Origin of the sequence: Mesorhizobium sp. B3-1-6, assembly GCF_006439555.1 — a bacterium.
GTDB lineage: Bacteria > Pseudomonadota > Alphaproteobacteria > Rhizobiales > Rhizobiaceae > Mesorhizobium.
Genome location: NZ_VFTM01000012.1, coordinates 1 through 57,186, shown reverse-complemented (window position 1 = coordinate 57,186; position 57,186 = coordinate 1). Strand labels below are relative to the sequence as shown.

Below are 57,186 nucleotides of genomic sequence, written 5' to 3'. Positions count from 1 at the left end.
TTGGTGCGCGGCCCCAGGAACAGCGCGCCGTAGTTGCGCATGTTGTTCAAGAAGTAGTCGGGATCTCGCGTCATCACCTGCACGTGCTCGGAGGCGATCCGGTCGGCTTCCGCGACCATCTCCTCGTAGGATTCGCACACGATCACCTCGCCGTAGTCGGCCCAGGCCTTGGCGGCGATCTCGGCCGTCGGCAGCACCTTCAGCTGGCGCTCGATCTCCGCCATGGTGTCGCGCGCCAGCTTCTCGGAATTGGTCAGAAGCACCGCCGGGCTCGTCGGGCCGTGTTCGGCCTGGCCGAGCAGGTCGGTCGCGCAGATCTCGCCGTCGACGCTGTCGTCGGCGATCACCAGCGTTTCGGTCGGGCCGGCGAACAGGTCGATACCGATGCGGCCGTAGAGCTGGCGCTTGGCCTCGGCGACGAAGGCGTTGCCGGGGCCGACAAGCATGTCGACACGCCCGATGGTCTCGGTTCCGAGCGCCATGGCGCCGACGGCCTGGATGCCGCCCAGAACGTAGATTTCGTCGGCGCCGCCCATATGCATGGCGGCGACAATCGCCGGATGCGGCCCGCCCTGGAAAGGCGGCGCGCAGGCGATGATCTTCTTCACGCCGGCGACCCTTGCGGTAACCACGCTCATATGCGCGGAGGCGACCATCGGATATTTGCCGCCCGGCACGTAGCAGCCGACCGTCTCGACGGGGATGTTCTTGTGGCCAAGGACGACACCGGGCAGGGTTTCCACCTCGAGGTCCTGCAGGCAGGCGCGCTGCTTCTCGGCGAAATTGCGGACCTGCGCCTGGGCGAAGCGGATGTCCTCCAGGTCCCTCGCCGAGATTTTGGAAATGGCCTCTTCTATATCGCGGTCGCTCAGCCGGAAGCTCGGCGGCGACCATTTGTCGAAACGCTCCGACAGTTCCCGGACGGCGGCGTCGCCCCGTTTCTCGATATCGGCGAGGATCGTCTCGACGGTCGTGCGGACAACCGCGTCGCCCTGGGCGATAGCCTCGGGATCCCTGCCCCGCTTCAGAAAGGTCGGCATTTTCTCATCCTTGTCTTGGGTGAGATGGACGGCAGGATGCCGTCCATCTGTCGCATTGCTGATCGTCAGGGCTTAACCGTCGGCTCGATCTTGGTGAGCTTGTATTCGTCGGCCGGGGCCTTGCACGTCGCGCAGTTGATGCCGGGCGCGTCGGGCGCCTGCTTCACATCCGCCGGCAGCGGCTGGATGGTCGCACCCGGTGTCGGCTTGCCCTCCAGCGCCGACTGCAGCGACAGTTCCGGCAGAAGCTCGGGATTGAAGACCTCGGTGACGAAGGAGGACGGCACCTTGTCGGACGGGAAGACGTTGCAGCCGTCGGCGAAGGTGTCGCCCTTGCAGGGCTTGACCTGATCGGCCGGCACCCATGGTAGGGGGTACTCGATGTTCATCGGCTTCAGCTCGCGCTTCTTGGTCAGGATCTCCATCATCAGCTTGAAAGCATAGCCGGAGGTAGCGGGCGGCGAGCCGGCCGAAACGCCCTTGAGGCCCATACCCTGCATCTTCGGATCGGCCAGGCCGAGGCGGAAACCGTCGGAATTCTCGCCGGTCATCGGCACCAGCTTGTTGCCCTTGTCGAGCTGCGCCTGGATCGCGCCGTATTCGCCGGCCTGGGCCCAGATGCCGTCGACATCCGGATGCGCGGCGAGCGCCTTGGCAGTCTCCTGCTGCGTGGTGCGGTCATCCCAGTAGGAATAGTATTCCGCGACCACCTTGATGCCCGGATACTGGTTGAAGATGTGCATCGCGCCGTCGGTGTGGCGCTTGTCCACCGAGTTGCCCGGGACGCCGCGGCTCAGGAAGATGTTGCCCTTGCCGCCGAGGATGTTGACCAGCGCCTGGGCGGTGTTCTCGCCGAAGCCGGCGGTGATGTAGCTGACGTTGTAGGCACACGGCTCGGTCACCGTCGCGTCGTACATGAAGAAGAGCACGCCCTTCTGGCAGCCGCGATGGATGGTGCGGTTCAGCGCCGTCGACGAGATCGGGAAGCTGATGATGCCGTCGGCGCCATCCTGGATCATGCTTTCATAGGCGGAGATCTGCGCCTGCGGATCGGTGCCGGAGATGACCTCCTTGAGCTCCACCGTCTTGTCGTAGGGCGGCGTCTGCGCCAGCGCCTTGACGATGTTGGCGGCCTCCGACTGCCACGAATTGCCGCTGTAGCTCAACGACAGATAGACCTTGAGCTTCTTGTCCTGCGCGTCTGCGTGGTCGACGACCATCGCAACGCCCGCAGTGGTGGCAAGCGTCAGCGACGCGGCCAGTCCTAGTCTTCTTAACAGCTTCATTTCCATCAACCTCCCTTTGGAATTTGGCCCTTTCAGGTGCCGGACCAGAGCTTGTGAGAACGTTCTCACAATTGGGCAACAAGCATTGGCATGCAGGCGCATGGTCATTTCCTTCGTGTCAGCATCCGATTTCCGATGTGGGTCAGGAACTCGCCCCGCAGCACCAGCAGCGCCCCGACGATGATCGCGCCCTCGATGATGGTGCGCCATCCCTCGCTGAGGCCGATGGCCGAGATCATCGTGCCGAGCGTGGTCAGAAGGATTGCGCCGCCCACGGTGCCGATGAAGGTTCCGTTGCCGCCGAGGATCGAGGAGCCGCCGATCACGACAGCGGCGATCGAGGGCAGCATGTAGCTGTCGCCCATCCTGAGCGTCGCGCCGTTCGAATAGCCGACCAGCATCATGCCGACGAAGCCGGCGCAGGCCGCGCTGATCGCGTAGGGCACGAGCTCGAGCCGGTTGACGCTGACGCCGGCGATGAGCGCGGCGTTCCTGTTGGTGCCGAGCGCGCGGAGCCGGCGACCGAGCGCGGTGAAGTTCTGCAGGAGCCAGCCGAACAGGATGAAGGCGAGGGTGAAGTAGATGACCACCGGCACGCCGAGGAACCACGCCTTCATCAGCCATAACAAGGCCGATGGCGAACCGCCGCGCGGCGTGCCGCTGGTATAGCCGAGCGCCACCGAAGCGACGACGATCGACGTCGCCATCGTCATGATGAAGGGCGGCACCTTCAGCCAGACGGTGCCGATGCCGCTGACCGCGCCGACGAGGGCGCAGATGACCAGGATGGCGGGCAGCATATACCAGACGCCGGCGTCGCCCGTGCCGATCCAGGTCGTCGTGAGGACGCCGCCGAGCGTGATCAGGGCAGGGATGGAGAGATCCAGTCCGCCGATCAGGATGACGAGGCCCTGGCCGAAGGACAGGATGATCAGGAACGAGGCGAGGATCAGCACCGTGAGCACTTGGCTCCAAGAACCGAGGGCCGGGCTGATGAAGCGCGAGCACACCACGAGCACGATGCTCAGGCCGAACACGACAAGCGTGTTCACCGTTTCTCGGTCGAGCTTCTGCCTGCCGCGCTGGTCGGAGGAGGCGTCGAAAGGCATCGCTATGTCCTTGTGCGCGTTCACCGGGCTTCGTCCTTCTTGAGCAGGCGCGCCACCGTGTTGCCGAAGACGATCGCAAGCACCAGCACGAAGCCTTGGAAGATGCCGGTGTAGAAGGACGACACACCGCCCGAGAACAGCACCTTCTGCAGCAGCATCAGCGTGCCGGCGCCGAGGATCGAGCCGACGAGGCTGCCGCGGCCACCGCTGAGCGGCGTGCCGCCGAGCGCCACGGCGGCGAAGGTAAGCATCAAGAACGGCGTGCCCGCGGTCGGATTGCCGGTCGCGGTCTGGGCGCTCAGCATGAAGCCGGCGACGCCGTAGAGGATGCCGGCGCCGACGAAGGCGGTGATGCGAACGCCGAAGACGGCAATGCCTGAGAAACGGGCCGACTGCTCGTCGGCGCCGATCGCATAGAGGCCGATGCCGGTGTTGGTTCGCCGGAAGGCCAGCCACGCCATGACGGCGGCGACCAGGAACAGGCCGGCGATCGGAACGACGCCGAAGAGCGTATCGGTCAAAGTATAGGTGACGAAGTCGGCGACCATGCCGCCCGGCGCGTCGAGAATAACGAGCGCCAGCCCCTGGCAGACGATCATTGTGCCCAGCGTCGCGGCGATGGTCTGAAGCCCGAGCCTTGCAACCAGAATGCCGTTGATCATGCCGACGAAGGCGCCGGTCGCGCAGCACATCAAGAGGCTGATCAACGCTCCGCCCGGGCCGTCGAGCGGATAGACGGCCATCAGCACGTTGGTCAGCGAGACGACGCCCGCGACGGACAGGTCGAAGCCGCGGCTGATGACGACCAGCGTCTCACCCGCCGCCGCGAGCGCCAGCGGTGTCGAATTGTTGACGAGGTCGGTGAATGTGTAGACCGAGAGCGCATCGGGCTGCCAGAACGCATAGAGCGCGTAAAGCAGCACATAGATCAGCGCGACGATGCCGGTGCCGCTGATGACGGCGCGCCAGAAAGGCGAGCGGCGGGGCGCCGGGTTTGCCGCGATCGCGCTCATGCCGCCACTCCCGTCTTCGCGCCCCGAGCATGGCCGATCAGCGCGCCGACGATCGTCTGCTCGTCGATCGCGTCGCCCTGATATTCGGCGAAGATACGGCCGCTATAGAGCACGATGCAGCGATGCGCGAGGTGCACCAGTTCCGGCAGTTCAGACGAATAGAAAAGCACGGAGCCGCCATCGGCGGTGAATTTGCGGATCGCCTCGTAGATCGACTGCTTGGTTCCGACATCGACCCCGCGCGTCGGATCGAACAGCAGCAAGGTGCGCGCGCCGGTCATGATGACGCGCGCCAGAAGCGCTTTCTGCTGGTTGCCGCCGGACAGTTCGTCGATCTTGAAATGCAGGTAACGCTCCTGCAGGTCGACCGCGGCGGCGGTTTCCCGCGCGACGCGACGCTCACCGGCGGGCCACACGATGCCGCCCCGCGCGATCCGGGAGATGATCGGCAGCACCATGTTGCTGGCCGTGGTGAGGCCCGCGAGGATACCTTCCGATTTGCGGTCCTCGGGCAGGTAGGCGAGGCCGTTGCCGAAATGCAGCGCGGCACCCGGGCTGGCGATCTGAGCGCGCACGCCGTCGATCTCGACGCTTCCGGCCTTGGCCTTGGTAAGTCCGACCAGCGTCCTGAACAGGTCGCGCTGGCCCTGCCCCTCGAGCGCGGCGATGCCGACGATCTCGCCCTGCCTGACATTGAACGACACGTCGCTCAGGATGCCGCCCGAGAGGCCCGTGACGCCGAGCGCGATGGGCGCAGCATCGCCGGCTGCGGGCAACGCGTTCACGGTCTCGCGCGCGCTGCGGCCAACCATCATCTCGAAGATGTTCTCGTCCGAGGCGCCCGAAAGCTCGACGGTGCCGATGCTGCGGCCATTGCGCAGGATGGTGGCGCGCGAGCACAAGCTGCGCACTTCGCCGAGACGATGGGAAATGTAGAGGATGGCGGTCTGCAGGGACTTTTGCCGGCGCACGAGCTCGAACAGCCATTCGACGTCGGCCAGCGCCGCCGTCGGCTCGTCGAGGATCAAAAGTTTCGCGGCATGGGTGAAGGCGCGCACGATTTCGAGCCGCTGGCGGTCCGACAGCGAAAGCACGCCCGCCGGCGTGTCGGGATCGAAATGCGCGAGGCCATAATCCCGGAGGATCCTGCCGGCGGAAGCCATGGCCGTGCGGTGCGACGCGAAGCCGAGCATGCCCCTGGGCATTTTCGGCAGCATCAGATTTTCGGCGATGCTGAGGTTGGGCAGCAGGCTGAGTTCCTGGAAAGCGGTCGCCACGCCTTGTGTCCGCGCATCGACGATGCCGTGCGGCGTATAGGGCGAGCCTAAGATCGACATCGATCCGCCGTCCGGCTTCACCACGCCGCTGAGTATCTTCACCAGCGTCGACTTGCCGGCGCCGTTCTCGCCCAGCAGTGCATGGACTTCGCCCGGACGCAGGTCGATGGAAACGGAATCGAGCGCGACGGTCGGCCCGTAGGACTTCGCAATCTTGGCGATGCGGACGGCTAGCCGGGTCTCGTCGGTGCTCATACCCCCTCCCAAGGTAAGGTCGCAGCTGCGGTGAGAACGTTCTCTGAGAACGTTCTCACCGTTTCACAAAGCAATATTCGCTGTCAACAGATTTCTATCACACCTTCGAAATGACGCGTTGGATCGCCGACGAGAAGACCGCGAAATCTCGCGCCCTCGTCTGGGGCGTTTCGCGAAACGCTGCGCTAGGCTGGGAAAAGCCGGACTATTTTCCGCTGCCCGGAAACCATGATCGAAGAAGGACTGTTTGGTGGAGCCAATCGGAATCGAACCGACGACCTCTTGAATGCCATTCAAGCGCTCTCCCAACTGAGCTATGGCCCCACTCCCGGCAGTCAGCCGGCGCCGTTTCCGGCGAAGAGATCCGGCGCGGTCGGGAACCGCGCCGTTGTTTAGTGCTGGCGGCTTCTAGCGCCGCCTTCGGTCAAGATCAAGCCTTGAAAAGCCGCTTTTTCGTCACAGGCCAAAATGGCCGGCAAACGAAATCAGACTTCGTCATCGTCGTCGCCGACGCCGATCATATCGGCGACGTCATCGTCCTCTTCCTCTTCGTCGGCAAGGAAGGTGTCGTCCTCATCGTCGCCGAGATCGACATCTTCTTCATCATCGCCAAGATCGGGAAGGTCGTCTGCGCCGCCCTTGGCCTCGTCATCTGCCTCCTCGAGCGAGACGACTTCGGCGCCTTCCTCTTCGTCGGCGTCCACTTCCTTCTCGGCGACTTCCTCATCTTCCTCGACGGCGGAAATCTTGCCTTCGTCGAAATAGGAGCGTGGATAGCTCTTGCCGGTATAAGGCGAGACGATCGGGTCCTTGTTGAGATCGTAGAATTTCCGACCCGTTTCGGGGTCGACACGCTTGGTGCCAAGTTCAGCTTTTGCCACAGTAGGCCTCGTCAATAAAAGAGTGGTCCCCATAACCGCAGTTTTGAGCGCTGTCAAAGCCAAAAGCCGGCATTGTAAAATGCTCGTATTCGAAGGCCTCGCACAAGGGGATGACCATTGCAACGCACCGTGATACGAGACCGCCGCACCATGACGAACCGAGCCGGCCAGCCGGCATTTCATTTGGAAGACAAGGATGTCTCACTCCGCCGCCGCTAAGCCAGCCACGGCCCGCAAATCCCCTGCCCTTGCCGGCACAGCGCGCGTGCCGGGCGACAAATCTATTTCGCATCGCTCCTTCATGTTCGGCGGCCTCGCCTCCGGCGAGACCCGCATCACCGGCCTGCTCGAAGGCGAGGACGTGATGCGCACGGGCGCCGCCATGAAGGCAATGGGCGCGCATGTCGAAAAGAAGGGCGCCGAATGGGTGATCCGCGGTACCGGCAACGGCGCGCTGCTGCAGCCGGAAGGCCCGCTCGATTTCGGCAATGCCGGCACCGGCTCGCGCCTCACCATGGGGCTGGTCGGCACCTATGACATGGAGACCACCTTCATCGGCGACGCCTCGCTTTCCGGCCGGCCGATGGGCCGCGTGCTCGACCCGCTGCGCCAGATGGGCGTGCAGGTGCTGAAGGCAGCGCCCGGCGACCGCATGCCGATCACGCTGCACGGGCCGAAGCACGCAGCCCCCATCACCTACCGCGTGCCGATGGCTTCCGCGCAGGTGAAGTCGGCGGTGCTGCTCGCCGGCCTCAACACGCCCGGCATCACCACCGTTATCGAGCCGGTGATGACGCGCGACCATACCGAAAAGATGCTCAAAGGCTTCGGCGCCAATCTGAGCGTCGAGGCCGACGAGCGCGGCGTGCGCCATATCTTCATCGAAGGCCAGGGCAAGCTCACCGGGCAGACCATCGCGGTGCCGGGCGACCCCTCCTCGGCCGGCTTCCCGCTGGTCGCGGCACTCATCGTGCCGGGCTCCGACATCACGATCGAAAACGTGCTGATGAACCCGACCCGCACCGGGCTTTTGCTGACGCTGCAGGAAATGGGCGGCCGGATCGACACCCTCAACCCGCGCAATGCCGGCGGCGAGGATGTGGCGGACCTGCGCGTGCGCTATTCCGAACTGAAAGGCGTCACCGTGCCGCCGGAGCGGGCGCCGTCGATGATCGACGAATACCCGGTCCTGGCGGTTGCCGCGAGCTTCGCCGAGGGCGAGACGCTGATGCAGGGGCTGGAGGAATTGCGGGTCAAGGAATCCGACCGGCTGTCGGCGGTCGCCAACGGGCTGAAGCTCAACGGCGTCGACTGCACGGAAGGCGAAGCTTCGCTTGCCGTGCGCGGCAGGCCAGGCGGCAAGGGCCTGGGCGGCCATCCGAATGGCCAGGACACGACCGTGCAGACGCATCTCGACCACCGCATCGCCATGAGCTTTCTCGTCATGGGGCTGGCGACCGAGAAGCCGGTGACGATCGACGACCAGGCGATGATCGCGACGAGTTTTCCGGAGTTCATGGGACTGATGAAGGGGCTGGGCGCGGAGATTGTATGAAATACGTCTACGTTCACTGGAAGCATGAGATCGCGGAAGAGCCATCTCACCTCTGGTATGAAATCGCAGACGACAATTTCCAAAACCGGACAATAGAGTTCTATGCTGATGGGTCGGTTGGCTTCGCCATTCGCGGTGATGCCCCGGACGGATCAGACGACCTTGAAATCGGAGGGACACGAAATTCCACCGAAGGCTTTCCCGATATCGAAGAGATCAACTCGGATCCTGATTTCGAGGCCTTGCCGGTCACAGCGGCCGAATTCGACCGCCAGTGGCGCAAGGCGCTTGCGTCAAGGCATCGAATGACCTCGACCTTCACCATCGCCATCGACGGTCCCGCCGGGGCCGGCAAGGGCACGCTGGCCCGGCGGCTGGCCGACCACTACCGGCTGAACCTGCTCGACACCGGGCTGACCTATCGCGCAGTCGCCCATGCGCTGCTGCAGGTCGGGCTGCCGCTCGACAATGTCTCGGCGGCGGAAACCGCGGCGCGCCAGGTCGACCTGACGCGGCTCGACCGTTCGGTGCTGTCGGCGCATGCGGTGGGCGAAGCCGCCTCGAAAGTGGCCGTCATCCCGTCGGTCCGGCGCATCCTGGTCGAAAAGCAGCGCGACTTCGCAAAGATGCCGCCGGGCGCGGTGCTCGACGGCCGCGACATCGGCACCGTCGTCTGCCCCGACGCCGAGATAAAACTCTATGTGACCGCCAGCGCCGAGGTGCGGGCGCGACGCCGGCTGAACGAAATCGAGAGCATGGGCGGCACGGCCGATTTCGGCGAAATCCTCGCCGATATCCAGCGCCGCGACGAGCGCGACATGGGCCGCGCCGACTCGCCGCTCAAGCCGGCTGCCGACGCGCACTTGCTTGATACCAGCGAAATGGCTATAGAAGCCGCGTTTCTGGCGGCGATGGCGATCGTTGACGACGTCCTTGCCAAGAGAAACAAGGCCTGATCAGGTTTTTCGATTGCCGTTGGCGGCGAAAATACCCATATCGGGCACGAACCAGCCTGCCAGCATTCTTCATGCGCCGGACTTGCCGCCTGAACAGCGGCCAAGGGCTCTTCAGCCCGGAACGCCGGCAGGCTCACGCAACGCTAACCCACGGCGCCCGCTCCGCGACAGAAGCGGAGCATTCCAGGAGAAACAATGTCAGCTGCTAATCCGTCTCGCGACGATTTCGCGAGCATGCTCGAAGAATCATTCACCGCCGGCCATTCCGGCGAGGGTCAGGTTGTCCGGGGCACGATCACCGCGATCGAAAAGGACATGGCCATCATCGATGTCGGCCTCAAGGTCGAAGGCCGCGTGCCGCTGAAGGAATTCGGCGCCAAGGGCAAGGAATCCTCCCTCAAGGTCGGCGACACCGTCGAAGTCTATGTCGAGCGCATCGAGAACGCGCTTGGCGAGGCCATGCTGTCGCGCGAGAAGGCTCGCCGCGAGGAGAGCTGGGTGCGTCTCGAAGAGAAGTTCACCAAGGGTGAGCGCGTCGAAGGCGTCATCTTCAACCAGGTCAAGGGCGGCTTCACCGTCGACCTCGACGGCGCCGTGGCGTTCCTGCCGCGCAGCCAGGTCGATATCCGCCCGATCCGCGACGTCACCCCGCTGATGCACAACCCGCAGCCCTTCGAGATCCTCAAGATGGATCGCCGCCGCGGCAACATCGTGGTGTCGCGCCGCACCGTGCTCGAGGAGAGCCGCGCCGAACAGCGTTCGGAAATCGTGCAGAACCTCGAGGAAGGCCAGGTGGTCGAAGGCGTGGTCAAGAACATCACCGACTACGGTGCGTTCGTCGACCTCGGCGGCATCGACGGCCTGCTGCATGTCACCGACATGGCATGGCGCCGCGTCAACCATCCGACCGAGATCCTCAACATCGGCCAGACGGTCAAGGTGCAGATCATCCGCATCAACCAGGAAACCCACCGCATCTCGCTCGGCATGAAGCAGCTCGAGTCGGATCCGTGGTCGGATATCGGCACCAAGTTCCCGATCGGCAAGAAGATCAAGGGCACCGTCACCAACATCACCGACTACGGCGCGTTCGTCGAGCTGGAGCCGGGCATCGAGGGCCTCATCCACGTTTCGGAAATGTCGTGGACGAAAAAGAACGTGCACCCCGGCAAGATCCTGTCGACGACGCAGGAAGTCGACGTGGTGGTGCTCGAGGTCGATCCGGCCAAGCGCCGCATCTCGCTCGGCCTCAAGCAGACGCTGGAAAACCCGTGGCAGGCTTTCGCCTCGAGCCATCCGGTCGGCAGCCAGGTCGAGGGCGAGGTCAAGAACAAGACCGAGTTCGGCCTGTTCATCGGCCTGGAAGGCGACGTGGACGGCATGGTGCACCTTTCCGACCTCGACTGGACCCGTCCGGGCGAGCAGGTCATCGAAGAGTACAATCGCGGCGACGTGGTCAAGGCGCAGGTGCTCGACGTCGACATCGAGAAGGAGCGCATCTCGCTCGGCATCAAGCAGCTGGCCCGTGACACTGTCGGCGAAGCGGCCAACAGCGGCGAACTGCGCAAGAACGCCGTCGTCACCTGCGAGGTCATCGGCGTGAAGGATGGCGGTCTGGACGTGCGGCTGGTCGACAGCGGCATCGAGACCTTCATCAAGCGTTCGGACCTTTCGCGCGACCGCGACGAGCAGCGCCCCGAGCGCTTCACCGTCGGCCAGAAGGTCGATGCCCGCGTCATCGCCTTCGACAAGAAGACCCGCAAGCTGCAGGTCTCGATCAAGGCGCTGGAAATCGCCGAGGAAAAGGAAGCGGTCGCCCAATACGGCTCGACCGACTCCGGCGCCTCGCTGGGCGATATCCTGGGCGCGGCGCTGAAGAAGCAGGGCAACTGAGCCAGGCTCTTCAACTGACGAACAGCAAAAACCCGCCGGAGCGATCCGGCGGGTTTTTCTTTTGTCGGGATATCGAGTTCAGGCCCGGCCGTACAACGGAACCAGCGTGCCGCTCATGGCCTGGTTGGCGGGCGAGGCGAGATAGGCGATCGCTTCCGCCGCGGCTTCGAGACTGACCCATTTGGCGAAATCGGCATCGGGCATGTCGGCGCGATTGGCAGGCGTGTCGAGCGTCGAGGGCGCCACGGCGTTGACCAGGATGCCCTTGTGCTTCAGTTCCTCAGCCATGGCCACCGTCATCGCCGCGACCGCCGCCTTGCTCGCGGCATAGGCGACCATGCCGGAGCCGCGCCTCGGGTCGAGACCGGCGCGCGCGGTGACATTGACGATGCGGCCGGCCGTATTGGACTCCAGCATCGAGCGCACCGCGGCGCGGCTGCACAGGAAGGCCGTGCGGGCGTTGGTCTCCATCATCTCGGCGAAGGAAGCCGACTCGATCTTTTCCACCGGCGCCATGGTGAAGCCGCCTGCAAGGTGGATCGAGGCCCAGAGCGCGGGCACCTGATGGTAGAAGGCCTCGACCTTGGCCGAATCCGACAGGTCGACATTATGCGCCAGATGCACGCTGGCATGGGCTGCGTAAGGAAAATGCGGCGGGGCCGCCGCATGGGCATTGGGCACGTGGCAGATCGCGCCTTGCTCCAGCAATCTGCCGACAACCGCGCCGCCGAGCGCCCCAGTACCGCCCGTCACCACGACATGCCTGCCATTAAGCGTTTCCGTCATCCTTCGACCGCTCCTGTCATTTTTTTGATTATATCTTGGGTTATGCCGCCCCAGTCTCGAACGTCGCGCCTTTCGCGTCGTCACTCAATTGAAATATCGACATGGCAGGCGCAGCGTCTTTGCATGCGTCGGAACTTGGCAGGCGACATCAATCTGCCGGCGCCGGAACGGGCCTACCGGCAGACGTGCCAGTCTTCAGTCGACGGTGATTTCGATGACGCGCGGCTCGCCTGCCGCCCGGGCGCGCCTCAGCGCCTCGGCAAGACCACCGGTCCCGGCCAGCCGCTCGGCCTCGATGCCGTAGGCCTCGGCGAGCTTGCAGAAATCCGGCGGAGCCGGTGAGACGCCGACCGGCTCGACGCCGACATCGAGCATCGAGGTCTCGATCTCGCGATAGCCGCGGTTGTTCCAGACGACGAAGATCACGGGCGCTTCGGCGTCGAGCGCGGCGCCGATCTCCGGCAAGGTGAACTGGAAGCCGCCATCGCCGGTGAGGCACACCACCGGCGCCTCGGGCACCGCAAGCGCCGCCCCGATCGCGGCCGGTGGACCGTAACCCAGCGCGCCGAAGCCCGTCGCTGCGTTGAACCAGCCGCCGGGACGGTCGTGGTCGTAATAGAGATTGGCGGCATAGATCGGCTGGGTCGAGTCGCCGACGATGATGGCGCCCGGCAGCGCGTCGCGGATCGTTTCCACGGCGTGAACCTGCGCCAGATAGTCGGGCTTCAATTCGGCTAGCGCTGCCTTCCGCGCGGCGGCCGCACGAGCCTCGCCATCGCTTGCCGCAGCATGGCCGAGCCCGATCGCCGCAAGCAGAGCCTCGATCCCGTCGGCGCAATCGGCCTGGATGCCGACCGTCACCGGCCGGCGCGCGATCTGGTCGGCGCCGATATCGATACGGATCAGGTTCTTTGGCAGCACGAAGCCGCCGTCGCCATAGCCGTCATAGTCGGTCGGGCCGAATTCGGTACCGGCGGCGATCACCAGGTCGGCATCCGCCATCAGCGCGCGCACGGCCTTGAGGCTGGGGCTCGCCGGCACGCACAGCGGATGGCCATGCAGCAGGCCGCGCGCATTGGCGGTCTCGACGACCGGAGCGCCAAGCGTCTCGGCCAGGCGCCGCAGCGCCGCATCGGCCTTCCTGGCGCCGCCGCCCGAGAGGATCAGCGGTCGGCTGGCGGCCCCGATTAGCTTCGCCGCTTCAGCGACCGCCGCGGCGTCCGGCACCGGTGGCGCCGCGTTGCTCAGCGCCGCCGCTATGCCGTCGGCGGGCTTGACCATCACATCGGTGGGAATCTCGATATGAACCGGCCCCGGCCGCGCCGACGAAAACAGCGCGAAGGCGCGGGCGAGAGCGCCCGGCAGCTGCCCGGCTTCGGTGACACGCTCGGAAAACAGCGCGACCTTTTCCATCATGCCGCGCTGGTCCGGCAGTTCATGCAGGAAGCCCAAGCCCTTGCCCAGCGTATCGGTTGCGTTGACGCCGGAGATCACCAGCATCGGCACAGAATCGGCGCGCGCCTGGCCCATGGCGGTGATGGTGTTGGTCAGCCCCGGTCCGGTGATGACGAAGGCGACGCCCGGCCGGCTGCCGGCGCGCGCATAACCATCGGCCATGAAGCCTGCCCCCTGCTCGTGGCGCGGCGTGACGTGGCGGATCTTCGAGCGCGCCAGGCCGCGATAGAGCTCGACCGTATGCACGCCTGGAATGCCGAAGACGGTGTCGACGCCATGCGCTTCGAGCAGGGTGATGAGCGCTTCGCCGATGGTGGTCATCGCATTTCCTTCCTTTTGTTTCTCATGCAATTGCGGACGGAAAGTTACGGCGAAATGGCCGAACCCAACCGCTTCTCATTTTTCCTGGAATTGCTCCAGCGCCGCGAGGCCGAGTTCGGCCTCGACGGCCTTGATGCCGATCGCCGCCAGCTCGCCGGGCGAGAACATCTCGCCGGCCAGGCAGCCTTCGATCCAGAGCCCGTCGATGATCGCGTTGATCGCTATGGCATGGTGGCGCAGCCCGCTTGCGTCCGGCTTGCGCCGTTCGGCGGCGAGCACTTCGGCCACGACCGCTTCCACCTCGTTGCGAAAGCCGAGATAGCCTTCGCGATGGGCGCGGGCGAGCGACGGATCCGCGCCGGCGCGGCCGAGGAAGGTTGCCCAGAGCGAAAACACCCGCTGGTCGATGATCGGCGCATTGAGGTTGGCGGTGACGAAAGCCGCGAGGCGTTGGCGCGGAGAGGCGTCTTCCATGACCAATGCCGCTTTCGCCTGTTCGGTCATGCGGCCGACCAGCGCCGTATAGGCTTCCTGCAGCAATTCTTCCTTGCCGGGGAAATAGTGCCGGATCAGTCCGGCGGTGACGCCGGCGCGCAAGGCGATGGTACGCAAGGTGGCGCCCTGAAGGCCATGTTCCGCCACGCTGTCGAGCGTCGCATCGATCAGGTCCTGCCGCCGCCGCTCCTCGCCCTCGCGGCGGAACTTGCGGCGCGCATTCATTGGCGCAGGATCGGCCGCGTCAGGCATGTCGGCCCGCCTTCGCAGGCGATGCAGAGCGCGTCCGCCTCGAATATCTCAACCGTGCAGCCGGCGGCTTCCATCGCGGCTTTGGTCTTGGGAAAGCCTGCAACGGCGATGACCTTGTGCGGGCTGGTCGGCAGCACGTTCAAACTGAGGCCGTTGGAAGCGGCGAACTCTTCGGCGTCGCCTTCGACCAGCCGGATGCCGCGCGCCTTCAGCATCTGATAGAACGGGGCCGGCAGAAGCGGCGAATAGACCAGGGCAAGGTCGTCGGCCAGCGGGCTGATCACCGACATCAGATGCAGGCACGCCTCTTCGCCCTGCCACAGCGGCAGATCGAAGCCATAGACGGAAACGCCCAGCGGCGTCAGCAGGTTGGAAACCTGCTGGATACCTTCCTGGTTGGAGCGCACACCGCGCCCGATCGCCAGCGTGCGGGCATCCACCCATACGCAGTCACCGCCTTCGACCTGACCAGGCGCCTCGACCCGGCCGAGGACCGGAATGCCCAGTCTCTTGTAGGTTTCCTCATGCAGCGAGGGCTCCCGGGCGCGCAAGGGCTTGCCCATGGACAGGATCAGCGCGCCGCGGTCGGTCATCAGCGACGGGTCATGCGTGAACACCGAATCCGAAAGGCCGTCGGCCGTGTCCTCGATCCATTCGATTTCGGCGCCGGAAGCCGCCACCAGTTCGGCAAGGAGCGCATGCTGCGAAGCGGCCTTCGCCGGGTTGAATCCCGGGCCATAGTGCCAGGCAGCCCTGTCGGCGTCGCGCATGGCGTTGGCCGCCGACCGCATCAGCACGCGCCGCAGCGGCGCCGCCATGGACTGTGATCCGAAAGCGCTCATCGATGTCCTTTTAAGATGAAAAAAATCGTGAAAATTTCATGAAAGGCTATTTATACACTTGCGCAACAAGGCCGCAAGTGCCGTAATGAGCGGGATTGACGGGCTCGCGCTGTCGGGTCCATGCTGAAGTCTGGAGCGGGCAATACAGCGTATGTTGATTAGCCGGATGGACGTTCGACGACCTGCCTTCGACCATAGAAAGGTCGCCCGGTGAGCGTGGCGGACGCTGCCGCAGTCCAGTCAGGCAAGGCGCAGAATGGCGCCGCCGAAGCCATCCATGTCGAAAACCTGCATAAGAAATTCGGCCAGTTGCACGTGCTGAAGGGCGTTTCGCTGTCGGCGCGCGACGGTGAGGTGGTTGCCATCATCGGCGGCTCCGGCTCCGGCAAGTCGACCCTGCTGCGCTGCATCAACTGCCTGGAGAACCCGACCAGCGGCATCATCCGGGTCAATGGCGAGGAGATCAGGCTCAAGGCCGACAGTCACGGCCATACCGTTCCGGCCGACCGCAGGCAGATCGAGCGTATCCGCTCGAGGCTCGGCATGGTCTTCCAGAATTTCAACCTGTGGAGCCATATGACGCTGATCGAGAACGTCATCGAGGTTCCGGTGCATGTGCTAGGCGTCAAGCGCGACGAAGCGATCGCCCAGGCCGAGAAGCTGCTTGCCCGCGTCGGGCTGGCGGAGAAGCGCGACGTCTATCCGGCCTTCCTGTCCGGCGGCCAGCAGCAGCGGGCCGCGATCGCCCGCGCGCTGGCGATCAACCCGCGCGTCATGCTGTTCGACGAACCGACGTCCGCACTCGATCCCGAACTGGTCGGCGAGGTGCTGAAAGTCATCGGCGACCTGGCGCGCGAGGGGCGCACCATGGTGCTGGTGACACATGAAATGAAGTTCGCCCGCGAGGTCGCGACGCATGTCGTCTATCTCTACAACGGGCTGGTCGAGGAAGAGGGTCCGCCGGAACAGCTGTTCGGCGCGCCAAAATCCGAAAGGCTCAAGCAATTCCTCCGCAATGTCGGCTAGGTGCCGGCATCAAGCGGAGCGAAAAACCGGGAACAACAACAAACTGGGAGTCCTGAAATGAAGACTGTTCTCAAGACATTCGCCGCCGCGCTGCTTCTCGGCGTCGCGGCGATGGGTGGCGCGGCCAAGGCCGAGCAGGTCAAGATCGGCGTCGCCGCCGAACCCTATCCGCCCTTCACCTCGCCCGACGCCTCGGGCAAATGGGTGGGCTGGGAGATCGACTTCGTCGACGCCGTCTGCGCCGAAGAGAAACTCGACTGCGTCATCACGCCGGTTGCCTGGGATGGCATCATCCCGGCGCTGACCACCAAGAAGATCGACGCCATCGTCTCTTCCATGTCGATCACCGACGAGCGCAAGAAGACGATCGACTTCTCGGACAAGTACTACAACACCCCGACCGCGATCATCGGACCGAAGGACCAGAAGTTCGGCTCCACGCCGGACGATCTCAAGGGCAAGGTGATCGGCGTCCAGGTCTCGACCGTGCATGCCGTGTACGCCAAGAAGCATTTCACCGGCGCACAGGAGATCAAGGAATACCAGACCCAGGACGAAGCCAACCAGGATCTGGCCGCCGGCCGTATCGACGCGGTGCAGGCCGACTCGATCGCGCTCGGCGAGTTCCTGAAGTCGGACCAGGGCAAGGCCTGCTGCGACCTGAAGGGCATGGTGGCCCCGGACGATGAGGTGCTTGGACCGGGCGTCGGCGCCGGTATCCGCAAGGAAGACACCGGGCTCAAGGAAAAATTCAACGCCGGCATCAAGGCGATCCGCGCCAACGGCAAATATGACGAGATCTCGAAGAAGTATTTCGACTTCGACATCTATGGCGGCGCCACGCAGTCGAACTGAGTCCTCTTGCAATGAGTGAGGGCATGGCGTCCGCGCCATGCCCGACCTTGCCACGCATGCGCGCCGCCGACCTTGCCCTCGGTGGCTTGCCAGCAATCCGGGGGCGAAGCTGATCGACGTCTTTCTTCCGGCCTCCGCGGCCGGCTTCATGGAACTCCTGTCGCCCGTGGCGCCCGGCTGGGGCGGCACGCTGCTGGTCGGCCTGCTGCATTCGGTCGAGATCGCCATCGGCGCCACCTGCCTCGGCCTCATGATCGGCACCGCCGGCGCCTTCGGCAAGCTCTATGGCGGCCCGGTGACGCGCGATCTGCTCGCGGTCTACACGACCGTCGTGCGCGCCGTGCCGGAACTGGTGTTGATCCTGCTGCTCTATTACGCCGGCACCGACCTCATCAACCAGGTGCTGACGGCGATGGGCTACAGCCGTGTCGACATCAGCGGGCTCGCGGCCGGCATTTTCGTGCTGGGTTTCGTCCAGGGCGCCTATTCGACCGAAGTCATCCGCGGCGCCATCCTCGCCATCCCGCAAGGTCAGATCGAGGCCGCCCGCGCCTACGGCATGTCGCCGGGCCTGATGCTGCGACGCATCACGCTGCCGGCGATGCTGCCCTTCGCCATCCCCGGCCTGGCGAATCTGTGGCTCATCGCCACCAAGGACACCGCGCTGCTTGCTGTCGTCGGTTTCTTCGAACTCACCCTTGCAACGCGCCAGGCGGCCGGCGTGACCAAGGCCTACCTTCTTTTCTACCTTGCGGCCGGCGCGCTCTATCTAGCGCTCTCGCTGTTCTCCAACCTGATCATCGGCCGCGTCGAGGCCTGGTCGCGGCGCGGCATGCCCTCCGTCAGGGAGGCGCGCTGATGTCGGCCGAAGCCTCCGCGATCAACATGGCGGCGCGCGCCTCGATCTGGCTCAAACCGCACCGCATCGTGCTGATCCTGATCGCGCTGGCGCTGGTGCTCTGCGCCGCCTTCTTCATGCGCTGGGACTGGCTGCCGCAATATTGGGAAATGGGCCTGATGGGCATATGGCGGGCGCTTTGGATCCTCGCCGTCACCTGCGCGCTGGGCTTTGCGCTGGCCGTGCCGCTCGGGCTGGCCCAGGCAGGCGGACCGATCTGGTTCTCGGCACCGGCGAAGGTCTTCTGCACCATCATCCGGGGAACGCCGCTGCTCCTGCAGCTCTGGCTGCTCTATTACGGCCTCGGCTCGATCTTTCCGCAATATCCGTGGATCCGCGAATCTTGGCTTTGGCCGTATCTCCGGCAGGCCTGGCCGTATGGCGTGGTGGCGCTGACCTTGTCTTTCGCCGGCTATGAGGGTGAAGTGATGCGCGGCGCCTTCGCCGGCGTGCCGCGCGGACAGTTGGAGGCCGCCCGCGCGTTCGGCATGAGCCGTTGGAAAATCTTCCGGCGCATCTGGTTGCCACAGGCCTTCTATCGGGCGCTGCCGACGCTGACCGGCGAGACCGTGCTGCAGCTGAAGTCGACCCCGCTGGTGGCGACGATCAGCGTTATCGATATCTTCGCCGTCTCCTCCAAGGTGCGCCAGGACACCTACCTGACCTATGAGCCTTTGCTGCTCTTGGCGCTGATCTATATGACGATCACCGGCATCCTGGTCTTCGTCTTCAGTCGGATCGAGGCACGGATTCCGGTCAAGATCGGGTAAGTGAGTCGTGAATAGTGAGTGGTGAGCAGTGGGCTCCTTGCTGGTTTTCCCCTACTGACTACTCCCTACTTTTCTACTCACTCAGGAGCAGCCCTGATGCAACTCACTCTCGACCAGGCAACAGGCCTATGCCGGATGGCGGCGCTCGGCGCCGGCGCCAACGAAGAAGCGGCGCAGTCATTGACCGCCTCGATCATCGCCGCGGAGGCCGAAGGCCTGTCGGCGGTGGGGCTGTCGCATTTCATCGATTATCTGGAAGCGCTCGAAGCCGGCCGCATCGACGGCAACGCCGATCCGGCGATCACCCGACCGGCGCTCGCCGTCTATCTTTCGGATGCGCGTGGCGGACTTGCCCATACCGGCTTTGACCGCACGATCGACGATCTGGTCAAGGCAGCAAAACTGTTCGGCGTCTCGATCTTCTCGCAAAAGAATGCCTATACATGCGGCGCGCTCGGCTATTTCACCGGGCGGCTGGCGGAACAGGGGCTGGTTTCCTTCGCCGCCACCAACGGGCCGGCGGTGCTTGCCGGCTCGGGCTCGGTCAAGCCGGTCTATTGCACCAATCCGATGTCCTTCGCGTCGCCCGCCGCCGACGGGCCGCCGCTGGTCATCGACCAGTCGTCGAGCGCGACCGCCTTCGTCAACATCCGCAAGGCGGCCGAGGACGGCAAGACGATCCCCGAAGGCTGGGCGCTGGATGCCAGCGGCAACCCGACCACCGATCCGGCGGCGGCGATGAAGGGTGCCATGCTTGCCTTCGGCGGCCAGCGCGGCGCCAACATCGCCTTGATGGTCGAGGTGCTGGCGGCCGGCATTTCGGGCGCCAACTGGTCGCTCGACGCGCCCTGGTTCACCGGCGGGCCGGACAGCCCCGGCACCGGACTTTTCGTTCTCGCCATCGAACCCAAGCTGCTCGACCCGGAATTCGAGCAGCGCATGAAGGACCAGCTCGACCGGCTGCGGCGGCGTTATGGCGTGCATATCCCCGGCCGCTCCCGCGCCGAAGCCGCCGAGAAGGCAAAGGCGCGTGGCATCACCACGTCCAGGGCGGTGGTGCAGCGCATTTCGGAATTCGCCGAGCGTTACTCGGCCTGATTTTCCTCTCCGCGAGTGAACCTTTTCTCGCCCTGCAACGACCAATCTCCGGGCATCCCACGCCGCGAGCCGTCCGGTTGGCTTCGTTTGGCTCGCGGTTGGCGGCGCCGCGCCGAGCGTTTAGGGCGGGGCGTGCGTGCTTGCTTCGCGCCACCTTGATACCGTCTCAGGTCTGGCCGCCTCGTTGGACCCTGTTTCGGCGCGGACGCTGCCCGGAAAACCCCGCTTCGGCGGGGTTTTGCGTTTTCTTCGAACGCAGCAGGAGGGGCATTCTGGGCAAGTCCGAAAACAACGCAATGGCGACCTCCGGTCGCTCTTTGCCTTTGGCGAGAAACGGATTAAGAAACGGCTTCAGCCAAGCACTCGCGCGGAGCCAGTCATGACCGAAATCCTGCAGACCCCCAAGCTCGTCGTCGTCTTCGGCGGCTCGGGCTTCGTCGGTCGCCATGTCGTGCGGGCGCTGGCCAAGCGCGGCTACCGCATCCGGGTCGCCTGCCGGCGGCCCGACCTTGCCGGCCATGTGCAGCCGCTCGGCAATGTCGGCCAGATCCAGCCGGTGCAGGCCAATGTGCGCGTGCGCTGGTCGGTAGACCGCGCCGTGCAGGGCGCCGACCATGTCGTCAACCTCGTCGCCATCCTGCATGAGACCGGCCGCCAGAAATTCGGCGCCGTGCACGATTTCGGGGCGCGCGCCGTCGCCGAAGCCGCGCGCTCGGTCGGCGCCGGCCTCACCCACATCTCGGCGCTCGGCGCCGATCTCAAGTCGCCGTCCGACTATGCCCGCACCAAGGCGCTCGGCGAAAAAGCCGTGTTCGACACGATCGGCGATGCCGTCATCTTGCGGCCGTCGATCAATTTCGGGCCGGAGGACGGTTTCTTCAACCGCTTCGCCAACATGGCGCGTTATTCGCCCGTGCTGCCGCTGATCGGCGGCGGGCAGACCAAGTTCCAGCCGGTCTATGTCGGCGACGTCGCCGAAGCGGTGGCGCGTTCGGTCGACGGCAAGATCGAGGGCGGCCAGATCTACGAGCTCGGCGGGCCGCAGGTGCTGACCTTCAAGCAATGCATGGAAGAGCTGCTGATGGTCGTCGAACGCCGCCGCCTCCTGGTGCCGGTGCCGTTCTGGGTGGCGAACATCCAGGCCTCGATCCTGCAGCTGCTGCCCAATCCGCTCTTGACCAAGGACCAGGTCATGCAGTTGCGCGAGCACAACGTCGTTTCGGACGACGCCGCCAAGGCCGCCAGGACCCTGACCGGCCTCGGCATCCAGCCGCAGGCGATCGCCACCATCCTGCCCAGCTATCTCTGGCGCTTTCGCGCCGCCGGCCAGTTCCAGCAGCGCCGGCCTATCGCCGATCGCTGACAAAAGCTCAGGCGCGGCGGGAGACCTGCATCGGCAGGCCGCCCTGCGGTTGCGTGGTGAGCTTCTGCACCGGCCATGGCCGGGTCTCAGGAGTCACGTCGAACCGGAAGCGCGACAGCAGGATCGCCAGGGCGATGATCGCCTCCTGCATGGCGAAGCTGGCGCCGATGCAGACGCGCGGCCCGGCGCCGAACGGCAGGTACTGGAACCGGTCGATCCTGTCGCGGTTCTGCGGATGGAAGCGCTCCGGCAGGAAGGCGTTCGGCCTGTCCCAGAGCTTGCGGTGGCGATGCACGACCCACGGCATCACCAGCACGGCGGCGTATTTCGGAATGTACAACCCGTTCCAGGTCTCCGGCTCGATCGGCTCGCGGTTGATCGAAGGTGCCGGCGGGTAGAGCCTCAGCGCCTCCTCGAAAGCGGCGCGGGTGAGCGGCATGGCATCCAGCCATTTGGTCGGATCCGGTTCGCGCGCCAGCACGGGGTCGATCTCCCGCTCGACCTTGTCGCGCTCCCAGGGCGCCCCGGCGAGGCAATAGATCGTCCAGCCCAGCGCCCGCGCGGTCGTCTCATGGCCGGCGCCGATGAAGGTGATGATGTTGTCCTCGACTTCGGCGCGGGTCAGCCCGTCCGGCCCCTCGGCGCGCAGCAGAAGCGTGAGAAAATCCTGCGGCACGCCATCGGGATCGCGCTTCAGCCGCTCCTCGCGCATCTTCACTGTGTTGGCCACGATATTGCGGAAATAGGCCATGGTCTTGCGGCCGCGGATGCGGGTTAGCCGCGGCAGCCATTCCGGCGCGCGCAGAAGGTCAAGCGGGTCGACACGGCCCATGGTCTCGAACAGGCGGTCGATCTCCTTGGCGAAGCTGCCGGGCTCGCCGGCGATCTCGCCGGAAAACAGCGTTTCGGCGAGGATGTCGTAGGTGAGCAGCGTCATGTCATGCGCGACATCGGTCATGCCGCCGGCCTCGTAGCGGGTGACGAACTCCAATGTGCGTCTCAGCATCGGCTCGGCGAAGCCGAAGATGTGGCGCGGCGTGAACACCGGTGCCATCGCCTTGCGCGAGCGCCTCCACACCTCGCCCTCTGCGGTCAGCAGCCCGTCGCGCAGGATCGGCCGCAGCACCAGCTGGCGCACGGTCGCCATCTTGTAGTTCCTGGCGTTGTCGACCAGCACATGGCGGATGAGGCCCGGGTCATTGGCGACCACCAGCGGCCCGCCGACGCCGGTCACCGAAATCCAGGGCTCGTTGTAAGTGTGCTCGCCCCATAATTCGAGCGGGTTGCGGTAGATGATACGCATCATCTCCAGCGTCGAAGGCGGCTTTGTGCGCGGCGTCGGCGCCGGCGGCACGAAGGGGGCGGGCTTGGTGTCCATGAAGCGTGCTCCGCTGACAGCGCCGAATGTAGTGTCCGACGAAGCGGACGTCCATGTGACCGAGCGGCCCGGCGCCTCGCCGGAATGTGAACGACGTCCGCCGATGCCTGCTTGTTGTGGGTGGAGGCTTGCTTTAGTCACCAACGGATACCGTCAAGCAAGGAGCCCCAAGTGAAGCAACGCCTGGACATCATCATCGGCAGCACGCGGCCGGGACGCGGCGGCCCAATCTTCGGCGAATGGCTGGAGGGCTTCGCCCGCGAGCACGGCAAGTTCGAGCCGGTGCTGACCGACATCGCGGCGTTCAACTTGCCGATGCTGGACGAGCCGCACCATCCGCGCCTGCGCAAATACGAGAACGACCACACCAAGGCCTGGTCGAAGGCGATCGATGCCGCCGATGCCTTCGTGTTCGTCGCGCCGGAGTATAACTACTTCGTGGCGCCTGCGATCGTGAACGCCATCGACTACCTGGTCCATGAATGGCGCTACAAGCCGGCGGCGATCTTCAGCTATGGCGGCGTGTCCGGCGGCCTGCGCGCGGCGCAGGCCTTGAAGCCATTGCTCGCCTCCGTCGGCGTCATGCCGATCCCGGAGGGCGTGGCGCTGCTCGCCTATGCGACGCTGCTCGACCAGAACCGTGCATTTCAACCGAGCGAACAGGTGCAGGGAGGCGCCAGGACGATGCTGGACGAACTGTCCCGATGGGGCGAGGCGCTGAAGACGTTGCGTGCCGCCGGATAGGCGCGAGGCTCCCCGCAAAGACACTTGCGAGGCCGCGCTTCGGCACGGCTTTCACTGTCGGACGCCCCAATGCGCTCGCCAGCATCTCGCGCGGACGTGACGGGGTCGCTCGCCAAGCCGGCAAAATGGCCGCAAACCTTGGAAAAGCAACCGTTTGCGCCTATATCTAGGACATCAAAACGGCGCGATTCGGGGCCATTTTTCGGCGCTGTACCAGCGGCATCAATCAGACAGGTTTTCATGAGCGACCAGATCGAAAGCGCCAATGGCGCGGAAGCCGAGTACGGCGCCGATTCCATCAAGGTTTTGAAGGGGTTGGATGCCGTGCGCAAGCGGCCGGGCATGTATATCGGCGACACCGATGACGGCTCGGGGCTGCATCACATGGTCTATGAGGTGGTGGACAACGCCATCGACGAGGCGCTGGCCGGCCACGCCGACCTCGTCTCCGTGACGCTCAACCCCGACGGTTCCGTCACCGTGATCGACAATGGCCGCGGCATTCCGACCGATATCCACCCCTCAGAGGGCGTTTCGGCGGCCGAAGTGATCATGACGCAGCTGCATGCCGGCGGCAAATTCGACCAGAACTCCTACAAGGTCTCGGGCGGCCTGCACGGCGTCGGCGTCTCGGTGGTCAATGCGCTTTCGGCATGGCTGAAGATCAAGGTCCGCCGCAACGGCGAGATCTTCGAGATGAGCTTCACGCACGGCAATGCCGACGCACCGCTGAAGGTGACCGGAAGCTACGAGCAGGACAAGCGCCCGGGCACCTATGAGGGCCGCAGCGGCAGCGAAATCACGTTCTTCCCGTCGGCCGAGACCTTCACCATGGTCGAGTTCGACTACAGCACGCTGGAGCATCGACTGCGCGAGCTTGCCTTCCTCAATTCCGGCGTGCGCATCGTGCTGACCGACGCCCGCCATGCCGACATCGTGCGCCATGAGCTGCATTACGACGGCGGCCTGGAGGAGTTCGTCAAATATCTCGACCGGGTGAAGAAGCCGCTGATCGAGACGCCGATCGCCATCCGCGCCGAGCGCGACGGCATCACCGTCGAAGTCGCGATGTGGTGGAACGACAGCTACCACGAGAATGTGCTGGCCTTCACCAACAACATCCCGCAGCGAGACGGCGGCACGCATCTGGCGGGCTTTCGCGCGGCGCTGACCAGGCAGGTCACCGGCTACGGCGAATCGTCCGGCCAGACCAAGAAGGAAAAGGTATCGCTGACCGGTGACGATTGCCGCGAAGGCCTGACCGCGGTCCTCTCGGTCAAGGTGCCGGACCCGAAATTCTCCTCGCAGACCAAGGACAAGCTGGTCTCGTCCGAGGTGCGCCCGGTGGTGGAAAGCCTGGTCAACGAGGCGCTCGGCACCTGGCTGGAAGAACATCCCGCCGAAGGCAAGGTCGTGGTCGAGAAAGTGATCCAGGCGGCCGCGGCGCGCGAGGCCGCGCGCAAGGCGCGCGACATCACGCGCAAGAGCTCGCTCGGCGTCACCTCGCTGCCTGGCAAGCTTGCCGACTGCCAGGAGCGCGACCCGGCCAAGTCCGAAATCTTCATCGTCGAGGGTGACTCGGCCGGCGGCTCGGCCAAGGGCGGGCGCTCGCGCCAGAACCAGGCGATCCTGCCGCTGCGCGGCAAGATCCTGAATGTCGAGCGCGCGCGCTTCGACCGCATGCTCTCCTCCGACATGATCGGCACGCTGATCACCGCGCTCGGCACCTCGATCGGCAAGGACGAGTTCAACGCCGACAAGCTGCGCTACCACAAGATCATCCTGATGACCGACGCCGACGTCGACGGCGCCCACATCCGCACGCTGCTGCTCACCTTCTTCTTCCGGCAGATGCCGGAGCTGATCGAGCGCGGCCATCTCTACATCGCCCAGCCGCCGCTCTACAAAGTGACCCGGGGCAAGAGCTCGCAATACCTCAAGGACGAAAACGCCTATGAGGAATACCTGATCGAGTCCGGGCTGGACGAGGCTTCGCTGACGCTCGCCTCCGGCGAGGTGCGGACAGGCCAGGATCTGCGCAGCGCCATCGACGACGCAATTGCCGTGCGCCAGCTGATCAACGGGCTGCACACGCGCTACAACCGCAGCGTCGTCGAGCAGGCGGCGATCGCCGGCGCGCTCAACGCCGACGTGCTTGCCGATCTCGGCCGCGCCAATGCGATGGCCGAGCGCGTCGCCGGGCGGCTCGATATGATCGCCGAAGAGACCGAGCGCGGCTGGACCGGGCGCCTGTCGGCCTCCAATGACGGCTCCGGCGGCTATGTGTTCGAGCGCACCGTGCGCGGCGTGAAGGACGTGGCGCAGCTCGATGCCGGGCTGATCGCTTCGGCCGATGCGCGCCAGCTCGACCGCTATGCCTCGCGCCTGGCGGAAGTCTATGGCGAGCAGCCGACCTTGCGCCGCAAGGAAAGCTCCGAGCTGCTTTCGGGACCACTGGCGCTGCTCAACGCAGTGTTCGCTACCGGCCGCAAGGGGCTGACCATGCAGCGCTACAAGGGCCTTGGCGAGATGAATGCCGAGCAGCTCTGGGAAACGACGCTCGATCCGAATGTGCGTTCGCTGCTGCAGGTCAAGGTCAATGACGCGACCGACGCCGACTCGCTGTTCTCGCGGCTGATGGGCGACGAGGTGGAGCCGCGGCGCGAATTCATCCAGGACAATGCGCTGTCGGTCGCCAATCTGGATATTTGAGACCGTAGCGATGCTCTAAAGGAGCTTGCCAAAGCGGCGTTCAGCAGCGCCGCCTGACCACGATCCACTCCGACGATATAGCTCGTGAAATTGGTCGCACCGTTGTTGCGCGAGCCGGCTGCCAGGGGCTCCAGGCGATGAAATAGCCTCATGGCCTCCTTCCGGCTGTCTGTTCCGGCCACCGATCCGGCAAGTGGTCCTCTATTCCGGCATTCCAAGGCTTCTCAGCGCGTTTTCGTGTCGGTCGAGAATTTCAGCTCTAAAGGGCATCGAGTCGCGAACCGTCCGCAAGGTGAGCTCCGGATATTCGCGCTGACAACGCACCATTTGCTGCCGGGCTTCGTCGAGGCGTCCCGCTTCGACAAGGGCCGGCATCAGCGTACGCAGTATCCACAAGGCATTCGGATGCTCCGCCAGGATACGCAGATACAGGTCCGCCGCCTGACCGGGCCGCCTGGCGCTGAAATGCACGACAGCCAGGCCCAAGTGACAGGTATAAACCATGGGATCGAACGGCCCCAGTCGCAGCGACCGCTCGAAGCATTCCGCCGCCCGCTCGACCTCGTCTCTGTAGGCTGCAACCCACCCGCTCCTGTTCCAGGCGAAGGCCGAATTGGGATCGATCGAACACGCCTTTTCAAGCAGCGCGCCTGCGGTGACGAAATTGCCCGACACGGTGTGGGCAGCGCCGAGCACGGCCAGGGAAAATGGATCGTCACCGTTGAGTTCGGCAGATCGCTCCGCCAGCCCCAGCGCACGGCGCCGGTCGGCCTCTGGCGAGGTCGACCAACTGTAGATCTTGCGCTGCGCATGACACCAGGACAGCAGGGACAGAGCCAGCGGATAATCGGGATCGCCCAGCAAAGCCTTCTCAAGCGTCTCGATGGCGATCGCATTGTCCTGGCGACCGAGCGCCCAGACATGCGGCAGACTGCGCATCACTAGATCGTAGGTTTGCAGGTCGCCCGGCCGCTTGCGGCGCGCACGCTCGATTTCCGCCATCTGGATTGACGGCAGAATCGCGCCTGCGACACCCGCCGTCACATTGTCCTGCAGCGCGAACGCATCCGCGATGTCACCTTTGAAACCTTCCGCCCAGATTAGACTGCCGGTCTCTGCCTCGACCAGCCGCGCCGAGATGCGGATCTGGTCGAGATGCCGGCGCACGCTTCCTTCCAGCACATAGCGGACGCCGAGCTCGCGGCCGATGCGCGGCAGATCAAGCGCCTGGCCTCGGTAAGCAAAGGCCGAGTTGCGCGAGATGACGAACAGGCCGCGAATGCGCGCTAGCGCCGCCGTGATCTCCTCTACCGTGCCGTCGGCGAGGTAGGATTGCTCGGGGTCCGATGACAGGTTCTCGAATGGAAGCACGACGAGCGACGGCTTGTCGGGGAGCTGAGGCGACGGACGTGCATCGACGGCTGGCGGTCCCTCCAGCACTTCGCCGGGGAACATGTAGCCGCGGCGCGGCATGGTGCGGATCAGCGTCTGCGCTTTGTCGCCTAGCGCGCGGCGGATGTCGCTGATGCATTGGGTGAGCGAATCTTCGGTGACGATCACGTCGCTCCACACCGCATGCAGAAGCTCGTCCTTCGGCACCAGCCGGCCGGCGTTGCGGATAAGAAAAATCAGCAGATCGAGCGATTTCGGTCGCAGCGCGATCTCGCCCGAACCGTCGCGCAACACTCCGGCGCGCGTGTCGAGGCTGAAGCCGGCGAAGCTGTAGATCGGCTGTGGCTCGACGTTCATCGCGACTGTCTGATCCTCAGAATTTTCAGAGCTTCGTCAGTACTCTTTCAGGCCGCTTTCCGGACAAGCATCTCGAAACGGCGCAATCTCGCACTCAACGATGAAGGTGGCAAGAAACCCAAGCCGCAACGCGTGGGCAAGATCGCTGCAACCGGTGCGCAGGCCAAGGCCGCGCCGAATGCCCGCGATCGCAACAGGAGGCAACCATGTCGAGCACGGAGACAAACGCCGTGACAACGACCGATCATTCGATTGGTGCCGAAACCGGCTACCGGCGGCACGCTCTCGTCTCGCTTTTCCGGATGTACGAGGCGGTGAAATGGACGCTGTTGTGGCTGCCACGGTTCTGGAAGGCGCGCAGCCAGCTCGCATGTCTGGCCGCCATGAGCGAATGCGAGCGTCGCGATATCGGCCTTACCAGCTGCGATCTCGAGAACGCCTTTGCCTTGCCGGTCGACCGCGACCCGACAGAAATGCTGGCGCAGGTGGTGACAGACCGCCGCCTTCGCCGCGAACACTGATTGGAGAGCGGCCAGGCTTCGGCTGCGCCTTGAGCATTCGCCACGGAGGAGACCTGAGTGTCTGCGCCGTGGGCAGTTCGTGACGCATCGGCACCGAGGCCATCCGATCAACGAAAAACCACGGCCTGTCGCTGCCGGGCTTTTCTGTTTCGGTCAGTCGGCCACAGTCGCCTCAGTGATCAAACGCCTTGACGATTTCCTCGGTCATCTTCTTGGCGTCGCCCAATAGCATCATGGTGCCGTCCTTGTAGAACAGCGTGTTGTCGATGCCGGCATAGCCGGAGCCGAGCGAGCGCTTGACGAACAGGCAGGTGCGGGCCTTGTCGACGTCGAGGATCGGCATGCCGTAGATCGGCGAGGACTTGTCGTCGCGCGCGGACGGGTTGGTGACGTCATTGGCGCCGATGACATAGGCGACGTCGGCCTGCGCGAACTCGGAGTTGATGTCCTCCAGCTCGAACACCTCGTCGTAAGGCACGTTGGCCTCGGCCAGGAGCACGTTCATGTGGCCGGGCATGCGGCCGGCGACCGGGTGAATGGCGTATTTCACCTCGACGCCGGCGGCCTTGAGCTTGTCGGCCATCTCGCGCAGCGCGTGCTGCGCCTGGGCGACCGCCATGCCGTAGCCGGGCACGATGATGACCTTCTGCGCGTTCATCATCAGATAGGCGGCGTCATCGGCCGAGCCCTGCTTGACGGTGCGCTCGATGCCGTCGTCGGCAACCGCGGCCGTCTCGCCGCCGAAGCCGCCGAGGATGACCGAGATGAAGGAGCGGTTCATGCCCTTGCACATGATGTAGGACAGGATCGCGCCGGACGAGCCGACCAGCGCGCCGGTGATGATCAGCGCCAGATTGCCGAGCGTGAAGCCGAGAGCCGCAGCCGCCCAGCCGGAATAGGAATTCAGCATCGACACCACGACCGGCATGTCGGCGCCGCCGATCGGGATGATCAAGAGCACGCCGAGCACCAGCGAGGCGGCGACGATCAGCCAGAAGACGAGCTTCGATTCCGTGGTGACCAACAGCACGATCAGCACCACCAGGGCGATGCCGAGCGCGATGTTGATGAGATGTCGGCCGCCGATCATGATCGGCTTGCCGGACATGCGGCCGTCGAGCTTGAGGAAGGCGATGACCGAGCCGGTGAAGGTGATGGCGCCGATGGCTACGCCCAGGCTCATTTCGACCAGCGCCTGCGCATGGATGTCGCCTGCCGTGCCGATGCCGAAGCTCTCCGGCGCGTACATGGCGGCAGCCGCCACCATCACGGCGGCGAAGCCGACGAGCGAGTGGAAGGCGGCGACCAGCTGCGGCATCGAGGTCATGGCGATGCGGCGCGCGGTGACCGCGCCGATGCCGCCACCGATGGCCAGCCCGAGCACGATCCAGCCGAAACGGCCGACCGAGGGAGCCAAAGGCAAAGCCAACGCCAGCGTGGTGGCGATAGCGATCGCCATACCGATCATGCCGAAGAGATTGCCTCGCCGGCTGGTGGTGGGATGCGACAGCCCGCGCAGCGCCAGGATGAACAGGATGCCGGAGACGAGATAGAGGAAGGAAGCCAGATTGACGGTCACGTCACTTTTCCTTCTTCTTGTACATGGCGAGCATGCGCTGGGTGACCAGGAAGCCGCCGAAGATGTTGACCGAGACCAGCACCAGGGCGACGAAACCGAAGCCGGCGGCGAGCCCGGAGGCCGAGATGCCGACCGCGAGCAGCGCGCCGACGACAATGACCGATGAAATGGCGTTGGTGACGGCCATCAGCGGTGTGTGCAGCGCCGGCGTCACCGACCAGACGACATAATAGCCGACGAAGATCGCCAGCACGAAGATGGCGAGTTGGAAGACGAAGGGATCGACGGCGCCACCGGACAGCGCGTGCGCCGCGTTACCGGCAGCCTCGCCTGCGGGCGCGTTGGCAAGATCCTGCACCGCAAGGCGAACGGCGGCAGTCGCCTGATCGAGTTGGTCGAGGGCTTTCTGCAAGGCGTCCATCACGCGGTCCCCTTAGGCTTGGCTGCGGACTTCTTCTTCGGCGCCGGTCTGGCGTCGGCGACCATGCTCGTCGCCGGAATGGCCGCCGGCTCGGTGCGCGGCTGCTCGACCGCCTTGGCGAAGTTCGGATGCACCACCTTGCCGGCGTCGGTCAGCATCGTGGCCTTGACCAGATCGTCGTCGCGCTTGATGGCAAGCTGCTTGGTCGTCTTGTCGACCATGGTCTCGAGGAAGGCGTAGAGGTTCTTGGCGTAGAGCAGCGAGGCGGAGGCGGCGACACGGCCCGGCACGTTGAGGTGGCCGACGATCTTGACGCCATTCCCGGTCATCACGACCTTGCCGGGCACCGCGCCCTCGACATTGCCGCCGCGCTCTACCGCTAGATCGACGATCACCGAGCCAGGCTTCATCGAGGCAACCATGGCGGCCGAAACCAGCTTCGGCGCCGGACGGCCGGGGATCAGCGCGGTGGTGATGACGATGTCCTGCTTGGCGATATGCTCGGCGGTGAGCGTCGCCTGCTTGGCCTGGTATTCCTTCGACATTTCCTTGGCGTAGCCGCCAGCGGTCTCGGCCGCCTTGAATTCCTCGTCCTCGACCGCGAGGAATTTCGCGCCGAGCGACTGCACCTGCTCCTTCACCGCCGGCCGCACGTCGGTGGCGGTGACGACGGCGCCAAGACGGCGCGCGGTGGCGATCGCCTGCAGGCCGGCGACGCCGACGCCCATGATGAAGGTCTTTGCCGCAGGCACGGTGCCGGCCGCCGTCATCATCATCGGCAGCGCGCGGTCATATTCGGCGGCGGCATCGATCACCGCCTGGTAGCCGGCGAGGTTGGCCTGCGAGGACAGCACGTCCATCGATTGCGCACGGGTGATGCGGGGCATGAACTCCATCGAAAAGGCGGTGATGCCGGTCTTGGCCATCGCGGCCACCGCGGCATCGTTGCCGTAGGGATCCATGATGGCGATCACGGCGGCGCCCGACTTGTAGCCCTTGAGCTCCGCATCCGTCGGCCGGCGCACTTTCAGCACGACATCGGCCTTCTTGGCGTCGGCCGCCGTTCCGATCGCACCGCCGGCAGCAGTGAAGTCCTGGTCGGGGATGCGGGAGCCGAGGCCGGCGCCCTTCTCGACGATCACGTCGAAGCCGAGACCCGCCAGGCGCTTGACCGTCTCCGGCGAGGCCGCGACGCGCGGCTCGTTCGGGTCAACCTCACGAGGGATGAATACTATTTGTCCCACCGGATGATCCTTTCGGCTGGAACCTTGATTGCGCAAGGCGTCGGCCGGACGTCCGGCGACGTCGAGGGCAATGGGCTTGGGAAGTCTACCGCAGAATGAGAGTGCCGACGGCCATGATCAGGATGAACAGGACGGTCGCCGAGAAGAAGCCGCCGACGAAGAAGCCGAAGGCCATTGCGATAAGGATGGCGGCACAGAACAGCGAGCAGTATTTGGCAAGACCGAGGAAGCCCTTGTAGGTACGGTCGTGCTCGGCATAGTCCATTTGCGCGCCCAGCTCGACAGGACCGGTCGGCGTGTGATCAGCCATGGAAGTACCCCTTCGAAAATGCCTTTGAGGCACATAGCGAAAAGCCGAACCAAGAGCAATGGCGCTATTGCCGCACAGCCGGCGACAACAGCCTCAAACGAAAGTTGAAATTGAATGCCGCGGCCGTGTCCACGCGGCCGGCGCGGGATTTCAGCTGGCGAGATGGGGAAAAAGGCCGAGCAGACCGACAACGATCAGGTAAAGCGCGACGATGTAGTTGAGGAGCCGAGGCATCACCAGGATCAGTACGCCGGCGATCAGCGAGATCAGCGGCGTCAGCGCGAGCGAGTGGATGGTCATGCGGGGATCCTTTCGTGTGACAGGCGCGATCGCCTGGCAGACCGTGGTGCGACCTTGATAACGGCGCAGCCGGCGAAAGGTTCATGGCCTGAGTTCAGGCAGCGGCGCGATAGTATTTCGCCGTCGGCAGAATGGAGAGGGGCGTCAGCCGGTTGATGGCCGGATTGCCGAACATCAGCCGCTGCTCCATCGGCGTCGAATTGTAGAACGGGAACCGCTCGAGCGTGCGGCGCATATTCTCGCCGGCAGGGATCTCGAACAGCGCGATCGGAGCAAGAACGCCCGGGAACTGCTTGGCTTCGCTCTTCTGCACGGCATTGAAGAACCGGGCATAGAAATGAGAATGCTCGACCTTGACCGGGGTCAGCACCGAGTCCTGGCCAAAATAATTGGAGGCCACCATGGCGATCCTGAGCGTCAGGAAAGGCAGAACGCCGGGCGCCGGCGCGGCATCGGGATCGGTTGCGAAGCGGGTGCCGTCGATGAAGGTTTCCCCCCGGGCGAGCCGCGGAAGCAACACTTCCGGATAGGCGTCCACCGAAGGTGAGTATGGCTGTTCACTGGAAATATAGTGAAAGCGCAATGTGCTGACCAATTCGCCATAACAATAGACGCCGAAGCGGTAGGAGTTGGGAAGATTATCCCAGCGATCCTCGAACATCCCGCTGGCGATCGGACCGCACATGCCTGATTTGAGGTAGGACTGATATCGAAGCCGGTAGATCGCTTCCAGATCCTCACCCCCGGTGATGAGGCGATATTCGACATGCTCCAGGAGCTGCATCATCGTTCGGTTGAGCAGGGAATCAGCTTTTGAGCTGGCGCCAGCCGACGCACCCTTAGCCGCAGCTTCCATTATTGTCCGTCCTCGAATTCCGCCTGTGGACAAGCTATTCGAGTTGAAATGAGACACAAGCTGAAAATTCGAGATTGCTGATTTACCGTCTGTTAACCTTAATAGCTGCGATCGTTTTCATCGATCTTACACGCGAAAAAACAAACACCGCAGCCAGCGATTGTCTGATCCGGCCTGACGGCGGGTCATCAAGATCAATCCGTATCCAGAGCTTGAAAGCGTCAGTGCATCACAGAATTATACTACGCCGGAACGGCTATCGTTTCACGGAGCGCATATCCGCTCCAGACGGAAACCCGGATTCCATTTTTTCTGCGATTGCTCTCTATTTCAGCGCAGTTCCGGACGGGAAACCACTTCGCACTTTTCCTGGATTTTCTCTTGTTTGACGCAATTCCGGACGGAAAACCGCTTCGCACTTTTCCTGGATTTGCTCTTGTTTGACGCAATTCCGGACGGAAAACCGCTTCGCACTTTTCCTGGATTTGCTTCTTAGCTGGCTGTTCTTTTGCCGGCGATGTGAAGGTCCGCGGCAAACGGCCATGTGACGCTCGACATCGTCTCGATGCCGGACGCGCTGAGCGCGGCGCCGAAGAGAAAGCCCTGCACGAAGTCCGGCTTGACCAAATGAACCAGCGTCTTCAGTTGCTCGAAGGTCTCAACCCCTTCGATGGTGACCGAAAGACCCAACGTCCGGGACAGGCTGACGATGCCCTTCAGCAGATCGAGCGACTGCCGGTTCTGGTTCACATCGACCAGGAACGAGCGGTCGATCTTGATCTTGTCGAGCGGCAGCTTGTGGAGATAGCTCAGGCTGGAGTAGCCGGTGCCGAAGTCGTCAAGCGCGATGCGCACGCCGAGCGCCTTCAGTTCCTCGATCGACTCGCGCGTCAGCGACTTGTCGTCGAGCAACGCGGTCTCGGTGACCTCGATTTCGAGCCGGTGCGCCGCCAGTCCCGACTTGGCCAAGGCGTCCCTGACCTTCTGGACGATGTCGCGACTGCGGAAATCCTTGGCCGACAGGTTGACCGACACGCTGGTCTGGGCCGGCCATTTGGCGCATTCGGCGCACGCGGCCTCCAGCACGAAAGTGCTGATGTCGGAAACGATGCCCATCTCCTCGGCGAGCGGGATGAAGACGCTGGGCGAGATCGGGCCGAGGTCGGGATGATCCCAGCGGCAGAGCGCCTCGCAACTGGCGATGCGCATGGTGCTGACAGCCACGATCGGCTGGTAGACGACGCGCAATTCCCTGGCCTGCACGGCATTGCGCAGGTCGGCTTTCATCAACTGGCGATTGCGGAAGGCGGCATCCATGGCCGCCTCGAACAGCCGCCAGCTGTTCTTGCCGAGTTCCTTGGCCTTGTAGAGGGCAAGGTCCGCCTTGACGATCATGGCGTCCGCGTCAGTGTCCTTGACCCTGGAAAGGACCGCGCCGCCGCTGGTCTGGATGCGCAACCCGTGGCCGGCAACGTCCACCTCGCCCTGCAGGTCCGCGAAAATCTGGTCAAGCAGGGTGCTGAGATGGCTCTCGTCCTCGACACGGTCGAAGAAGATCATGAACTCGTCGCCGCCGAAGCGGCTGACGGTGATGCCCGGTCCGGCAATCGCCGCGAGGCGCTCGGCCACGGCATAGATCAGCCCGTCGCCGACTGGATGGCCGAGCGTGTCGTTGACGCTCTTGAAGTCGTCGAGATCGAGCACCGCGAGGCCGCACAGCCGGTCCTGGTCGCCAGAGGCCATCGCCTCGCCGACCAGTTCGTGGAAATAGGCGCGGTTCGGCAGCCCGGTCAAATTGTCGTAGCGCGCCATGAAGCGGATCTTTTCCTCCGCCTCGACGCGGGCCGTCACATCCTCGAAGGTGATGACGCCCAGTTCCTGGCTGCCTTCGCGGGCGGAGAATTCGTAGTGCTGGCCGTTGGCCAGCGAAACGAGCACCTTGCGGTCGCGGCCTTCGCGCAAGGCGCGCGTCAGCTGCGCCTCGATGTAGCGGCAGTCTTTCGGCGCCAGCATGCCACCGGCGACGCCGCGCATCAAAAGACCGTGGATCGAGCGCCCGAGCAAGGCATCGCCCGATTTCAGCGACATCAGGCGGGCGGCTTCGGCATTGGCCACCGCGACGCGCCCGTCTGGCCCCAGCATGACCAAGCCGTGCGACATGGTGTTGAGCGCGCGATCGAACCGGCGCGTCAGATTCCTGGCCTGCTTGTGTCCGATGACGGCGGAGAAGAGCACGTTGCGGACATGGTCGGCGCTGTTGATGGTGATGAAGGTCAGCGGGATAATCATCAGGCCGAGCAGGACCGATGGGAAATCCATGCGCAGCAGAAGTCCGAGCGCGGCCGGACCGATGAAGGTCACGGAGAAAATCCGCACCATCTGCGGGGAGCCGTAGTTGCGGCCGACAACCGTGACCAGGGTCGCGATCGTCAGCGACGTCGCGGCCAGCTCGGCGAAGGGATCGGGGTAAACGTAGATCGATATGAAGCACAGCGAACCCAGGCCCAGGCCCTGCAGGCTGCCCTTGAGGATATAGATGCGCTCCCACCGCCTGGCCTCTTCGACATTGGCTATGGTGCCGCCTGTCTTCAGGAAGGTGCGAATGCCGAAGTAACGGAAAAGGCTGATGGAGAGCAGGCCGAAAGAAAAGGCCAGAAACAGCGGATTGTGCGTCCGCCAATAGATCATGAATCCGAGGATCCAGTAGCAAACGCCACCGATCACCAGCATGTGCGCGTTGTCGAACAACGACCGCACAAACTGGATATAAACATCCGCCGGGATGTTCTCGGTCTTTGTTCTACCCATGCCGTTGGCCCAACACTACGCCTTGTCATGCCACACCTGCCTTAAGAAAGGCTTAGAACGGCGCCCCACCCCGGTTGCAGAGGATTGCGGCAGACGGGACAGATCGGAAAATTCAGGGGGTTTGGCGCGGCGTCAACGCGCTGGCGCGATCATTCCGCTGCCCGAAGCGCCGGCTCCGCCGGAGCCTGAGCCAGACGCTCGATCAGTCGCGAGCGCTCGCCCGCCGCCTTGTCGGCGCTGGCCTGCCGGACGTGGCCGTAGCCGCGGATGAGCGCCGGCACGGAGGCCAGAGCCGTCGCGGCTTCCACCCTGCCCGGCGCCAGCGCGCCGGCGATCAGGTCAAGATCGGCCTCGTACTGCCTCAGCGACTGCCGCTCGATGCGCCGCTCGGCCGTGTAGCCGAAAAGGTCGAAGGCGGTTCCGCGCAGGCCCTTCATCGCCGCCAGCAGCCGGAAACCCTTCATCATCCATGGGCCGAAGCTCGATTTCCGGGGCTTGCCGTCATTGCCGCGCCGCCCGAGGATCGGCGGCGCGAGATGGAACTCGAGCTTGTCGTAGCTCTGGAACTGCTTGGCAAGGTCGGCGGCGAAAGTGCCGTCGGTGTAGAGCCGCGCCACCTCGTACTCGTCCTTGATCGCCATCAGCTTGAAGAGGTTCCTGGCGACGGCCTCGGTCACCACGGACGAGCCGGGCACGGCCTTGGCTTCGGCGGCGCGCAACGTCGCCACGCGGTCGGCGTAGCGCCTGGCATAGGCGGCGTTCTGATAGGCGGTAAGGAAGGCGACGCGGCGGGCGATCACATCGTCCAGTGTCTCGGCCGGTTTTGACGCCGGCTTGCCGGTTTGGGCGACCAGGCCACGCACGAAATCGGGCTGATGCGCGGCGCGGCGGCCCCAGCGGAAGGCGGCGATATTCATCGCCACCGCTTCGCCGTTCAATTCTATCGCCTTTTCAACCGCTTCCGCCGAAAGCGGCAGGCCGCCATGCTGGAAGGCGAAGCCGAGCATGAACATGTTGGCGCCGAGCGAATTGCCGAACAGCGCGGTCGCGGTGCGGGTTGCGTCGAAGAAATGCGCCTTGTCGTCGCCGGCAGCCGCCCGGATCGCCTTCTTCAGCCGCTCGACCGGCAGAGAGAAGTCGGCGGAACGGGTGAATTCGCCAGGCATGATCTCGGCAGTATTGGCGAGGAAGATCGTGTGGCCCTCGCGCACCGCGCCCAGCACCTTCTTGGCGCCGGAGACGACGAGGTCGCAGCCGAGCACGAGGTCGGCCTTGCCGGCTGAAACGCGAATGGCGTGGATGTCTTCGGGCGTCGGGGCGATGCGGACATGGGTGAAGACCGAGCCGCCCTTCTGGGCGAGGCCCGCCATGTCGATCATGCCGCAGCCCTTGCCTTCCAGATGCGCGGCCATGCCAAGCACCGCGCCGACGGTGACGACGCCGGTGCCACCGACGCCGTCGATGATCGCCGCCCAGCCCTGGTTGCCCATGCGGAACTCAGCCGGCGCGGGCACGCCGTCGAGAGGATCGGCCCTGCCGGCAATGCCTTCGGCCTTCCTGATCTTGCCGCCATGCACGGTGACGAAGGACGGGCAGAAACCGTTGAGGCAGGAAAAATCCTTGTTGCAGCTCGACTGGTCGATCCGGCGCTTGCGGCCGAATTCAGTCTCGACCGGCTGGATGGAGACGCAGTTCGACTGCACGCCGCAATCGCCGCAGCCTTCGCAGACCAGTTCGTTGATGAAGACGCGCTTGTCGGGATCGGGAAAGGTGCCGCGCTTGCGGCGCCGGCGCTTTTCGGCGGCACAGGTCTGGTCGTAGATGAGCACCGAAACGCCCTGCACGTCGCGCAATTCGCGCTGGACGAGATCGAGGTCGTCACGGTGATGGATGCTGATGCCGGCCGGGAAATCGGCCTTGCCGGCATATTTGTCCGGCTCGTCGGTGACGACGGCGATGCGGTCGACGCCCTCGGCGCGCACTTGTCTCGCGATCATGTCGACGGTCAGGCCACCCTCATGCGGCTGGCCGCCGGTCATCGCCACCGCGTCGTTGTAGAGGATCTTGTAGGTGATGTTGGCGCCGGAGGACAGCGCGAAGCGGATCGCCAGCACGCCGGAATGGTTGTAGGTGCCGTCGCCGAGGTTCTGGAAGATGTGGCCGCGCTTCGAGAACGGCGCCTGGCCGACCCATTGCGCGCCCTCGCCGCCCATGGCGGTGAAGCCGACGGTGTTCCTGTCCATCCACAGCGCCATGAAATGGCAGCCGATGCCGGCGGCGGCGATCGAGCCGTCCGGCACCTTGGTCGAGGAATTGTGCGGACAGCCCGAGCAGAAGAAGGGCGTGCGCGAACCGATATCGACGGTGTCGGCGAGCATCGCCTGGAACTGGCGCAGCTTCGCCACCCGCGCGGCGATCTCCTCCGACGGGCCGATGGTGCGCAGGATGCGCTCGCCGAGCGCGATGGCGATCTCGTTGGGGTCGAGCGCGCCCTTGGCCGGAAACAGCCAATCGCCGCGCTCGTCCTTCTTGCCGACGATCACCGGCTGGGTGGCGGTGCCGTAGAGGTTCTCGCGCAGCTGGACCTCGATCAGCGAGCGCTTTTCCTCGACGACGACGATGGTGTCGAGGCCGCGGGCGAACTCGGCGATATGCTGGAAATCGAGCGGCCACGGGCAGCCGACCTTGAACAGGCGGATGCCGATGCGGTTGGCGGCCTGTTCGTCGATGCCGATATCCTCCAGCGCCTGGCGGACATCGAGATAGCTCTTGCCGATGGTGATGATGCCGAGCTTGGGATTGCGGCCGCCGGAATAGACGACGCGGTTGAGACCATTGGCCTGGATGAAGGCCGAAGCGGCGGCGCGCTTATATTCATGCAGCCGCTCTTCCTGGCCGAGCATGTCGATCTCGTGGCGGATGTTGAGCCCGCCCGGCGGCATGTCGAATTCGGGAATGACGATGCCCAGACGCTCGATCGAGGCGTCGACCGAGGCCGTCGATTCGATGTTGTCCTTGACGCATTTGATCGCCGCCCAGGTGCCGGCAAAGCGCGACATGGCAAAGCCGTAGAGGCCGTAGTCGATGATCTCCTGGACGCCGGCCGGATTGAGGATCGGCACCATGGTGTCGACGAACAGGAATTCGGTGGCATGCGCGTTGGTCGAGGATTCGGCCATATGGTCGTCGCCCATCAGGGCGAGCACGCCGCCATGCTTCGACGAGCCGGCTAGATTGGCGTGGCGGAAGACGTCGCCGGAACGGTCGACGCCCGGCCCCTTGCCGTACCAGACCGAAAAGACGCCGTCATGCGTGCCCTCGCCCAGCAATTCTGTCTGCTGCGAGCCCCAGCAGGCGGTGGCGGCGAGCTCCTCGTTAAGGCCGGGCTGGAAGACGATGTCGGCTTGCGCGAGCTGCTTCTTGGCCCGCCACAGCTGCATGTCGAGGCCGCCAAGCGGCGAGCCGCGGTAGCCGGAGACGAAGCCTGCCGTGTTGAGGCCGGCGCGGCGGTCACGCTCGCGCTGCATCAGAAGCATGCGCACGACCGCCTGCGCGCCGGACAGGAAGACGCTCTCCTTGCCAAGGTCGAACTTGTCGTCGAGCGCGACGTCGTGCAGCGTCATCAGGTATTTCCTCTGCGGAGGCGCGCCTCAAATCAGGCAGCCAACGTCGGAGTGGGACGCCGCAGTCTTTCTTCCCTTGCGGGAGAGGTCAAACAAAATCGCAGGAGCCAGATAACACGCAACAAACGGTCTGGCGAGTGGCCGGCGGCGCATACAAGATCATGCTAACCGCTTCCTGAGGAATAAAAATTTCGCGCGAGCGCCGGCGTTTCAGGTCGCTTTCGAGCAATCCGGCTTCGGTTCGCCCGGCAGCCTGCCGTCGGGATGGCCGGCCAGATCGGAATTCAGCTCGTAGTTCGGCCCGATCACCAGCGGCCGGTCCGGCAGCATGGTCTGGTCCTCCGACGAGGTCATGGTGGTGTCGATGCTCTGCAGCAACGTGCCGCTCGCATCCTCAATGCGGATCGAGACGCTGTAGGGCTTGTCCTTGACCACGCAGGAGAGCGGTGGACTGGTGAGCGTGATGTGGGGCAGCTTCGGCCAGATCTTCTGGTTGACGACGAGCGGGTCGCCGCCGGCCGGGTTCTGGAAGCTCACCACCGCGACCTGGCCGTCGGCCATCGGGCGCAGCGGCTTCAGCGTGATGACATAGGTGGCGATGGCCAGCCGGTAATTGAACTCGAACAGCTTGCCGGAGATGGCAAAGAGCTGGTCGTTGCCGGTGTCGCGGCAGGCGCCGAGCGCGAATGCCGCGATCAAGGCGGCGCCGACCAGAGCCGAACGCGACAATTTCCTAAGCATTGCTGACCTCCCTAGCCGCTGTACGGCGGCGGTAATAGCGGTTTGCCTTCTGGCGGTTGCCGCAAACGGCCATGTCGCACCAGAGGCGGCTGGCGTTGCGGCTGCGGTCGACGAACAGCCAGCTGCAATTGGGACAGATCCTCAGCCTCGCCACCGTTTCGTCGCGCAGCAGCGACAGGGCCGAAACGGCCAAAGCCGCCTCGAAGGCGATCGGCGTTTGCGGATCGCCGAAAGGCTGGCCAGGCGTTCCGATCTCGGTCTCGCTGCCGGACAGGCCGCTTGCACAGGCCGTGAGGAAATCAGGCAGGTGGCTGGTCGCAAGCGCGCCGTTCGACACGGCGTGGCGAAACAGCCGATCGGTCGTTTCGCGAATCGAGATGACGGCTTGCTTTATCTCGCCCGGCTCCGGTGCCCGCAGCCGCCGGCCGCCGAGCTCGGCGGCGCGAAAGCCGCTCGCCGCCTCGGCGAAACGGGCGATCTCGGCCGGGTCGTCGAAACGGTCGAAGGTTTTTTCCGGATCGTTGCGCAATACGACGGTGTTCGCCGTATCGAGCGCAAGGATGCCACCGGTGAAACGGTGCGGGGTCCAGGAGACTGTCATGCGCGGGAATCTAACCGATAAAACGCATTTGACAAGTTAGATTCCGAATGCAACGGTCCATGCAGGGCCGCGTCATGCGACCCGTGGGATGCCGCATGCTCTATTTCTTCCAGCAGGTGCTGAACGGGCTGCATTCGGGCGCGCTCTATGCGCTGCTCGCCTTCGGCTATGTGCTGACCAACGGCATCCTGCATCGGACCAACCTCGCCTATGGCGCGCTGTTCGCCTTTTGCGGCCAGACGATGATCCTGACCGCCGCTTTCGGCTACCAGGCGCTGTGGCTGACGCTGGCCGCCGCTGTGGCGCTCGGCGTGGTCGCGGTTGTTCTCTATGCGGCGCTGATCAGCCACGTGTTGTCGCGCAGCGTTTTCGAGAGGCTCGCCGACCGCTCGCCCAACGCCATCGTGGTGACGACGCTCGGCATCCTGCTCTTCCTGTCTGAGGCGAGCCGCATCGCCGCCGACACGCACGATCTCTGGCTGCCGCCGATGCTCGCCAACCCCGTGATCTTCGCTGAGGGCGACGGCTTCAAGGTCACGCTCACCGTCATCCAGCTGCTCGATTGCGCGGGCGTGATCGCGGTGGTGGCGCTGGCGGCCTGGCTGTTTTCGCATTCGCGCTTCGGCCGCGCCTGGCGCGCCGTCTCCGACGATCCAAAAGCGGCGGCGATGTGCGGTGTCGATGTGCGCGCTGTGTTCCGCCTTGCCGTGCTGTTCGGCGGCTTATGCGCCGCCCTGGCCGGCGTGCTTGCCGGCCTCTATTACGGCAATGTCTCCTTCGGCACCGGGCTGATTTACGGCCTTAAGATCCTGTTCGTGACGGCGGTCGGGGGCTATCTGTCACCGCTCAAGGCGGCTCTTGGCGCCGCGGCTTTCGGCATGGCGGAATCGCTTTGGGCCGGCTATTTCCCGCTCGAATGGCGCGACGCCTGGATCTATCTCTTCCTCGTCGCCATGCTGGTGCTGATCGGCGCCGGGCGCGACCAGGCCAAGATCGCCTGAACCATCCGACTTTGGTTGCATGACGTTCGGTGAGCCTGTGGGGTTTCCGCCGCCGTGCCCGCTTCGTCCTGCCTGTCATGTTGACCTGCCGGACCACGCACTGCATACCGTTGGGCCAAGCGACGCGACACCGGAGGGGGAATCGGGCGCGCCGCATGGCCAGGGAGGATATGCATGGCAGGGCTGCTCGCTCTATCCAGGACGATCGACCGCATCAACGAGTTCATCGGCCGCTGGGTCTCCTGGCTGATTCTGCTCGCGATCCTGGTGAGCGCCGGCAATGCCGTCATCCGCAAGATGTTCGACACGTCCTCCAACGCGTGGCTGGAGTTGCAGTGGTACCTGTTCGGCGGCGCTTTCATGCTGGCCGCCGCCTACACGCTGAAGCAGAACGACCATATCCGCATCGACATTGTCTACGGCATGCTCTCGCGGCGCGCGCAGCACTGGATCGACCTCCTCGGCCACCTGTTCTTCCTGATGCCCTTCGTGGTGCTGATGGTGATCTATTTCGTACCCTATGTGTCGCTGTCCTTCCGCAGCGGCGAGATGTCGACCAATGCCGGCGGGCTGATCGTGTGGCCGGCCAAGGCCATCCTTCTGGTCGGTTTCTTCCTGCTCGCGCTGCAAGGAGTTTCCGAGATCATCAAGAAGATCGCCATCATGCGCGGCGACATGGACGATCCCAATCCCTTCGTGTCGGCGCATGACCAGGCCAAGCTCGAGGCCGAAGCGCTGGCCGAAGAAGCCAAGGCGATCGCGGGCGAGGTCCGTCCGTGATCGAATTCATTGCGCAGAACATGGCGCCGATCATGTTCGCCTCGCTGGTCATCTTTCTTTTGATCGGCTACCCCGTCGCCTTCTCGCTCGCCGCCAACGGCTTGCTGTTCTTCTTCATCGGCGTGCTGGTCTCGCCCTATTCAGGCGGGTCGATCAACCTTGCGTGGCCACTGCTGCATGCGCTGCCGGACAATTTCTACGGCACCAGGGTGATGTCCAACGACACGCTGCTGGCGATACCCTTCTTCACCTTCATGGGCATTGTGCTCGAACGGTCCGGCATGGCCGAGGACCTGCTCGACACGATCGGCCAGCTGTTCGGGCCGATCCGCGGCGGGCTTGCCTATGCGGTGGTCTTTGTCGGCGCGCTGCTTGCCGCCACGACCGGCGTGGTCGCCGCTTCCGTCATCGCCATGGGACTGATCTCGCTGCCGATTATGCTGCGCTACGGCTATGACCGCCGCGTGGCTTCCGGCGTCATCGCCGCCTCCGGCACGCTGGCGCAGATCATCCCGCCATCGCTGGTGCTGATCGTGCTCGCCGACCAGCTGGGACGCTCCGTCGGCGACATGTACGCCGGCGCGTTGATCCCTGGCCTCGTGCTGACCGGCATCTACATGCTCTACATCCTGATCATGTCGATCGTCCGGCCGAACTCGATGCCGGCGCTGCCGCTCGAAGCCCGTACCCTCGGCCACGGCGTGATATCTCTGCTGGTCGCACTTTTGGTGACGGGCGCGATTTCCTACGCGGCCTATCGCTACCTTGCGCCGAATCACGGCGACAATGCCGATATCCTCGGCTTCGCCGTCGGCGTCATCGTCATCTATGTCGTCGCCATCGCGGACCAGCGGCTGGGACTCAACCTCATGTCCAAGCTGGCGCAGCAGGTGGTGATCGTGCTGATCCCGCCGCTGGCGCTGATCTTCCTGGTGCTGGGCACGATCTTCCTCGGCATCGCCACGCCGACCGAAGGCGGCGCCATGGGCGCCGTCGGCGCGCTCATCATGGCAGCGATGAAGGGCCGCCTGACGATGGACGTCGTCAATCAGGCGCTGGCTTCGACAACCAGGCTTTCCGCCTTCGTGCTGTTCATCCTGATCGGCGCGCGCGTGTTCTCGCTCACCTTCTACGGCGTCAACGGCCATATCTGGGTCGAGCATCTGCTGACCTCGCTGCCGGGCGGCGAGACCGGCTTCCTGATCGGCGTCAACATCCTGGTCTTCGTGCTCGCCTTCTTCCTCGATTTCTTCGAGCTCGCCTTCATCATCGTGCCGCTCTTGGCGCCGGCCGCGGACAAGCTCGGCATCGACCTGATCTGGTTCGGCGTGCTGCTCGGTGTCAACATGCAGACGAGCTTCATGCATCCGCCCTTCGGTTTCGCGCTGTTCTACCTGCGCTCGGTCGCGGCCCGCGTGCCGTACCTCGACAGGATCACCGGCAAGCAGGTCGCGCCGGTTACCACCGGCCAGATCTATTGGGGCGCCGTGCCGTTCGTCCTGATCCAGGTGATCATGATCGGGCTCACCATCGCCTTCCCGCAGATGGTCATGCGCTATAAAAGTCCCGCGATGGAGCCAAGCACCATCGACCTCAAGCTGCCCGACATGCCTTCGCTGTCGCCGCTCGGCACGCCGCCGGCGGACAATGGCGCGGCTCCGGCCAAGGGCGGCGCGCCGGCGGCGCCCAGCACGCCCGACCTGTCACAGCCGCCGAGCTTCGGCGACGCGCCGGCCAAGCCGGCCCCCGCGCCCGATCTCTCGCAGCCGCCCAAATTCAATTGAGGTTATCGCCATGAGAGCCATACGGTTGGAGGCAGTGGGCAGCATAGGGTTGCGAGAGGTCCCCAAACCCGTTCCCGGGCCGGAAGACGTTCTCGTGCGCATCGAGGCCTGCGGCGTCTGCGGCACCGACCGGCACCTTTTCCATGGCGAATTTCCCTGCACGCCGCCGGTGACGCTCGGCCATGAATTCTCCGGCATCGTCGAAGCCGTCGGCGAGGCGGTGTCAGGCATTGTCGTCGGCGACCGCGTCACCGGCGATCCCAACATCGCCTGCGGGCGCTGCGCCCACTGCCATGCCGGCCGCGTCAATCTGTGCAGCAATCTGAGCGCCATCGGCATCCACCGCGACGGCGGCTTTGCCGACTATGTGCTGATGCCGCAGAAGCAGGCCTTCCGGCTGCCGGCAAATCTCAAGCCAACGCATGGCGCCTTCTGCGAACCGCTGGCCTGCTGCCTGCACGGCATCGACCTTGCCGCGATCCGGCCGGGTTCGTCGGTGGCGGTGCTCGGCGGCGGCGTCATCGGCCTGCTTGTCGTTCAGTTGGCCAAGCTCGCGGGGGCGACGACCATCATCCTGTCGACCAGGCAGGCCTCGCGCCGAGCGCTGGCCGAACAACTTGGCGCGACCGCGACGATCGATCCAAGCGCCAGCGATCCAATCGCGGGCGTCGCCGGGCCGAACGGCCTGGCGCCCGGCGGCGTCGATGTGGTGCTGGAATGCGCCGGCGTGCGCGACACGGTGGAGCAGTCGCTGCGGATGGCTCGTGCCGGCGGCACGGTCGTCATCGTCGGCGTCGTGCCGCAGGGCATGAAGGTGGAGATCGAGCCGTTCGATCTGCTGTTCAGGGAATTGAAAGTGCTGGGTTCCTTCCTCAACCCGTTCACGCATGGCCGGGCGGCTCAGCTGATCGCCTCCGGCGCGATCGAGATCGACCGGCTGATCTCGAAGCAGGTCAGTCTGGAGGAAGCGCCCCAGGTGATCGCCAACCCGCCGGCGCCGGGCGAAGTCAAGGTGCTGGTGATGCCGGGCCGAGGGTAAGACCTTCCATCGTTTGTGCCCCCAGCGCCTCTCTCCAGGGGGAATTTCTAAACTGCCGAAGCCAGCGCCGCCCCTCATCCCCTGCCGGGACCTTGTCCCCGTATAGTGACGGGGACAAGGGATTGGGCCTACAGCTTGCCGTTGCGCTGCTGCACCATCATGAAGGTGTCGTAATTGTATTCAGCGACCTGGGCCCAGAGATAGTGCTCCTTGCGGAAGGCCTTGATCGATTCCCAGATCTTCTTGAACGGCGCATTGTTGGATTCCATCTCGGCATAGACCTCGTTGGCCTTCTCGAAACAGGCGGCCATGATCTCCTGGCTGAACGGCCTGAGCTTGGCGCCGCCAGCCACCAGCCGCCGCACCGCCGGCGGATTCACATAGTCGTATTTCTGCAGCATATTGGCGTCCGCGGCCTGCGCCGCGGTGCGCACCAGCGATTTGTAAGTCGGCGAAAGTTCTTCGTATTTTGCCTTGTTGAAGAGCAGGTGGACGGTCGGGCCGCCTTCCCACCAGCCGGGATAGTAGTAATAGGGCGCGACCTTGTAGAAGCCGAGCTTCTCGTCGTCATAGGGGCCGACCCATTCGGCGGCGTCGATGGTGCCCTTTTCCAGTGCCGGGTAGATGTCGCCGCCGGCGATCTGCTGCGGCACCACGCCGAGCTTCTCGACGACCTTGCCGGCAAAGCCGCCGATGCGCATCTTGAGGCCCGACAGATCGGCGACGCTGTTGATTTCCTTGCGGAACCAGCCGCCCATCTGGACGCCGGTGTTGCCGCCCGGCAGGCCGAACAACCCTTGCGCCCCGAGGAATTCGTTGAACAGGTCGATGCCGCCGCCATGATAGTGCCAGGCATTCATGCCGCGCGCGTTGAGCGAGAACGGCACGGCGGCACCGAGCGCCCAGGTGGGATCCTTGCCCCAGTAATAATAGGCGACCGTATGCGCCGCCTCGACGGTGCCGGCGGCGGCAGCGTCGGCGGCCTGCAGGCCGGGCACCAGCTCGCCCGAAGCGAAGACCTGGATCTGGAAATTGCCGTCGGTCGCCTCAGACAGCATCTTGGAGAAGACTTCAGCGCCGCCATAGATCGTGTCGAGCGACTTCGGGAAGGATGACGCAAGCCGCCAGGTCACTTTCGGGTTGGACTGGGCAATGGCCGGCGTGGCAAGTGCCGCGGCCGCTGCGGCGGCGCCCACGCCGGACGCGCCGGCCTTGCGAATGAACGAACGACGATCCATTAAGTTTCCTCCCTTGCGGATCAGCTGACCGATGCGAGGGCATCCTCGGTGCCCGGATCGGTTGGGGGAGAAACATACACAGGCAAGAAGTCGAGTCCAGCGCCGCGGGCCGAGGTTGCCGCCATTCCGCAACCGCCTGCAACTATAGTCTAACGTTCTCTTCGCTGGCCTATGCGAGGCGGCCAAACTTGCCATGGAAAAGCCGCGACGGATCGCTTATTTTATAGGCAGAACAATTCCTTGGCCTGATGGAAACCAAACCCAAAATGCAGCAGCCGCTCGTCGCCGTCTCGACCGACGTCCGCCAGTTCGACAATTACACCTGGCACGCAGCCCCCCAGCAATATCTGGAAGCCGCAGTCGCGGGCGCCGGCGTGTTTCCCTTGCTGGTGCCGTCCTTCGGCGATCGGCTCGACCTCGACGAATTGCTGTCCTCGGTCGACGGCGTCATGGTGACCGGCTCGAAGTCCAATGTGCATCCCTTGCTCTATGGCGGGGACCCGAGCGAGGCCAACGGTCCTTACGATCCGGCACGCGATGCCACCACGCTGCCACTGATCCGCAAGGCACTCGAGCGCGGCGTGCCGCTTTTAGCCATCTGCCGCGGCATCCAGGAGCTGAACGTCGCGCTCGGCGGCACGCTGGGCACCGAGATCCAGGAGCGCGAGGGCTCGCTCGACCACCGCGCGCCGGTGAGCGACAATCAGGACGAGCGCTTCGGCATCCACCAGACGATTTCGATCAAGCCCGGAAGCTGCCTTGCCGGCGTGTTCGGCGCCGGTGAAATCAAGGTGAATTCCCTGCATCGCCAGGCGATCGACCTGCTAGGCCCCAGGCTCCAGGTCGAGGCTTTGGCTAGCGACGGCACGATCGAAGCTGTCTCCGTCAAGGATGCCCGCGCCTTCGCGATCGGCGTGCAATGGCACCCCGAATACTGGGTGAAGTCGGACAGCAATTCCGCCAAGATCTTCAAGGCTTTCGGCGATGCCGCGCGCCTGCATGCGGCAGCAAGGGCAGGCGCCCGCGCCGCAGCAGAATAGAGATAGCGGCGCTTGAAGCGCCGCCTTCCACCATTCAGATCAGAACTTGTAGCTGAAGCCGACGCGCACGGCGTTTGTAGTCACATGCGTCGGGTACAGGAAGCTGCTATCGGTTGCCGGATTGTCGGTGAATTTGCCGAAATCGCTGTAGCGATACTCGACGCGCGTCGTCCAGTTCGGTGCGAATGCATATTCGACGCCAGCGCCCATCGTCCACCCGGCCTTGGTGTTGGATGAGCTGTCAGTCGTTCCGCCATCATCATATTTGGTGTCGAAGTGAGCGACGGCGAGACCGCCCGTGGCGTAAAGGAGGGCCGGCCCCATCGCATAGCCAAGGCGCGCTCGCAGCGACCCCTGCACGTCGATCCTGGTCTTGATGTTGCCTGCAAAGGCCGAATCCACCGAGCCGCTCATTCCCGAGGCTTCGATGTCGGCTTCGGCGCCAAGAACGAATTGATCGTAAGCCTGGTTGTAGCCGACATGAATACCGCCGAGGACGCCGTTGCTGTTCCAGGAGTCGGCCCAGTCGGAAGCGCCAGTGGCTATCGAGGAATCGTGACTATCGACTTTTCCCCAGCCATAGCCGAGTTGAACACCGGCATAGAAACCGCTCCACTCATAAGCTGCCGGAGCAGCAGGAGAAAGCACGTCGGCGGCGAAAGCGCTGGCCGGAAACAAGGCGATAATGGTCGAAGCAAGAAGAAAGGACTTCATTTAAGCACCCCAAAGCCACGACGAACTTATTCCACTTTGGTTGCATTGCAAGACAGGCAAGCACATCGGGGATGCTTTCCTATCCGAAGTTGCAAAAAGACCACGCCTTGGGATTACCGGCCGTCACCTGTCAGCGCCAGAAGCGGCGCGGCCGGCGCGTAGGATTCATAACCGTCGCCATCGGCAACGCCGAAGGCGACGATCGGATCGATGCCGTTCTCGCTGAAGGCGACCGAGCCGTCGGTCTGTTCGCGCCAGAATTTCGCGTGCTCGATGCCAGGCATCAGCTTGCGGCAGTTCGGGGCGACGGAAAGCAACGACAGACCGTCCGAGACTTCGGCGCCGCGGTGGATGGCGCAGGCCGCCTCATCGCCATTGGCGGTCAGCCGGTAAGTGTTTGTCGGGGCAACTTCCGTGGCCACGCTTTGGCCGTTGCCGCCATGCAGGAACTGAACGCCCCCGAACAACGCGACCGACGCCACCAAGCCAACGAACAGCTTCACCCTGTCTCTCCGCACATAACCAGATATGCAGAATCATTCCAAAGGGTTAACTGGGCGTTAATAGATGTGGCGACGTGTGCGGATTGGAGCAATTCCAGGTCGGGTTTCCGTCCGGAATTGCACCAAAACAAAGAGATAGGCCGTTCGCCGTTTCCATGAAACGGCGAAACGCTTCAGACGCGCGCCTTGACGTTGAGCGTCTCAGGCACCGACGTCAGCGGCCGGCGCTCGGTGAACCAGGCGACGAGATTGTCGACGCACAGATCGGCCATGGCGCGGCGGGTGTGGTCCGACGCCGAGCCGACATGCGGCAGAAGCGAGGTGTTGGGAGCGTCGAGCAGAGCCTGCGGCACGTTCGGCTCATCGGCAAAGACGTCGAGCCCGGCGGCCGCGATGGTGCCGCTCTCGAGGGCGGCGGCCAGCGCCGCCTCATCCACCGTCGAGCCGCGGCCGATGTTGACCAAAACGCCGTTCGAACCCAGCGCCGACAGGATCGCGGCATTGATCGCTTTCTCCGTGGCGGCCCCGCCCGGGGCAATGCAGATCAGCGTGTCGACGGCTTCGGCGAGGCCTTTCAGCGTGGCATGATATTCGTAAGGCAGGCCTTCGACCTTGCGGCGGTTGTGGTAAGCGATCGGCAGGCCGAAGGCTTCAAGGCGACGGGCGACGGCACGGCCGATGCGGCCCATGCCGAAAATGCCAATGCTGCGGCCGCGCAAGGTAAGCCGGCTCAGGCGATAATTGCCCTTCTCCACCCAGTCGTCATCGCGCAGCCATTTCTCCGCGGCGTAGAGCTCGCGCACGGTGTTGATTAAAAGGCCGATGGCGGTGTCGGCGACCTCCTCGGTCAAGACGTCGGGCGTGTTGGTGACCATGACGCCGCGCTTGGCCGCGTGATTGGCGTCGACCGAATCATAGCCGACGCCGAAGCTGGCGATGATCTCGAGATCGGGCAGCGCGTCGATCATCGCCGCGTCGATGCCTGCATAGGAGGCGATGCCACGCACCGTGGCGCGCATCTCGTCCGTCACCAGCCCAGGGTCGGCGCGTTCGATCCGCACAAGCTTGAACGCCTTGTCGATGCGGCCAACGGCATGGTCGTTGAAATCGCCCGGCACCAGGATGGCGACCGGCAATTTTCCTTCGGCCTTGGTCATGCACGCTCCACCGGCTTGCCGGTCGACTGCCGCACGTGCAATTCCGGCTTGATCAGCTCCTGCGAGGGCCGCACCGCCTGCCCGTTCAATTTGTCGAGCAAGGCGCTCGCGGCGCGGCGGCCGACCTCGCGCTGACCGTTCCAGACCGTGGTCAGGGCCGGCGTCGCGATCGCCGCCTCCTCGAGATCATCATAGCCGGTCACGGAGATATCGACGCCCGGCACAAGGCCGGCGCGCGCGATGCCGTTCATCAGCCCGATCGCGACCAGATCATTCCAGCAGCAGGCGGCGGTGGGCCTGTCCTTCAGCGCCAGAAACTGTCCCGCGGCCTCGAACCCCGCCTGCTTGGTGCGCGGGCCAGGGATGCGCCAGGACGGCTTCACTTCCAGGCCGGCCGCCTCCATCGCGTTGAGATAGCCCTGGTAGCGGTCGCGGCCGGTCGAGGTCTGGTCGGTGCCGCCGACCATGGCGATGCGCTTGTGGCCGAGCGAGATCAGATGATTGGTGGCAAGTGCGGTGCCATAGGCATCGTCGCCGCGGAACACAGGCACGTCGGCGCCGGCGACGGTGCGCGCGATCAGCACCGCCGGCAGGCCGTTTTCCTCGGCCATGATGATGTCCTCGGCCGGCGTGCCGATAGCCGGCGACATGATGACGCCGTCGGCGCCGAGCTGCAGCAGCGTGTCGATGAAGGTGCGCTGCTTTTCCAACTGGTCGTAGTGGTTGGACAGGATGAAGGTCTGGCGGCTGCGGTCGAGCTCGCTTTCGATCGAGCGCAGGATCTCGGCGAAGAACGGATTCATGATGTCGTGCACGACGACGCCGACGATGCCGGAGCGCGAGGTGCGCAGCGAGGCGGCGCGGCGGTTGTAGATATAGCCGATGGCGCGGGCGTGCTCCTTGATGCGCTCGCGCGTGGCGCCGGCGACCAGCGGGCTGTCGCGCAGCGCCAGCGATACCGTTGCCGTGGAGACGCCGAGCGCATCCGCGATCGTCGAAAGCTTGATCTTCTGTGCCAGTGCCCTTCGCTCCCCAGGGTCCTTGGATTCAAAATCTTTAAATTTTTTAAAACGGCCTTATGCCACCGGATTCGGCGTAAATCAAAGTTTTTTCGCCAGCGCCTCGGCTTCGGTGTCGAGCGAGGCGGAGTTGCGGACGCGAAGCCGGTGCTCGCGGTGGATGATGTAGAGGCCGCTGGCAACGATGATGGCAGCACCCAGCAACGTCCAGCGATCGGGGAACTGGTGGAAGATCAGCCAGCCGGAAATGATCATCCACACCATCTGCGAATAGGGATAGGGCGCGAGCTGCGTCGTGGTCGCCAGACGATAGGCCCGGACCAGCAAATAGTGGCCGCCCGCCCCGAAGACGCCCAGCATCAGGACGACGAACCATTGAAAGCCGCCGTGCGGCAGCGCAGGCGAGAAGGCAAGCATCGGAGCCAGCAGCACCGACGGCGCCAGCGCCGAGAACAGGATCAGGCTTTCCGACGTTTCCGTCGCCGACATGCGCCGCGTCATGATGACGTAGAAACTGTTCGACAGCATCGAGCAGAGCGCGAATAGATGGCCGATGCCGAACACGCCCACGCCGGGCCGGGTGATGATCAGAACACCGACAAGGCCGGCGAGGATCGCCAGCCAGCGCCGCCAGCCCGCCCATTCGCCGAGCAGCGGCCCGGCAAGCGCGGTGATGACCATCGGGCCGAAGAAATAGATCGACGTGGTCTCCGCCAGCTGCAGCGTCTTGAGTGCCAGGATGTTGAACATGGTCGAGCCGAAAAGCATGCATCCGCGCAAGATATGCGCCGGCAGGTTGTTGGCGCGAAAACGTGCCGGCTCGCGCCAGCCGCGCAGGAAAAGGCCGACCAACAGCACATGCACGGTGAAACGGGTCCAGGCGACGATCAGCGCCGAGACGCCGGCCAGCACCAGATATTTGCTGGAGGTGTCGAGAAAGGTGAAGCAGACATAGACGCAAAGCATCAGAAGCATCGCTGCGGGCGGCGTTGCGCTGTCGTCTTGGGTTCGGGAAACAGACAAATTCAGGCCGAAAGGAAAACAAAGGCGGAAGCCCACCTTTGCGGCAATCAAAGCCTGCCGGCAAGGCAATTGTCCGACGTGGCCGGACCAAAAGCGGCCACTGCAACAACGCCCCGGCGTTCAGCCATGCATGCGGGCGCCCTTGGTTATCTTGTCGACGAGCTTTTTGTCGCCGCGCAAGGCGATGCCGACGATCTTGGCATCGTCCGGCGCGAATTCGGCGAAGACGGCGCGATTGGCGACATCATGGCCGGTCGAAAACATCTCCTCGACATAGGCGGACATCGTCACGCCGCGCTCCAATGCCCGGCGATGGATCGTGCCCAGCGTCGCCGCATCGGCGGAGAGGACGATGACCGGCTGGATCGACATCGGGTTGTAGAGGTTGCCGGCGCGGTCGCGGTAAGCCTCGCCGATGATTTCGGGGAACTGCGCGACGATGCCGCTGGTCAGGAACGCGGTGACGTTGAGCTTCTGCCACACCGGCAGGTCCTCTCTCAGGACAATTGCAATTTTCGTATCGAACACCAAGATTGAGACTCCGAGACGGCCCGTGACAGGCGGGAAAGGCGATGGCGCAGGCTCTAGGCGAAGAAGCGAAAGCAGGTCTTGAACGTTCGTGCGCGGATGCGGCCAACGGCGATCGCATCGTTTCGGCGCCGGGCGGCTCGGGCCTCGAACGCATCGAGGCGCGCTTCCACGGCAATGCCTTCGAGCTGCACCGGCACGACACCTATGCCATTGGCGTGACGTTACACGGCGTGCAGCGCTTCCATTATCGCGGCGCGCTGCAACACAGCCTGCCGGGCCAGGCGATCGTGCTGCACCCGGACGAATTGCACGATGGCGGCGCCGGAACGGAAGACGGCCTGCGCTACAGGATCCTGTATCTGGAGCCGTCCCTGCTGCTCGACTGCCTCGGCGGCGAGCCGCTGCCTTTCGTCCGTGACGCCGTGGTCGACGATCCGGCGCTGCGCGACACGCTGTTGTCGGCGCTGGCGCCGCTGGACGAAGCACTCGGCGACCTGTTCGTGGCGGATTTCGTTGCGCAGCTGGCGCAACAGCTGAAACGCCACGCCGGACAGCCGGCAAAGTCGACAGGCAAGACCGCATGGCGCGCCGCCGCGCTTGCCCGCGACTATCTGGAGGAAAATGCCGAGCGGCCGGTGCGCTCCGATGAGCTGGAAGCCGTCACCGGCCTCGACCGTTACGCGCTGTCGCGCCATTTTCGCGCCACCTATTCGACCAGCCCGCATCGCTTCCTGCTGATGCGGAGACTGCAAAGGGCGCGACGGATGATCGCCGAAGGAGAGGCGCTGGCGGAGATCGCCGCTGCCGCCGGCTTCAGCGACCAGAGCCATTTCAACCGGCATTTCAAGAAGGCGTTTGGATTGACGCCAGGACGCTGGGCGGCGCTGGTAAGCGCGTAAGCGCGATGCGCAGCATCGTCGCTCAACGGCGAGACGTCCGGTGATGGCCCTCAGGCGCGATGCGCAGCATCGTCGCCTTTCCGCTAAGCCGCCGATGCTTGGGTGGTGCGTGGAGCGACGATGCTGTGCATCGCGCTTAGGTCGCTCGAGACGACGCTTGCGCGTCGCTCGTTAATGGGACCGTCTCGCGGTTGAGCGACGACGCTTACGCGTCGCGCTTATTCATCCAACTCCGCGTCGTCGTCCATAAGCACCAGGTCTTCGTTCGACAGGTTCGCCTCGATACGGGCGAGCAGCTTGAACAGCGCTTTCTGGTCCTTCTTGTCGAGGCCCTTCAGCGCCTGCTTCTCGGTCTTCTTGACCGACTTCTCGATGGCGCGGATGGTTTCGCGGCCGGACTCGGTGAGGAAGATATGGGCCTGCCGGGCATCGGCGTTGGAGGCGCGCTTTTCGAGGAAACCCTGGGCCTGCAGCCGGTTGATGGTCTTGGTGATGGTCGGCGGGCGCACGCCGAGCCGGCCGGCGAGATTGCCTGGGGTCTGGCCGTCCTCGCGGTCGAGCGCCAGCATGATCTGGTCCTGGCCGGCGTAGAAGCCGTGCGCCAGAAGCCGCGCGGCGAGCGCCGTGCGCGCCAGCCTTGCCGCCGAATGCAGCCGGCTCATTGTCGCTGTCTTGTCCGCCTTGGCCATGGTCGTTCCCTCTTCGGCCGAACCGGCGCGGGCAAGCGTAGAGGCTGTCCGACGGCTGGCAAATGACGATCTAAAGAGTCCGGCTTGCAGAACGCTTTGCCGGCAAGCATTGCGGTGCCCGCGCAGGTGATGCCAGATGTTTATTTCAGTTAGATGACAAACGACTTTTGCGCCGGAGAGATTCACAGCGGACGCTGGTGAAGGCCATTGGGCGCCCGCGCGGCTCCTGAGTTTGGCCCGCCTCGGCCGCCGCTGATCCGCGCTTGGCGCCATCCCGCCTAGGGGCCGGCCTGGTCCATCGGTTTGGCGCGTGCAAAAGCGCGGCACCCATCCTATATGAGGCCGACAATCCAAGATTTTCGAGGCCAAGATTTTCGAGGCAAACCATGAGCGACACACAGACGCAAATCCCCGTAACCGTTCTCACCGGCTATCTCGGCGCGGGCAAGACGACGCTGCTCAACCGCATCCTGTCGGAGAATCACGGCAAGCGCTACGCCGTCATCGTCAACGAGTTCGGCGAGATCGGCATCGACAACGACCTGATCGTCGAATCCGACGAGGAAATCTACGAGATGAACAATGGCTGCGTGTGCTGTACGGTGCGCGGCGACCTGATCCGTGTCGTCGAAGGCCTGATGAAACGGCCTGGCCGCTTCGATGCCATCGTCGTCGAGACCACCGGCCTCGCCGATCCGGTGCCGGTGGCGCAAACCTTCTTCATGGACGACGACGTGCGCACCAAGACCAAGCTCGACGCGGTTGTGGCGCTGGTCGACGCCAAGCACCTGCCGCTGCGCTTGAAGGATTCCAAGGAGGCCGAGGACCAGATCGCCTTCGCCGACGTGGTGGTGCTGAACAAGACCGACCTCGTCACGCCCGAAGAGCTGGAAAAGGTCGAAGCGACGATCCGCGCCATCAACCCGGCGGCCAGGATCCATCGCACCCAGCGCTCCGGCGTGGCGCTTAGCGAAGTGCTCGACCGCGGCGCCTTCGACCTGTCGCGCGCGCTGGAGAACGATCCGCACTTCCTCGACGCGGACGACCACGATCACGACCATGAATGCGGGCCGGACTGCGACCACGACCATCATCATCATGACGGCCACGATCATCACCATCACCACCATGCCTCCGACATCCACGACGTGACGGTGAAGTCGGTGTCGCTGCGCGGCGGCGAGATGGACCCGAAGAAATTCTTCCCCTGGATCGAGAAAGTGACCCAGATGGAAGGGCCTAACATCCTGCGGCTGAAGGGCATCATCGCGCTGAAGGGCGACGAGGACCGCTATGTGCTGCAAGGCGTGCACATGATCCTCGAGGGCGATCACCAGCGCGCATGGAAGGACGGCGAGAAACACGAAAGCCGGCTGGTCTTCATCGGCCGCGATCTCGACGCCGAGCGGTTGCGCAAGAGTTTTGAAGCCTGCCAAGCGGCTTGATTTCCTGACTTTCAGGCGCTAGCGCTGCCCCTTCGTCCTTCTCTCCTTGTGGGAGAAGGTGGCCTCGCGAAGCGAGGTCGGATGAGGGTGCTCCAGCTTGGCAGCGACGGCGATCCGTCACCCACCCCTCATCCGTCTTGGCGCTACGCGCCAATCCACCTTCTCCCACAAGGGGAGAAGGTGGAACCACACCCAGCCGCGCTGGCTAATCTCGAACGGACCGCTTGCATGCCCACAGTCGCCCCGCTTGATCTCGAAGGCCATTGCGTTGCGGCCGTGTTCCTCAACGACGTGCCGCATTTCGCTTTGGCCGATGGCGCGATCCACCGGTTGGACAATGGACAAAAGACGGTGCAGGCCAATGACGGCCTGCTTGCCACCTTCCACGACGCGGCCAACGACCGGCTGATCACCGGCGGCGAGGACGGCAAGGTGTTTGCCGTGAAGGCCGGTGGCGAGGTGGACGAACTGGCCAGCGCCGGCAAAAAGTGGATCACCAGCGTCGCCTCGGGGCCGCAGGGCGCTATCGCCTATGCCTCGGGCAAGACCGCCTTCGTGCGTTTCGCCGACGGCAAGATCAAGGAATTTAACCATCCGCGCTCGGTGGAGGGGCTCGCCTTCTCGCCCAAGGGCATGCGTTTCGGCGTCGCCCGCTACAATGGCGCGACGCTGCATTTCCCGGCCGCCGAGGGCAAGCCGGTGGAGCTCGAATGGGCCGGCGCCCATACCGGCATCATCTTTTCGCCGGACGGCGCCTTCCTCGTCACCACCATGCAGGAAAACGCGCTGCATGGCTGGAAGCTTGCCGACGGCAAGCACATGCGCATGAGCGGCTATCCGGGCAAGGTGAAAAGCCTGTCCTGGAGCGTGAAGGGCAAATGGCTGGCGAGCTCGGGCGCGCCGGCGGCGATCGTCTGGCCCTTCGCCAGCAAAGACGGGCCGATGGGCAAGGCGCCGCTGGAGCTCGGCACGCGCGGCAACACCATGGTGACATGCGTTGCCTGCCATCCGAGCCAGGATGTCGTGGCGATCGGCTACGAAGACGGCATGGTGATCGCGGCGCGCTTCGCCGACGCCAAGGAAGTGCTGCTGCGCCGCCCCGGCAAGGGCGCCATCACATCCATGATGTGGGACAAGGAAGAGCGCCGCATCGTGTTCGGCAGCGCGGCCGGCGATTGCGGGGTCATCGATATCGCTGCGTAGGCAGTAGGGAATAGCTTAGGGACGACGGCACCTACTGCCTACTGCCTACTGCCTACTGCCTACTGCCTACTGCCTACTGCCTACTGCCTACTGCCTACTGCCTACTGC

General features: G+C 64.4%; 49 protein-coding genes, 1 tRNA gene and 2 pseudogenes (1 of these 52 only partly in view). 21 read left to right on the top strand and 31 right to left on the bottom strand.

All coding sequences use genetic code 11. The annotated features are described in order from the left end of the window. From hisD to FJ414_RS12780, 7 genes are all read right to left on the bottom strand, one after another. Positions 1–1,040: the 5' portion of a histidinol dehydrogenase gene (hisD, locus tag FJ414_RS12810; protein ID WP_140644745.1), read on the bottom strand. Its footprint begins 250 nt before the window's first position; the window shows 1,040 of its 1,290 coding nt (coding positions 1–1,040); the start codon lies at positions 1,038–1,040; its stop codon lies off the left edge, out of view. 65 nt (positions 1,041–1,105) lie between these two features. After that, on the bottom strand, positions 1,106–2,326 hold the full coding sequence (locus FJ414_RS12805) for a sugar ABC transporter substrate-binding protein (RefSeq protein WP_140644744.1): 1,221 nt from the start codon (positions 2,324–2,326) through the stop codon (positions 1,106–1,108). A 104-nt stretch (positions 2,327–2,430) separates the two neighbouring features. Further along, the gene (locus tag FJ414_RS12800) at positions 2,431–3,459 is read right to left on the bottom strand and encodes an ABC transporter permease (protein WP_140644743.1); all 1,029 of its coding nucleotides are present in this window, start codon (positions 3,457–3,459) and stop codon (positions 2,431–2,433) included. Further along, entirely contained in the window at positions 3,456–4,448 is a 993-nt protein-coding gene (locus FJ414_RS12795; protein ID WP_140644742.1) for an ABC transporter permease, read from the bottom strand. The genes FJ414_RS12800 and FJ414_RS12795 overlap by 4 nt, the downstream gene beginning before the upstream one ends. Then, entirely contained in the window at positions 4,445–5,980 is a 1,536-nt protein-coding gene (locus FJ414_RS12790) for a sugar ABC transporter ATP-binding protein (RefSeq protein WP_140644741.1), read from the bottom strand. The genes FJ414_RS12795 and FJ414_RS12790 overlap by 4 nt, the downstream gene beginning before the upstream one ends. A 248-nt stretch (positions 5,981–6,228) precedes the next feature. Further along, a tRNA-Ala gene (locus FJ414_RS12785) sits at positions 6,229–6,304 on the bottom strand. Between the two features lie 161 nt (positions 6,305–6,465). Beyond that, a complete protein-coding gene (locus FJ414_RS12780) occupies positions 6,466–6,861 on the bottom strand; it encodes a TIGR02300 family protein (protein ID WP_140644740.1) in 396 nt (131 codons plus the stop codon). 196 nt (positions 6,862–7,057) lie between these two features. On the opposite strand from FJ414_RS12780, the gene aroA reads away from it, so the two are divergent. The 4 genes and pseudogenes from aroA to rpsA all read left to right on the top strand — a co-directional run bounded on the left by aroA (position 7,058) and on the right by rpsA (position 11,265). Further along, positions 7,058–8,416: a 3-phosphoshikimate 1-carboxyvinyltransferase gene (aroA, locus tag FJ414_RS12775; protein WP_140644739.1), complete on the top strand. Its 1,359-nt coding sequence runs from the start codon at positions 7,058–7,060 to the stop codon at positions 8,414–8,416. Beyond that, positions 8,413–8,694, top strand: a pseudogene (locus FJ414_RS32095) (hypothetical protein); the annotation flags it as partial. The gene aroA and the pseudogene FJ414_RS32095, both read left to right, overlap by 4 nt. Before the next feature lie 27 nt (positions 8,695–8,721). Next, on the top strand, positions 8,722–9,372 hold the full coding sequence (cmk, locus tag FJ414_RS12770) for a (d)CMP kinase (protein WP_140644841.1): 651 nt from the start codon (positions 8,722–8,724) through the stop codon (positions 9,370–9,372). Positions 9,373–9,567: 195 nt separating this feature from the next. Beyond that, the gene (gene rpsA, locus FJ414_RS12765; RefSeq protein WP_140644738.1) at positions 9,568–11,265 is read left to right on the top strand and encodes a 30S ribosomal protein S1; all 1,698 of its coding nucleotides are present in this window, start codon (positions 9,568–9,570) and stop codon (positions 11,263–11,265) included. 78 nt (positions 11,266–11,343) lie between these two features. On the opposite strand, the gene FJ414_RS12760 is transcribed toward rpsA, so the two are convergent. From FJ414_RS12760 to FJ414_RS12745, 4 genes are all read right to left on the bottom strand, one after another. Then, positions 11,344–12,051: an SDR family NAD(P)-dependent oxidoreductase gene (locus FJ414_RS12760; protein WP_140644737.1), complete on the bottom strand. Its 708-nt coding sequence runs from the start codon at positions 12,049–12,051 to the stop codon at positions 11,344–11,346. A gap of 195 nt (positions 12,052–12,246) precedes the next feature. Further along, positions 12,247–13,827, bottom strand: coding sequence for a 5-guanidino-2-oxopentanoate decarboxylase (locus tag FJ414_RS12755; RefSeq protein ID WP_140644736.1), 1,581 nt, complete (start codon positions 13,825–13,827; stop codon positions 12,247–12,249). Positions 13,828–13,902: 75 nt separating this feature from the next. After that, a complete protein-coding gene (locus FJ414_RS12750; RefSeq protein WP_140644735.1) occupies positions 13,903–14,574 on the bottom strand; it encodes a TetR family transcriptional regulator C-terminal domain-containing protein in 672 nt (223 codons plus the stop codon). Continuing rightward, on the bottom strand, positions 14,544–15,416 hold the full coding sequence (locus FJ414_RS12745) for a dimethylarginine dimethylaminohydrolase family protein (RefSeq protein ID WP_140644734.1): 873 nt from the start codon (positions 15,414–15,416) through the stop codon (positions 14,544–14,546). The genes FJ414_RS12750 and FJ414_RS12745 overlap by 31 nt, the downstream gene beginning before the upstream one ends. A gap of 210 nt (positions 15,417–15,626) precedes the next feature. Here FJ414_RS12745 and FJ414_RS12740 point away from each other — a divergent pair, with 210 nt between their 5' ends. From FJ414_RS12740 to FJ414_RS12715, 6 genes are all read left to right on the top strand, one after another. Next, on the top strand, positions 15,627–16,442 hold the full coding sequence (locus tag FJ414_RS12740) for an ABC transporter ATP-binding protein (protein WP_140644733.1): 816 nt from the start codon (positions 15,627–15,629) through the stop codon (positions 16,440–16,442). A 57-nt stretch (positions 16,443–16,499) separates the two neighbouring features. Beyond that, positions 16,500–17,297 (top strand): transporter substrate-binding domain-containing protein, encoded by a 798-nt coding sequence (locus tag FJ414_RS12735; protein ID WP_140644732.1) that lies wholly within the window; start codon positions 16,500–16,502, stop codon positions 17,295–17,297. A gap of 148 nt (positions 17,298–17,445) precedes the next feature. Further along, positions 17,446–18,156, top strand: coding sequence for an ABC transporter permease subunit (locus FJ414_RS12730; protein WP_181175221.1), 711 nt, complete (start codon positions 17,446–17,448; stop codon positions 18,154–18,156). Next, the gene (locus tag FJ414_RS12725) at positions 18,156–18,965 is read left to right on the top strand and encodes an ABC transporter permease (protein ID WP_140644730.1); all 810 of its coding nucleotides are present in this window, start codon (positions 18,156–18,158) and stop codon (positions 18,963–18,965) included. Before FJ414_RS12730 ends, FJ414_RS12725 begins: the two co-directional genes overlap by 1 nt. A 96-nt stretch (positions 18,966–19,061) precedes the next feature. After that, a complete protein-coding gene (locus FJ414_RS12720; RefSeq protein WP_181181601.1) occupies positions 19,062–20,063 on the top strand; it encodes an Ldh family oxidoreductase in 1,002 nt (333 codons plus the stop codon). A 379-nt stretch (positions 20,064–20,442) separates the two neighbouring features. Further along, on the top strand, positions 20,443–21,426 hold the full coding sequence (locus tag FJ414_RS12715) for a complex I NDUFA9 subunit family protein (protein WP_140644729.1): 984 nt from the start codon (positions 20,443–20,445) through the stop codon (positions 21,424–21,426). Positions 21,427–21,433: 7 nt separating this feature from the next. On the opposite strand, the gene FJ414_RS12710 is transcribed toward FJ414_RS12715, so the two are convergent. Then, on the bottom strand, positions 21,434–22,804 hold the full coding sequence (locus tag FJ414_RS12710; RefSeq protein ID WP_140644728.1) for a cytochrome P450: 1,371 nt from the start codon (positions 22,802–22,804) through the stop codon (positions 21,434–21,436). A 171-nt stretch (positions 22,805–22,975) separates the two neighbouring features. Here FJ414_RS12710 and FJ414_RS12705 point away from each other — a divergent pair, with 171 nt between their 5' ends. Both FJ414_RS12705 and gyrB read left to right on the top strand, forming a co-directional pair. After that, entirely contained in the window at positions 22,976–23,548 is a 573-nt protein-coding gene (locus tag FJ414_RS12705) for an NADPH-dependent FMN reductase (RefSeq protein WP_140644727.1), read from the top strand. A gap of 240 nt (positions 23,549–23,788) precedes the next feature. Continuing rightward, a complete protein-coding gene (gene gyrB / locus FJ414_RS12700) occupies positions 23,789–26,260 on the top strand; it encodes a DNA topoisomerase (ATP-hydrolyzing) subunit B (protein ID WP_140644726.1) in 2,472 nt (823 codons plus the stop codon). Positions 26,261–26,461: 201 nt separating this feature from the next. Here gyrB and FJ414_RS12695 read toward each other — a convergent pair whose 3' ends face one another. Then, on the bottom strand, positions 26,462–28,009 hold the full coding sequence (locus FJ414_RS12695) for a winged helix-turn-helix domain-containing tetratricopeptide repeat protein (RefSeq protein WP_140644725.1): 1,548 nt from the start codon (positions 28,007–28,009) through the stop codon (positions 26,462–26,464). A gap of 230 nt (positions 28,010–28,239) precedes the next feature. Here FJ414_RS12695 and FJ414_RS12690 point away from each other — a divergent pair, with 230 nt between their 5' ends. Beyond that, positions 28,240–28,530 (top strand): hypothetical protein, encoded by a 291-nt coding sequence (locus FJ414_RS12690; RefSeq protein ID WP_140644724.1) that lies wholly within the window; start codon positions 28,240–28,242, stop codon positions 28,528–28,530. A gap of 172 nt (positions 28,531–28,702) precedes the next feature. Here FJ414_RS12690 and FJ414_RS12685 read toward each other — a convergent pair whose 3' ends face one another. The 10 genes and pseudogenes from FJ414_RS12685 to FJ414_RS12640 all read right to left on the bottom strand — a co-directional run bounded on the left by FJ414_RS12685 (position 28,703) and on the right by FJ414_RS12640 (position 41,013). Then, positions 28,703–30,109 carry an NAD(P)(+) transhydrogenase (Re/Si-specific) subunit beta gene (locus tag FJ414_RS12685; RefSeq protein WP_140644723.1) on the bottom strand — a complete coding sequence of 469 codons (1,407 nt, stop codon included), beginning with the start codon at positions 30,107–30,109 and terminating at the stop codon, positions 28,703–28,705. Position 30,110: 1 nt separating this feature from the next. After that, positions 30,111–30,530 (bottom strand): NAD(P) transhydrogenase subunit alpha, encoded by a 420-nt coding sequence (locus FJ414_RS12680; protein ID WP_140644722.1) that lies wholly within the window; start codon positions 30,528–30,530, stop codon positions 30,111–30,113. Further along, the gene (locus FJ414_RS12675) at positions 30,530–31,774 is read right to left on the bottom strand and encodes a Re/Si-specific NAD(P)(+) transhydrogenase subunit alpha (protein ID WP_140644721.1); all 1,245 of its coding nucleotides are present in this window, start codon (positions 31,772–31,774) and stop codon (positions 30,530–30,532) included. Before FJ414_RS12675 ends, FJ414_RS12680 begins: the two co-directional genes overlap by 1 nt. An 85-nt stretch (positions 31,775–31,859) precedes the next feature. Then, positions 31,860–32,084, bottom strand: coding sequence for an aa3-type cytochrome c oxidase subunit IV (locus FJ414_RS12670; RefSeq protein WP_140644720.1), 225 nt, complete (start codon positions 32,082–32,084; stop codon positions 31,860–31,862). A gap of 150 nt (positions 32,085–32,234) precedes the next feature. Next, positions 32,235–32,384 carry a DUF3096 domain-containing protein gene (locus FJ414_RS12665; protein WP_127866594.1) on the bottom strand — a complete coding sequence of 50 codons (150 nt, stop codon included), beginning with the start codon at positions 32,382–32,384 and terminating at the stop codon, positions 32,235–32,237. A gap of 94 nt (positions 32,385–32,478) precedes the next feature. Next, a complete protein-coding gene (locus FJ414_RS12660; RefSeq protein WP_226892035.1) occupies positions 32,479–33,171 on the bottom strand; it encodes a hypothetical protein in 693 nt (230 codons plus the stop codon). Positions 33,172–33,732: 561 nt separating this feature from the next. Further along, positions 33,733–36,048 (bottom strand): EAL domain-containing protein, encoded by a 2,316-nt coding sequence (locus FJ414_RS12655; RefSeq protein ID WP_140644718.1) that lies wholly within the window; start codon positions 36,046–36,048, stop codon positions 33,733–33,735. A 149-nt stretch (positions 36,049–36,197) separates the two neighbouring features. Next, positions 36,198–39,677, bottom strand: a pseudogene (locus tag FJ414_RS12650) (indolepyruvate ferredoxin oxidoreductase family protein); the annotation flags it as partial. A gap of 204 nt (positions 39,678–39,881) precedes the next feature. Next, positions 39,882–40,412 (bottom strand): hypothetical protein, encoded by a 531-nt coding sequence (locus tag FJ414_RS12645; RefSeq protein WP_140644716.1) that lies wholly within the window; start codon positions 40,410–40,412, stop codon positions 39,882–39,884. Further along, positions 40,405–41,013: a CGNR zinc finger domain-containing protein gene (locus tag FJ414_RS12640; RefSeq protein WP_140644715.1), complete on the bottom strand. Its 609-nt coding sequence runs from the start codon at positions 41,011–41,013 to the stop codon at positions 40,405–40,407. The genes FJ414_RS12645 and FJ414_RS12640 overlap by 8 nt, the downstream gene beginning before the upstream one ends. 95 nt (positions 41,014–41,108) lie before the next feature. Here FJ414_RS12640 and FJ414_RS12635 point away from each other — a divergent pair, with 95 nt between their 5' ends. The 4 genes from FJ414_RS12635 (at position 41,109) to FJ414_RS12620 (ending at position 45,617) form a co-directional block, all read left to right on the top strand. After that, positions 41,109–42,014: a branched-chain amino acid ABC transporter permease gene (locus FJ414_RS12635; RefSeq protein ID WP_140644714.1), complete on the top strand. Its 906-nt coding sequence runs from the start codon at positions 41,109–41,111 to the stop codon at positions 42,012–42,014. Between the two features lie 174 nt (positions 42,015–42,188). Beyond that, positions 42,189–42,794 (top strand): TRAP transporter small permease subunit, encoded by a 606-nt coding sequence (locus tag FJ414_RS12630; protein WP_140644713.1) that lies wholly within the window; start codon positions 42,189–42,191, stop codon positions 42,792–42,794. Beyond that, the gene (locus FJ414_RS12625) at positions 42,794–44,578 is read left to right on the top strand and encodes a TRAP transporter large permease subunit (RefSeq protein WP_140644839.1); all 1,785 of its coding nucleotides are present in this window, start codon (positions 42,794–42,796) and stop codon (positions 44,576–44,578) included. The genes FJ414_RS12630 and FJ414_RS12625 overlap by 1 nt, the downstream gene beginning before the upstream one ends. A gap of 10 nt (positions 44,579–44,588) precedes the next feature. Then, the gene (locus FJ414_RS12620) at positions 44,589–45,617 is read left to right on the top strand and encodes a zinc-dependent alcohol dehydrogenase family protein (RefSeq protein ID WP_140644712.1); all 1,029 of its coding nucleotides are present in this window, start codon (positions 44,589–44,591) and stop codon (positions 45,615–45,617) included. A gap of 128 nt (positions 45,618–45,745) precedes the next feature. Here FJ414_RS12620 and FJ414_RS12615 read toward each other — a convergent pair whose 3' ends face one another. Beyond that, positions 45,746–46,855: a TRAP transporter substrate-binding protein gene (locus FJ414_RS12615; protein ID WP_140644711.1), complete on the bottom strand. Its 1,110-nt coding sequence runs from the start codon at positions 46,853–46,855 to the stop codon at positions 45,746–45,748. Between the two features lie 266 nt (positions 46,856–47,121). On the opposite strand from FJ414_RS12615, the gene FJ414_RS12610 reads away from it, so the two are divergent. Next, entirely contained in the window at positions 47,122–47,895 is a 774-nt protein-coding gene (locus FJ414_RS12610) for a gamma-glutamyl-gamma-aminobutyrate hydrolase family protein (protein ID WP_140644710.1), read from the top strand. Positions 47,896–47,934: 39 nt separating this feature from the next. Here the strand turns inward: FJ414_RS12610 and FJ414_RS12605 are convergent, their stop codons facing one another. The 6 genes from FJ414_RS12605 to FJ414_RS12580 all read right to left on the bottom strand — a co-directional run bounded on the left by FJ414_RS12605 (position 47,935) and on the right by FJ414_RS12580 (position 52,839). Beyond that, complete coding sequence (locus FJ414_RS12605) at positions 47,935–48,609, bottom strand: outer membrane protein (RefSeq protein WP_140644709.1); 675 nt, start codon at positions 48,607–48,609, stop codon at positions 47,935–47,937. 113 nt (positions 48,610–48,722) lie between these two features. Then, on the bottom strand, positions 48,723–49,112 hold the full coding sequence (locus FJ414_RS12600) for a hypothetical protein (protein WP_140644708.1): 390 nt from the start codon (positions 49,110–49,112) through the stop codon (positions 48,723–48,725). Positions 49,113–49,285: 173 nt separating this feature from the next. After that, positions 49,286–50,269, bottom strand: coding sequence for a 2-hydroxyacid dehydrogenase (locus tag FJ414_RS12595; protein WP_140644707.1), 984 nt, complete (start codon positions 50,267–50,269; stop codon positions 49,286–49,288). Next, positions 50,266–51,288, bottom strand: a complete 1,023-nt coding sequence (locus FJ414_RS12590) for a LacI family DNA-binding transcriptional regulator (protein ID WP_140644706.1) — start codon at positions 51,286–51,288, stop codon at positions 50,266–50,268. Before FJ414_RS12590 ends, FJ414_RS12595 begins: the two co-directional genes overlap by 4 nt. A gap of 81 nt (positions 51,289–51,369) precedes the next feature. Next, entirely contained in the window at positions 51,370–52,254 is an 885-nt protein-coding gene (locus FJ414_RS12585) for a DMT family transporter (protein WP_140644838.1), read from the bottom strand. 177 nt (positions 52,255–52,431) lie between these two features. After that, on the bottom strand, positions 52,432–52,839 hold the full coding sequence (locus tag FJ414_RS12580; RefSeq protein WP_140644705.1) for a DUF2000 family protein: 408 nt from the start codon (positions 52,837–52,839) through the stop codon (positions 52,432–52,434). A 44-nt stretch (positions 52,840–52,883) separates the two neighbouring features. Here FJ414_RS12580 and FJ414_RS12575 point away from each other — a divergent pair, with 44 nt between their 5' ends. Further along, on the top strand, positions 52,884–53,741 hold the full coding sequence (locus FJ414_RS12575; RefSeq protein ID WP_140644704.1) for an AraC family transcriptional regulator: 858 nt from the start codon (positions 52,884–52,886) through the stop codon (positions 53,739–53,741). Between the two features lie 218 nt (positions 53,742–53,959). On the opposite strand, the gene FJ414_RS12570 is transcribed toward FJ414_RS12575, so the two are convergent. Next, entirely contained in the window at positions 53,960–54,430 is a 471-nt protein-coding gene (locus FJ414_RS12570) for a MarR family transcriptional regulator (RefSeq protein WP_140644703.1), read from the bottom strand. 386 nt (positions 54,431–54,816) lie between these two features. On the opposite strand from FJ414_RS12570, the gene FJ414_RS12565 reads away from it, so the two are divergent. Together FJ414_RS12565 and FJ414_RS12560 are read left to right on the top strand one after the other, a co-directional pair. Continuing rightward, complete coding sequence (locus FJ414_RS12565) at positions 54,817–55,875, top strand: GTP-binding protein (RefSeq protein WP_140644702.1); 1,059 nt, start codon at positions 54,817–54,819, stop codon at positions 55,873–55,875. Between the two features lie 228 nt (positions 55,876–56,103). Further along, positions 56,104–57,078, top strand: a complete 975-nt coding sequence (locus FJ414_RS12560) for a WD40 repeat domain-containing protein (protein WP_140644701.1) — start codon at positions 56,104–56,106, stop codon at positions 57,076–57,078. Positions 57,079–57,186: the final 108 nt, after the last annotated feature.

Excerpts from the sequence above, each read along its gene's own strand:
- FJ414_RS12805 (WP_140644744.1), bottom strand. The coding sequence starts at position 2,326 with ATGAAGCTGTTAAGAAGACTAGGACTGGCCGCGTCGCTGACGCTTGCC.
- FJ414_RS12795 (WP_140644742.1), bottom strand. The coding sequence starts at position 4,448 with ATGAGCGCGATCGCGGCAAACCCGGCGCCCCGCCGCTCGCCTTTCTGG.
- FJ414_RS12790 (WP_140644741.1), bottom strand. The coding sequence starts at position 5,980 with ATGAGCACCGACGAGACCCGGCTAGCCGTCCGCATCGCCAAGATTGCG.
- aroA (WP_140644739.1), top strand. The coding sequence starts at position 7,058 with ATGTCTCACTCCGCCGCCGCTAAGCCAGCCACGGCCCGCAAATCCCCT.
- cmk (WP_140644841.1), top strand. The coding sequence starts at position 8,722 with ATGACCTCGACCTTCACCATCGCCATCGACGGTCCCGCCGGGGCCGGC.
- rpsA (WP_140644738.1), top strand. The coding sequence starts at position 9,568 with ATGTCAGCTGCTAATCCGTCTCGCGACGATTTCGCGAGCATGCTCGAA.
- FJ414_RS12760 (WP_140644737.1), bottom strand. The coding sequence starts at position 12,051 with ATGACGGAAACGCTTAATGGCAGGCATGTCGTGGTGACGGGCGGTACT.
- FJ414_RS12755 (WP_140644736.1), bottom strand. The coding sequence starts at position 13,827 with ATGACCACCATCGGCGAAGCGCTCATCACCCTGCTCGAAGCGCATGGC.
- FJ414_RS12750 (WP_140644735.1), bottom strand. The coding sequence starts at position 14,574 with ATGCCTGACGCGGCCGATCCTGCGCCAATGAATGCGCGCCGCAAGTTC.
- FJ414_RS12745 (WP_140644734.1), bottom strand. The coding sequence starts at position 15,416 with ATGAGCGCTTTCGGATCACAGTCCATGGCGGCGCCGCTGCGGCGCGTG.
- FJ414_RS12735 (WP_140644732.1), top strand. The coding sequence starts at position 16,500 with ATGAAGACTGTTCTCAAGACATTCGCCGCCGCGCTGCTTCTCGGCGTC.
- FJ414_RS12730 (WP_181175221.1), top strand. The coding sequence starts at position 17,446 with ATGGAACTCCTGTCGCCCGTGGCGCCCGGCTGGGGCGGCACGCTGCTG.
- FJ414_RS12725 (WP_140644730.1), top strand. The coding sequence starts at position 18,156 with ATGTCGGCCGAAGCCTCCGCGATCAACATGGCGGCGCGCGCCTCGATC.
- FJ414_RS12720 (WP_181181601.1), top strand. The coding sequence starts at position 19,062 with ATGCAACTCACTCTCGACCAGGCAACAGGCCTATGCCGGATGGCGGCG.
- FJ414_RS12715 (WP_140644729.1), top strand. The coding sequence starts at position 20,443 with ATGACCGAAATCCTGCAGACCCCCAAGCTCGTCGTCGTCTTCGGCGGC.
- FJ414_RS12710 (WP_140644728.1), bottom strand. The coding sequence starts at position 22,804 with ATGGACACCAAGCCCGCCCCCTTCGTGCCGCCGGCGCCGACGCCGCGC.
- gyrB (WP_140644726.1), top strand. The coding sequence starts at position 23,789 with ATGAGCGACCAGATCGAAAGCGCCAATGGCGCGGAAGCCGAGTACGGC.
- FJ414_RS12695 (WP_140644725.1), bottom strand. The coding sequence starts at position 28,009 with ATGAACGTCGAGCCACAGCCGATCTACAGCTTCGCCGGCTTCAGCCTC.
- FJ414_RS12680 (WP_140644722.1), bottom strand. The coding sequence starts at position 30,530 with ATGGACGCCTTGCAGAAAGCCCTCGACCAACTCGATCAGGCGACTGCC.
- FJ414_RS12670 (WP_140644720.1), bottom strand. The coding sequence starts at position 32,084 with ATGGCTGATCACACGCCGACCGGTCCTGTCGAGCTGGGCGCGCAAATG.
- FJ414_RS12665 (WP_127866594.1), bottom strand. The coding sequence starts at position 32,384 with ATGACCATCCACTCGCTCGCGCTGACGCCGCTGATCTCGCTGATCGCC.
- FJ414_RS12660 (WP_226892035.1), bottom strand. The coding sequence starts at position 33,171 with ATGATGCAGCTCCTGGAGCATGTCGAATATCGCCTCATCACCGGGGGT.
- FJ414_RS12655 (WP_140644718.1), bottom strand. The coding sequence starts at position 36,048 with ATGGGTAGAACAAAGACCGAGAACATCCCGGCGGATGTTTATATCCAG.
- FJ414_RS12645 (WP_140644716.1), bottom strand. The coding sequence starts at position 40,412 with ATGCTTAGGAAATTGTCGCGTTCGGCTCTGGTCGGCGCCGCCTTGATC.
- FJ414_RS12640 (WP_140644715.1), bottom strand. The coding sequence starts at position 41,013 with ATGACAGTCTCCTGGACCCCGCACCGTTTCACCGGTGGCATCCTTGCG.
- FJ414_RS12635 (WP_140644714.1), top strand. The coding sequence starts at position 41,109 with ATGCTCTATTTCTTCCAGCAGGTGCTGAACGGGCTGCATTCGGGCGCG.
- FJ414_RS12630 (WP_140644713.1), top strand. The coding sequence starts at position 42,189 with ATGGCAGGGCTGCTCGCTCTATCCAGGACGATCGACCGCATCAACGAG.
- FJ414_RS12620 (WP_140644712.1), top strand. The coding sequence starts at position 44,589 with ATGAGAGCCATACGGTTGGAGGCAGTGGGCAGCATAGGGTTGCGAGAG.
- FJ414_RS12615 (WP_140644711.1), bottom strand. The coding sequence starts at position 46,855 with ATGGATCGTCGTTCGTTCATTCGCAAGGCCGGCGCGTCCGGCGTGGGC.
- FJ414_RS12610 (WP_140644710.1), top strand. The coding sequence starts at position 47,122 with ATGCAGCAGCCGCTCGTCGCCGTCTCGACCGACGTCCGCCAGTTCGAC.
- FJ414_RS12605 (WP_140644709.1), bottom strand. The coding sequence starts at position 48,609 with ATGAAGTCCTTTCTTCTTGCTTCGACCATTATCGCCTTGTTTCCGGCC.
- FJ414_RS12595 (WP_140644707.1), bottom strand. The coding sequence starts at position 50,269 with ATGACCAAGGCCGAAGGAAAATTGCCGGTCGCCATCCTGGTGCCGGGC.
- FJ414_RS12585 (WP_140644838.1), bottom strand. The coding sequence starts at position 52,254 with ATGCTTTGCGTCTATGTCTGCTTCACCTTTCTCGACACCTCCAGCAAA.
- FJ414_RS12575 (WP_140644704.1), top strand. The coding sequence starts at position 52,884 with ATGGCGCAGGCTCTAGGCGAAGAAGCGAAAGCAGGTCTTGAACGTTCG.
- FJ414_RS12570 (WP_140644703.1), bottom strand. The coding sequence starts at position 54,430 with ATGGCCAAGGCGGACAAGACAGCGACAATGAGCCGGCTGCATTCGGCG.
- FJ414_RS12565 (WP_140644702.1), top strand. The coding sequence starts at position 54,817 with ATGAGCGACACACAGACGCAAATCCCCGTAACCGTTCTCACCGGCTAT.
- FJ414_RS12560 (WP_140644701.1), top strand. The coding sequence starts at position 56,104 with ATGCCCACAGTCGCCCCGCTTGATCTCGAAGGCCATTGCGTTGCGGCC.